This is a genomic window from Mycobacterium sp. Marseille-P9652 (genome assembly GCF_902652685.1).
In the GTDB taxonomy this organism is placed as follows: Bacteria; Actinomycetota; Actinomycetes; order Mycobacteriales; family Mycobacteriaceae; genus Mycobacterium.
This window is the reverse complement of the sequence record NZ_CACRUY010000024.1, coordinates 1-56,250: the sequence shown is the minus strand read 5'-3', so window position 1 is coordinate 56,250 and position 56,250 is coordinate 1. Positions and strand designations below refer to the sequence as shown.

Below are 56,250 nucleotides of genomic sequence, written 5' to 3'. Positions count from 1 at the left end.
AGGGCAGGTAGGCGGCGCCGGTCTTGAGCACCGCCAGGATCGCGATGACGGCGTGCGCCGAACGCCGGAGCAGCAGCGCCACGCGGTCTCCGGCCCCGACGCCGTGACCGGACAGCAAGTGTGCCAACCGGTTTGACGCCTCGTCGACCTCGCGATAGGTCCACGACGAACCCACATGGGTCACCGCCGGCGCGTCCGGCGCCCGGGCGACCTGCGCCGCCCACGCCGCCGGGATCGACAGGCCGGGCGGTGCGGGACGGGTAAGCATCGCCCGCCGGCCCCACTCGTCGAGCCGCGCGCGTTCGGCGCCGACCAGCAGCTCGGTCGCCGACACCCGTCGTCCCGGGTCTTCGGTGACCGCCGTCAACAGCGCTTCCAGCCGATCGATCAGCGCCTCGATGCGGGTGATGTCGTATACGTCGGTGCGGAATTCGACCGTGCCGCCGATGCCCGCCGGCTCGCCGTCGTCGGTGAAGCGCTCAGTCAGGAAGATGGCGAGGTCCATGCGGGCGGTGCGGCTGCTGATCGGGACGGGCGTGGTTTTCAGCTCGCCGAGCGCCAGTCCGGCCGCGGGGTCGTCGTAGGAGAAGCCGAAGTTCTGCCAGGCCAGCATCACCTGGATGAGGGGGTGATGGGTCCGCGAACGGGGCGGGTTGAGCCGGTCGACAAGCGCCTCGAAGGGCACGTCCTGGTGCTCGTAGGCGGCGACGCTGCGCCCGCGAACCTGCGCGAGCAGCTCGGCGAAGGTGGGATCGTCGGACAGATCGGCACGCAGGATCAAGGTGTTGACGAAGAAACCCACCAGCCCCTCGAGCGCGCGGTCGCCCCTTCCGGCGATCGGAAAGCCAACGGCCACATCGGTGCTGCCGCTCAGCCGGGACAGCAGGACGGTCAGCGCGGCTTGGACCACCATGAAGGCGGTCGCGTTGTGCTCGTGGGCGACCGAGCGCACGCGCCGCTGCAGCTCCGCCGGCCACTGCACGGTGACGGTGTCGCCGCGGTGGTCGGCGATCGGCGGGTAGGGGCGGTCGGTGGGCAGCTGCAGGCGCTCGGGCATCCCGGCCAGCTCGTTCGCCCAGTACTCCACCTGTGCGGCCAGCGGGCTGGAACGGTCGGCCGGGTCACCGAGGTTGTGCCGTTGCCACAGCGTGTAATCGATGTACTGCAGCGGCAATCGGACCCACCCCGGCGGCCGGCCGGCGCTGCGGCCCAGATAGGCCGCACCGAGGTCGGCCGCCAGCACACCGATCGACCAGCCGTCCCCCGCGATGTGGTGCAGCGTGATCACCAGGATGTGATCCTGGTCGCCGGTACGCAAAAGCGTTGTGCGGATCGGCAGTTCGGCGGCCAGGTCGAAGCCGTGGCGGCTGGCCTCCTCGACGGCCTCGGTGATCCGGCCCGCCGGGAGGCCGGTCGCATCGACGAACCGCCAAGCGGATGACGCTTTTTCGGGTGGGAGGACGACCTGCCGCGGTATCCCGTCGACGGCCGGGAACACGGTGCGCAGGATCTCGTGGCGGCCCACGACGTCGGCGATGGCCGCCTCGAGCGCGTCGGCGTCGAGTGGTCCGCTGATCCGCATCGCGACGGACCTGTTGTAGACCGGCGAGGCGCCCTGCAGCTGGTCGATGAACCACAGCCGGCTTTGCGCGTACGACAACGGGATCACCGGCGGGCGCTCGACGGCGGCCAACGGCCTGATTCCGCCGGCGTCGCCCCCGATGCGCGACGCCAGCTGGGTGCCGGTGGGCGCGTTGAAGATGGCGCCCACCTTGAGATCGGCGTTCAGGGCGGCGTTGACAACGCCGACCGCCCGCATCGCCGACAGGGAATCGCCGCCGAGGTCGAAGAACGACTCGTCGACGCCTACCCGTTCCAGGCCCAGCACCTCGGCGAAGACGCCGGCGACGGCGCGCTCCAGCGCCGTTCGGCGATGGTCGTCGTTCACGAAGTGTCGCTTATGAATCGGGCGCCGAGTCGCGCGCCAGCCGCTCGCGCAGGCTCTTCGGCCTGATGTCGGTCCAGTTCTGTTCGACGTAGTCCAGGCACTCGGCCCGGCTCGCTTCGCCGAACGCCACCCGCCAGCCGGCCGGGACATCAGCAAACACGGGCCAGAGGCTGTGCTGCTCCTCGTCGTTGACCAGGACGAAGAAGCGGCCGTTGTCGTCGTCGAACGGATTGGTTGTCACTCGTTCTCCTCAACACCCAGCGGCGACGGGCTACGAACCGGATCCGGCGGGGCGGAACCATCCACGAGGCGAATGGCCAACCCCCGATCCGCAATCGGCGACGCCAACTTAGCACCTAATTTGTTCGTTTTGTGGACTAACCAGCAAACGTGGATCCGGCGTCCCCATCGTCGCGGCCAGCGGGCGGCGTTGTTCACGTCGGCTTCCTTCCTCGTCGCGCGTGCGGTGCAAGTCGACACCGACCGTGCCGCTACCGCTCCCAACCTTTCGGGGCCGGGGCCGGCCGCGGCGGCCGATCGCACATAGGTTGCGGCACAGCGCATGCCGCATCTTCGCGGATTTCTTGCGGAATTCTTGCGAAAGGAGCGGCCGGGACTAGCCGCGACGAGTCACTGCGGGTGCGTGGACAGGTAGTCGGCCACCGGGATCGGTGAGGTGGCGGCGTAGCCGATGGGCAACAGGACGTCGCCGGCGGTGGTGGAGCAATAGACGTCCCACCGGTAGTAGCCGGCGAACGCGGCGGGGTCGGACGCGATCAGCGCGGCGTACTGGTTGACCGCATTCACGTAGTTGCGCGAGTGGTTGTACCCGTAGATCGCGCGGTCGTGGTCGCCGGCGAAACCGTTGGCGGCCAGGTAGCGGCCGGCCGCCATGATGCTGTCGCGGGGCGAATTGATGTCGCCGCCCTGGCCGTAGGAGGCGAACGTTCCCGGCAGGAATTGCATGGGGCCCTGCGCCCCCGCGGTGCTGACGCCGACGATGCTGCCGAAGCGGGTCTCGACCAGATTGATGGCGGCCAGGTAGTTCCAGCCGACACCGGACTCCGCCTCCGCCTGGTGGTAGTCGCCCATCAGCTCGTCGACAGGGGCCGGGGGCTCGATGCGCCACGCGGGCAGGGTGCTTCGTGGCTGCGTCATTGCGTCGAGCTGCCGACGGGCGTCGACGTTGCGGTCGTAGACGTCGGTGAGCGACGCGGGTATTCGCGGTCGGGTGGTCGCGTCCCAGACGGGGTGGCGCCCGATGGCACGGTAGGCCGCCTGCTGGCGGTGCGCGGCGGCCACCAGCGCCCCCTCCCCCGTCGCCGGGTCGCGCAAGGCGAGCTCGTCGGCGACAAGGTCGTCGGCGAGCTGCACGGGATCCGACGCGAGCCGGGGTTGCGCGCCACCGGGGGCGCTCGCATCGGCGGGCACCGCCTTGGTCAGGGGCGCGGCGGGGGCCGTCGCCGGGCTTGTGGGTCCCGGCTTGGCGGCGTGCGGTGTCGACTGCGCGCAGCCGGCGACGGCCAAGAGGACCGCGGCCAGGGCCAGCGACGCTGCGGCTGTCCGGTTACGACTCACGGCATTCTCTTCGATCGAGTGGCTGAGGCCCGTCGGGCCATGCAGCAAGTCTGTCCTACCGCGCCGCGTGACATCAATGCGGTCCCGGCCCCAAACGCGAGACGGCGGTTGAGGCCGGGACCAGATCAGACCTACGATCCGACAACGGTATCTGCCTTCGGCACGCAATAAGTGCCGTCGCGGCGTCAATCCCGGAATCACACCCGGGTTAGTTCAGTTAATAGCATTAATGACCGACGTCCGCCAAAAATTCGTCCGGCGCGCGCGCCACTACTCCATCAAACGTTTCAATGGCGATTGTTATCAAAGCGATAGACGCTACGCCTGTTCACCTACCGATCCGGAGACAATGCTGTTACCACCAAGGGAATACCGCGTGATGCGAAGGTTCTCCGTTTGATTTCTCGGAGGTACGGCCGTGCGACACCTGCGCTTGACCATTGTCAGTCTCTTCGGTGGCGCTGCGATCATATTGCCCGTGGCGCCGCGCGCTGCCGCCGCAAGCTCCACCCTCGAAGCCTCATCCATGGTCGTGTCGCCGGCGAGCGCCGGGCGGGTAATTGCCGATCCCAGTGCGACTAATGGATACGCACTCGCGCTGAACCATAGTTCATCGGCATCGACGAATCTGTCATTGCCGGTGCCGGCAGCCATCAACGTGGTGATCCGCGCGAAAGAGCAACCGTGTGAGGAGCCGCCAACCATGACCGTCTTGATCGACGGGAAGGCCATCTCGACGACCACCGTCTCAGCGCCCTCATGGAGCAGCTACCCGACAGCCGCCACGATCAATGCAGGCGCACACACTTTGAGCATTGCGTCGACGAACGCCCAGCAGTCGTTGTGCGGCCCCCTGTTCCTGGACACGGTCGCAGTAGTGGCTGGTACCTCCGGGACTGGGCCAACCGGGACTCCGGTGACGATCACGGCGGCTTCGACGACCTGGTACCACGTCGTCCCGACCACGTATGCGTATCAGCCTGCGGGCAGCTATTGGTGGGCCTATAACCTCGGAGTCCAGAATCCGCCCGGGCCTCAGTGGGTTCAGTATTATCCCAACAATTTCCCCAACTACACGACCTGCGGGTGGACCAACTCCTCAGCCGTCGGTGCATTTCCAGAGCTCGTCTATGGCATTCAAGGGCCGAACGACGATCCCAATGGAACCTCGATGGGTCCTCTCGGGACAGCGGGGTTGCCCCCGTGGGTCAACACCCCTCTGAGATCACTCAGGCACATAAATTTTCAGTGGAATTTGACGGCCAATGCCGACGCAGCAGCCAACAATAATTTCGATATCCTGACCGAAACGTGGCTGGGGCCTGTTGGCGGCATGGGCAACGAGACGGCGTTTATTCTCAAACGCCCTGCGGGCTGGTGGCCACAAACCGCTTACCAGCATCCCGTCGGTGGTGTCAGCTATATCTTTATCCCAAACGCTATGGGCGCAGGATCTTTGGCCATCATGCCGGCTTCGGTTTACAACGGGAGTGGCGCATTGGCCAGCGGAAGTGTCGACTTGTTGCCGATACTCAGCTACGCGGCCAAGCAGGGTTGGACATCAATGAGTTATGTGCTGAAGGGATGGGAATTCGGCTGTGAGTACACAACCGGCAGTGGCAGCGTCACCTGGAACAACATCAATTTCACAGTAAGCTAGCGCCTGGCTACCAACTGCCGAGGACGAGAGCCTCAACCGGCAATGCCAACTCACAGGTCGTGGAATAGCCTGCAGGCCAGCAACCGTCACACGATGACGTGCGCCAGGGATGCGGGGCACCCGCAGAGGCAGCCAAGAAGGTGCTCTGAACAGCCAAGTCTTGTGGTGGCAGGTACAGGATTCGAACCTGTGAAGCTTTCGCGACGGATTTACAGTCCGCTCCCATTGGCCGCTCGGGCAACCTGCCGCCAGACAGGTTACAACGAGCGGGTAGACAAAGCACAAACGGCCATCACGCACCGAAGGGACCGATCGCATGGCGGACTCGTCGTTCGACATCGTCAGCAAAGTGGACCGGCAGGAGGTCGACAACGCGCTCAACCAGGCAGCCAAGGAGCTGGCCACGCGTTTTGACTTCCGCGGCACCGACACGTCGATCGCGTGGAAGGGCGACGAGGCCATCGAGCTGGTCTCGTCGACCGAGGAGCGCGTGAAGGCGGCCGTCGACGTCTTCAAGGAGAAGCTGATCCGCCGCGACATCTCGATGAAGGCGTTCGACGCGGGCGAGCCGCAGGCGTCGGGCAAGACGTACAAGGTCAGCGGCACCCTCAAGCAGGGCATCACTGGCGAGAACGCCAAGAAGATCACCAAGCTCATCCGCGACGACGGCCCGAAGGGCGTCAAGACGCAGATCCAGGGCGACGAGATCAGGGTCAGCAGCAAGAAGCGTGACGACTTGCAGGCCGTGATCGCGATGCTGAAGCAGGCCGACCTGGACGTGGCGCTGCAGTTCGTCAACTACCGGTAAGCGAGGTTCACGATGACGGTGACTCCCCAGGGGACCGACGACTTCGACGTCATCATCGTCGGGGCCGGCATCTCCGGCATCGACGCGGCCTATCGCATCACCGAGCGCAACCCGAACATGACCTACGTCATCCTCGAACGGCGCGCGCGCATCGGCGGGACGTGGGACCTGTTCCGCTACCCCGGAGTGCGCTCGGACAGCAGCATCTTCACGCTGAGCTTCCCGTTCGAGCCCTGGACGCGCCGGGAGGGCGTCGCCGACGGCGAGCACATCCGCGAGTACCTGACCGCGACCGCCCACAAGTACGGCATCGACCGCCACATCCGCTTCAACAGCCACGTCCGTTCCTCGGACTGGGACTCCTCCACCGACACGTGGACGGTCACGGTCGAGCAGGACGGCGCCCCCAGGCGGTACCGCGGCCGGTTCGTGTTCTTCGGCAGCGGCTACTACGACTACGACCAGGGCTACACGCCGGATTTCCCGGGCATCGAGGGGTTCGAGGGCACGGTCGTGCACCCGCAGCACTGGCCCGAGGACCTCGACTACACCGGCAAGAACGTGGTGGTGATCGGCAGCGGCGCCACCGCCGTGACCCTGCTGCCGTCGCTGTCGGAGCGGGCGGCCAAGGTGACCATGCTGCAGCGCTCGCCGACCTACCTGATCTCATCGTCCCGCTACGGCAAGGTCGCCGCGGTCGCGCGTAAGGTGTTGCCCCGCAAGCCGGCTCATCTCGTGGTCCGGATGTACAGCGCGCTGGCCGAGGCGACGTTCTTCGCGCTGTCCCGCAAGGCGCCGCGCTTCGTCAAGTGGCTGCTGCGGCGGATCGCGATCAGCAACCTGCCCCCGGGCTACGACGTCGACGTCCACTTCAAGCCGCGGTACAACCCCTGGGATCAGCGGATGTGCCTGATCCCCGACGCCGACCTGTACAACGCGATCCGCGCCGGCCGCGCCGACGTGGTCACCGACCAGATCGACCACTTCGACGCCACCGGGATCGCGCTGACGTCCGGCGGGCACCTCGACGCCGACGTCGTCGTCACCGCGACCGGCCTGCAGCTGCAGGCGCTGGGCGGGGTCGCGATCAGCCTGGACGGTGAGGAGATCAACCCCCGCGACCGCTTCGTCTACAAGGCGCACATGCTCGACGGCGTGCCCAACCTGTTCTGGTGCGTCGGCTACACCAACGCGTCCTGGACGCTGCGGGCCGACATCACCGCGCGCGCCACCGCGAAGTTGTTGGCGCACATGGCCGCTCACGGCTACACGCACGCCTACCCGCATCTCGGGGACGAGCCGATGGACGAGAAGCCGTCCTGGGACATCAACGCCGGCTACGTGCTGCGCAACCTGCACGCGCTGCCCAAGTCGGGAACCAAGCGGCCGTGGAACGTCAGGCAGAACTACCTCGCGGACGCCCTCGACTACCGCTTCGACCGGGTCGAGGAGGCGATGGTGTTCGGCCGCGCGGCCGACCGGGCGCCGCTCGCGGGCTGACCGTCAGCGGGCCGCGTCGGCCTCGACGACCGCCGCGATGCGCTTCCCGCAGTTCGGGCAGAAGCTTTCGGCGGGCTGGTGTTCGGCCCCGCAGGCCGAGCAGTAATGGGGAGGGGTCACCGGTTTCGGCGCGGGGGCCACGCCGATGAGCCGCGCGGCACCCAATTTGATTCCCCGCCGGGGGCGTACGGCGCCACCGCCGGGACTTCCCGAAACAAGCTTCAGGCCCGAGCCTTTCGCCCCGCCGCGCCGGTGTCGATCGGCTCGCAGCACGAGGAACGTCAGGCCGGCGCCGGCGGCGAGCACGAGCCCGACGCTGGCCGCGAGGTACCACCACAGGATTGCGCCGCCGAACGCCGACGCGTCACCGTACTGCTGGCGCAGGTTGACGGCGCTGGTCTTGAGGTCCAGCAGCCCCGGGTAGTCGGGTGACATCGCGAGCGTCTGGTCGAAGTCCTCGATCGCCTCGGTGTAGTGCCCGGAGTAGTAGTGCGCCAGCCCTTTGCGGTAGAACGCGTCGGCGGGGCCGAGCATCGGCTTGACGCCCTTGCTCGCCAGGATCGCCGCGAGGCCGTCGGCCGGCGAGACGAAGTTGAAGGCCTGCGGTTCGCCGATCGGCGCGAAGCTGTTGACACCGATCACCTTGCCGTCGAGCTGGATGGCGGGGCCACCGCTCATGCCCTCGGAGACCGCGGCGTCGATCTCGTACTCGGGAGACGGGCCCATGGTCGACTTCTTGCTGACCTTGCCGCTCTTGTTCGTCGGGTCAAGCGAGGGGCCGGTGACGTTGCGGGTGCTCTCCGGATAACCGACGGCCAGGATCGGGGTTCCGATGCTCACGTCGGAATCGGCGGCCAACTCGGACGACGGCAGGTTGTGCTTGTCGATCTTGAGCAACGCGACGTCGCCCTTGCCGAGGGGCCGGAAGTCCACGACGCCGGCGGGCACCTTGCCCGCGATGTTCACCCCGCTGCCGTACATCAGGGTGAGGCCGATCTCCGGGCCCCTGTCCGCGCTGTCGCCGTACACCCGCGCGTTCTTCCGCAGCCAGTCCAGCGCCGACGCCGGGTCGTGCGACTCGGGCGCGTCCGGGTACTGGCTCATGTACTCCGCGGCGGCCCGTTTGAGGATGAGCACCTTGGCGCTTTCCGGGTCGACGCAGTGACCCGCCGTCGCCACCCAGCCGTCGGGGTTGACGACGAACGCGGTGCAGGCCCACGTCGCGATGAACGGCATGTTGGTGCCCTGCCCGAACTGCGAGAGGATCTGGCCGTTCGGCAGCCGGACCCCGCCGTAGCCCTGCCCACCGAGGTACATCACGGCGGGGCGGATCATGGCCGCCGCCCGCTCCTCCGGGTTCACCCGCGGGTAGCCGTTGTTGGCCGACGCGATGCCCGGTGCCCCCACCAGCATCGCCAGAACGGCCGCCGACATCACTGCCAACGCCCGGCCGCAACCAGCGCGTTTAGGCATGATTCCTCCTCTACCGGATCTTCTCCCGACGATCCGCCCCGGCGCCCGGCGCGGGTAGGGCACGAAGTCCCCCGGCGTGAGGTCATAAGGTTGGAGAACACGCGCCGCGCGAGTGCGTGAACTGCTTCTCAATAACCGGTGTCGGCAATACGCTGGTCGCCATGCCTGCTGACACGCGCGAACCCACAGTCGTCGTCCTCGGTGGCGGTTCCTGGGGGACCACGGTGGCGTCCATCTGCGCGCGCCGCGGGCCGACGCTGCAGTGGGTGCGCTCGGAGGACACCGCCAAGGACATCAACTCCCACCACCGCAACAGCCGCTACCTGGGCAACGACGTCATCCTGTCCGACACGCTGCGCGCCACCACCGACTTCTCCGAGGCGGCCAACTGCGCCGACGTCGTGGTCATGGGCGTGCCGTCGCACGGCTTCCGCGGGGTGCTGACCGAGCTGGGCAGGGAGTTGCGGCCCTGGGTGCCGGTGGTGTCGCTGGTCAAGGGGCTCGAGCAGGGCACCAACATGCGGATGTCGCAGATCATCGAGGAGCTTCTGCCCGGCCACCCGGCGGGCATCCTGGCCGGCCCCAACATCGCCCGGGAGGTCGCCGAGGGCTACGCCGCCGCCGCCGTGCTGGCCATGCCCGACCAGCACCTGGCGACCCGGCTTTCGACGTTGTTCCGCACCCGGCGCTTCCGCGTCTACACCACCGACGACGTCGTCGGTGTCGAGATGGCCGGGGCGCTGAAGAACGTGTTCGCGATCGCCGTCGGGATGGGCTACTCGCTGGGCATCGGCGAGAACACCCGCGCCCTGGTGATCGCCCGCGCGCTGCGCGAGATGACCAAGCTCGGGGTCGCCCTCGGCGGTGACCCCGACACCTTCCCCGGCCTCGCGGGGCTGGGTGACCTCATCGTCACCTGCACCAGCCAGCGCAGCCGCAACCGCCACGTCGGGGAGCAACTGGGCGCGGGCAAGCCGATCGACGAGATCATCGCGTCGATGAACCAGGTCGCCGAGGGCGTCAAGGCCGCCAGCGTGATCATGGAGTTCGCCGACGAGTTCGGGTTGTCGATGCCGATCGCCCGGGAGGTCGACGCCGTCATCAACCACGGCTCGACCGTCGAACAGGCCTACCGCGGCCTGGCCGCCGAGGTTCCGGGGCACGAGGTGCACGGCTCGGGCTTCTAGCCGGTTCCCGGGCTGGCCGAATTCAAATCTTTGCGTTCGATATGGGCCGCGCCCGTTGGCTTGACCCGCGCTTCGCCAGCAAAATACCGTCGTCGAATGACTGCGCTGTGAGCGCTTGGCTGGCGCTGTCGTAATCGATTGTGTGTCAACCGTTTACTAGGACGTAACCGGCGCAATTCGGGGCCGATGCCGGGCAATCCCCGCGAAACGTGACGAGGGGAAACAACCGATGCAAGAAGTCCAGGACCGGTCACGGGCCGACCGGGTCAGAGCCGTCATCCGCCACGACCTGCCGTCGTCGCTCGTCGTCTTCCTGGTCGCGCTCCCGCTGTCCCTGGGGATCGCGATCGCTTCCAATGCCCCGGTGCTCGCGGGCCTGATCGCCGCGATCGTCGGAGGCATCGTTGTGGGAAGCTTGGGCGGGTCACCCTTGCAGGTCAGCGGGCCGGCGGCCGGGCTGACCGTCGTGGTCGCGGATCTCGTCTCCGACTTCGGCTGGGGCGTAACGTGTTTGATCACCGTCGGCGCGGGCCTGCTGCAGGTGCTGCTCGGCCTGAGCCGGGTGGCGCGGGCCGCTCTGGCGATCTCACCGGTCGTCGTGCACGCCATGCTCGCCGGCATCGGCATCACGATCGCGCTGCAGCAGGCGCATGTGCTGCTGGGCGGGAAGTCCAAGAGCACGGCCTGGCGCAACGTCGTCGAGCTGCCGGGCCAGATCATCGGCGCGCATCGGCCGGGGGTCATCCTCGGCGTGCTGGTGATCCTGATCCTGGTGGCGTGGCGGTGGGTCCCGGCCCGGCTGCGCCCGATCCCCGGGCCGCTGGTCGCCATCGTCGTGGTCACGGTGATCTCCGTGGTCCTGCCGTTCAACGTCCGGCGCATCGACCTCGACGGGTCACCGCTGGACGCGCTGCAGCTGCCCGACCTTCCTGAGGGCAACTGGGGCGGCGTCGCGATCGGGGTGATCACCGTCGCGCTGATCGCCAGCGTCGAGAGCCTGCTGTCGGCGGTCTCGGTGGACCGGATGCACCACGGGCCACGCACCAACTTCGACCGCGAGCTGGTCGGGCAGGGTGTCGCCAACGCGCTGTCGGGGACCATCGGGGGCCTGCCGGTCACCGGTGTCATCGTGCGCAGCTCGACCAACGTCAACGCGGGCGCGCGGTCGCGTGCGTCGTCGATCATGCACGGCGTCTGGATCCTGCTGTTCACGGTGCCGTTCGCCGAGTTGGTGGAGGAGATCCCGACCGCGGCACTGGCCGGCCTGCTGATCGTGATCGGCGTGCAGCTGCTCAAGCCGGCCCACATCGAAACCGCCACGAAGTACGGCGATCTCGCCGTGTATGTCGTGACCATCGCGTGCGTGGTCTTCCTCAATCTGCTGCACGGCGTGCTGATCGGGCTCGTGCTGGCGATCGCGCTGACCGGGTGGCGGGTGATCCGGGCGCGCGTCGACGCCCACGCCGTGGGCGACGAATGGCGGGTGACCATCCGGGGGGCGGCGTGCACCTTCCTGGCGTTGCCGCGCCTGACCCGCGTGCTGACGGCCGTCCCACCGGGAACCGATGTGACGGTGGCCCTTTCGGTCCATTACCTCGACCACGCCGCGCATCAGGCGCTCACCGACTGGGAGCGACAGCACCGCGCCACCGGGGGCACCGTGCGGATCCACGGTGTGGTCGAGACCGGCCACTTCGCCCGGCACGTGTCGCTGGTCGAGGCTGAAAGGCCAGAAGCCGCAGCCTGATGCCGCAATCCCCCATGGTAGATGACAGAACTGAGCAAAGTCGCTCATCATACGACTGTATCGCACTTCCGACTTGGTGGCATTTATTGTAGGCTCTACCCCGTAGACGACAGGTGGCCATCCGCATGCGCGTCCGCACCCAACGAGATTGAGCGTCATCTCAACAGGACGAAGAGAATTGGGAATCCTCGACAAGTTCAGGCTTGACGGTCGGGTCGCCGTGGTGACGGGCGCATCGTCGGGCTTGGGGGTGGCTTTCGCTTCCGCCTTCGCCGAGGCGGGCGCGGACGTGGTGCTGGCGGCCCGGCGGATCGATCGGCTGGAGCAAACGGCGGCCCAGGTGCGCACCGCGGGGCGGGCGGCACTGTGCGTCAAAACTGATGTGGCAGAGCCCGATTCGGTTTACCACATGGTCGACACTGCGGTGCAGGAGTTCGGGCGCATCGATATCTTGGTCAACAACGCTGGCGTGGGCGCCGCGGTACCGGCGACCCGAGAGTCACCGGTCGAGTTTCGGCGAGTTATCGACACCAACTTGAATGGGGCGTACTGGGCGGCGCAGGCGTGCGCGAAAGTGATGCAGCGAGGCAGCGCCATCGTCAACATCGCCAGCGCACTGGCGCTTACCACTGCCGGCCTGCCGCAGGCTGCTTACAGCGCCAGTAAGGCCGGGCTGTTGGGCCTTACCCGTGATCTGGCCCAGCAATGGGGGGCCCGACACGGAATCCGTGTCAACGCCCTCGCTCCGGGTTTCTTCGCCTCCGAGATGACCGACCAGTACCCAGGCGGTTACTTTGCGCGCATTACTCCGCGGATTGTGCTGGAGCGCATTGGGGATCCGGCCGAACTCGCCGCGGCGGCCGTGTGGCTGGCGTCTGATGCCGGCGCTTATGTGACCGGACAAACCATCGTGGTCGATGGCGGCGTGACCATCACGTGAGGGCGTTAGGTGAGGGTCCACGAGCAATCGCTTGAACGCCGAGGGCCGACACCGGGTTTAACGGACTGATCGGTAGCCGGGAGACTTTCTCGCATCACTGGTGGTGTCGACCGAGCGTCTCTCGCGGGCAGGGCGATTCGGATTCAGAAGTGCAACGCGCCCGTCTTCGGCATTGGCTCACCGCTTACTGTCGCTAGGCTTGGTGATCGCCAATCGAACCGGCATGGTGGTCGAGTAGCGCTCAGCGCGTGGCCGCTATCGAGGCCGCCGCGCCGTCGAGGACGAGCAGCACCTCGGCCTGTCGCCGCGACACCAGAAGTCGGGACTCTACGCGCCGCGCCCGGTCGGTCATGCGGGCGAGGACCACTCGCGCCTTGGTCGGCTCGTCGGGTGACAGCTGATAATTCGAAATGAGAAATTCGTAGTCGACTTCGTTGCCGTCGTCGCGCAATATATGCAGGTTGGTGACGACGTGGATGCTGCGCCGGCCTCGATTGGCCGCCACCGCGCGCGAGCGGCTGAAGGCCGCCAAACTGTCGATCCCCTCGAACGCTCCGGCCGGCGAATGGTGAGTGACGTCCTCTGTATAACAGCGTAATTCGGTGTCCGTGTCTGCGCGGTCGAGCGCCGAGAAGTTGGCCGCCAGTAGTTGCTGAAGTTCAGTAGAAGTATCCATCTGAGTCCTCCCTGCCTGTCGTTCTTCACGCGGTTCACGACGTCGCCCGATGCGAGCGGATGCGGGTTGCGACATCTAGCTCCACCCGATGCGAAGCGCCGCCATCTGCCGACACGCAACAACAGTATATGCAATTTAATAGTAAATCCAAGTCTCTTGCGTTATGTACGAATCTTCGATAGCGTCATCTGCGCTGCGATGAGCGCGCTATCAACGACGACGTAGGAGCCTTGCATGAGCACCAGGACCGTAGACGGAGCCCGAACTGTTCCCTACAAACTCGCCCACATCGTCTTGCGGGTCAGTGACCTGCACCGAAGTTTGGACTGGTATTGCAACCTGCTCGGCGCGCGGGTCGTCACCGTCGGCGACAACTTCGCGGGGCTTACCTACGACGAAGAGCATCACCGCATCGGTCTGGTGCAAGTCAGCGGAAGCGTTCGCGAGACCGAGACATTCGGCGCCAGCGCGCTTGTAAAAGACGACGGGGAGCGCGCCGCCACGGCCGGCGCGGACGCTCTGCAGTTCTCCGTTGAGCCCGGCCTGGAGCACATCGCCTTCACCTACTACAGCCTGGGCGACATGTTGAACACGTATGTACGGCTGCGCGACGAGAACGTCACCCCGCTCATTGCCGTGAATCACGGCACATGCACATCGTTGTATTACCAGGATCCCGACGGTCACCGCATCGAGCTGCAGATCGACAATTTGCCCCTCGATATGGCGCAGGAGTTCATCGACTCGCCCGAAGGCCAGGCAAACGTGGTCGGTGTGATCCTTGACCCTGAGGAGTTGCTGCGTCGCTACGAGGAGGGTGAGCCGGTCCGTGAGCTCGTCACATGGGGCGCGTGGCGGCAGCCTCAGCCGAGCTGACAAGGGGTGCATCTGCGGTGGCCCGGAAAGTCGGCACCAGAGCGCCGTATCGGCCGGCACTCGAAGGGCCGCCGGCGCTAGCCAATCGTGACGACCGCAGAAGCGAGGAAGTGGGCTGACGCGCAGCGCCGCTGCACAAAACATGCGATGCGAAGTAAATGCGGGTCATTTCGACCTGACAACGGATTGCGCAATGCCGGGAGATCGTCCGGCGGGAACGGAAGGCCACGATGTTCGCTGCGGAAGCGATGGCGGAGATGTTGTGCGACTACGGCCTGACTCACCTGTTCTACGTACCGGTGTTGTCGCCGCTTTTGATGAAGAGTCTGATCGGCCGCGGTGTGGTCCCAGTGGTGACTCACGGGGAGAAAGCAGCGGTCTACATGGCCGATGGCTACGCGCGCGTCAGCGGTCGACCTGGTGTGTGCGCGTCGCAAGCGATCGGATCGACCAATATTGCGGCTGGGTTGCGGGAACCGTTCCTCGCGCGGTCCCCGGTGCTCGCGCTGACGGGCGGGCCGGAGGCCGCGACCCGGTACAAGGGTCTCTATCAAGATGTAGAAGACGCGCCGGCGTTCGAACCGGTCACGAAATATCAAGCGGCCGTCGACAAAGGAGACCGTGCACCGGACCTCTTGCGCCAGGCGTATCGCGAGATGACCACCGGCGTCCCCCGACCCGCCCATCTGCGGCTCGCTGGATTCTTCGGCATAGCGACCTTCGAGGAAGTGTCATCGCCGGTGGCCATTGAGCCCTGGCACCGGAAAGTACCTGGGGCGCGGCTTGCCGCTGACCCGACGCGGGTTGCCGATGCGGCCGAACGCATCGCCGCCGCCGAACGACCGATCATGCTGATCGGTGGTGGAATCAAACGTTCGCGCGCCGAGGAGGCAGTGCTCAATCTGCTCGCCACCCTCTCGATGCCCGCAGTGACAACGTTGAACGGGATGGGCGCGATCGGTGACGACCATCCCCTGTATCTGGGCACGGCGGGTGATTACGGTCGGGACTCGGCGAACCGGGCCCTGTCGGAGGCGGATCTGGTCTTGGTGGTGGGAAGTTCGCTGGGCAGCATGTCCACGAAGAACTGGACGTTGGTCGGATCCGGCGCCACAGTCGTACAGATCGACATCGACCCGGGCGAGATCGGACGCAATTACCCCGGCACCGTGGCAGCGGCCGGCGACGCAGACATGGTGTTGCGTCAGTTGACCGCCCGCTGCACGGGCAGTGTGCCCGCGAAGTGGCAGGAGCGGGTCAGCGAACTTCGCGCCGAGTGGAACGCCATCGTCGCCGACGTGGAGACCTCGTCCGCGGTGCCGACCCGACCCGAGCGGCTACTGGCCGACCTCAGTTCTGGGCTCCCCGCTGACGCGATTCTCGTCGGCGACACCGGACACATCGGGGCATGGGCGGCGCGCCACCTGCGGCCGCGGTCCGACGTGACGTTCGTGCGGGCGGCTGGCTCGCTGGGGTGGGGCCTTCCCGCGTCACTGGGCGCCAAGTGCGCGGCCCCGCAGCGGCCAGTGGTGTGCTTCACCGGTGACGGGGGCCTTTATTACCATCTCGCCGAGCTCGAGACCGCTTGCCGTTACGGCCTGAACATCGTTGTGATCGTCAACAATAACGTCGGGATGAACCAGGAGATGTTCCTGTGGGATTCGGATAGCGTTGCCCAGCAGAAGAATTGGAAGTTTGAGGACGTCGATTTGGTGCAAGTCGCGCGCGGTTTCGGATGTCACGCGCAGCGGGTGGACGATCCCGACGCCATACACCGAGCGGTCGCCGAAGCGCTCGACGCTGGACGACCCGCCCTCATCGACGTGCGCACCGATCCCGCCGTCGCAGCGCCCTCGTCGTGGGGTCCCGCTTAGCCTCTTCCGCAAAATATTTCGCGGCTTCTTCGGCGTCAGCGGCCCACCGAGGCAGTTGTGACCGATGGATCTCGCCGCCCCAACGCACACGCGATGGGAGGAGGGCCCGACGACCCGGCCCTGTCGTCGGCGTTGATCCCGGCACCGACCTTCGAAGGCCGCAGCAACAGCAGCTGAAGACCACTGTTCTGAGGACGCCTGCGCTGCGCCGATCAGTCCAAGCGCCAAAGCGATTCAGCCCATTACGGCGGTGTAGCTGCCGGTGACCATGAAGCGAAACATTCCGCGATGGCAGTAGGTGCTGTTATCGGCGGTGATCACGCAGGTCGTTTCGTTCCAATTCACGTAGCTGCGGGGTGGCATGACCCGGGCGGCGCGCACATGCGGAAATCCGATCGCGATGAAGGGGTCATGATGCACCGTTGTATCGCCGTTGAACCAACCGATGTGGTCGGTTCCCGGTGGCGCGCCGGGAAGCACGCCCTCGCACCCGAAGCTCCCTCGCAGCCACACACCGCAATTGAGCCCTGTGGGCGACAAGAAGTAGACACCGTACAGTCCGGGCATGAAGTAATCAGCGGGATCGACTCGCGTGTAGGAGGTGAGCACGACGCTGTCCGGCGGGTAGGGGTTGGGCTCGATGGGCTTGTCTATCGGGTCGGCCGAAGCGAACGGTGCCGCGGCGGCCAGCACCCCGAGCACCATGGAGAGCGTGGCCATAGAACAGCGATTGATATGAAAGCGTCTGAGCATGTTCAACTTAACCCTACTTTCAAGGCGCCGGCCGATACCGTATGACGGCGGCTGGTCATCCGCCGCCCGTCTCGGGATAATTCCGGTGCGGCGTGCTGCCGTAACAGGTCGCGTCGCCGACGTCGAGTGTGCTTTCACACAAGAGATCTCCTCCTCGGTAAATCCGCACCGTCACGTATTTGTAGCGCCACCGGTACGGCCGCCAATCCGCGCGGATCTCCGCGCCGTCTCTCGTCGGGCTTGCCGCCTGGGCGACGTTGACGGTCGTTCGCCACGGGAGGGCGACCTGCGCGAGGGCTATCCGACGCGCCATGTCGTAGTACTCGACATTCGCGGCCGGCACGAGGTCTGAGCTGACTTCATAAGTCACGCTGTCCATTGCACGTGCGCGCGGCGCCGATACCACCGAAGCCGCAGCGGTGCTCACGGCGATTGCCGCTACGGCGATCCGAGTCATGCCCAATCGCGCCCTCGGCGTGCTGGCAAGGCCGGGTGAGCGGTCCGCCACGCCACCGCTCGGATAGTCGGTCCCGAACTTGTCAGGCATCTGTCATGATCAGCGCCGACAGGTAGTACCCCGACGGGGTCAGGTCGGAGGTGCTGACGCCGTAGGCGGTGTATGAGCAGTCAGGAATATCTCGGTAGCCGATGATCAGAGTTGATTTGATCGAGTCGGCTTCGCTCCGACCCGCGCCGTTGATGAGTTTTGCGCGGCGGGCACCCGATCCGAGGTCTTTCAGAATCGGCAGCGGGTCGTTGACCGGGACAACTCGCGCATCGTGGATCAAGTAGACCTCGGTCGAGTGCAGTGCCGCCGTCGCCGCACGCGTGATCAGCGGATCGAAACGCAACGAACCACACGACGATGCACGGGCCTGATTCACCGCATCGCTCAGCTCATCGGAGAATTCCGCCGCCGCGGCGGGTGGCCGCGCCGACATCACGAGCACACACAGCGTCGATGCGATGAGCTGCACGTGACGTCGACCTGGGCGTCGGTTTGCAACTGGCGAATGAACTCTAGTCGCACACATGTGACCGGGTGATTTCGCTCGCCCACTTCTTTGCGCGAAGATAGGAAGGTCCCGTAAACCAGTCCGGCTGATGGGCATTGATGCCGTCCCGAACGTTGGAAAGCTGTTGCCACAAGCCGTAAAAAGCGTCGCCTTTGTAGATGGGAAAGTAGACATCACCGGCGAAGTCTTGGCTTTGGGTCAGCGCCTGAACGCGAGGAGTCAGGAACTCCAGTGACTGATTGATGTTGCCGACGACGATGTCAACTTGTCGTTGCAGGCCGTCCACGTTGTAGTTTCCGTCGGTGCCGTCAGGCTGGATGCGGTTGAATTGCAGTCTGCCGATCTGATCGTTGACGGTCTGGTACTGCGCGGTAAACCATTGACACATCTCGCGTTCGGCCTGAATATCGGCGTCGGTGACGCGGCTTCTCGTCTGATCGTAGGGAAAAGGAAACTTCGGTTGCCAGTTCGTCGGCCGGGGCACGATGATCGGCAGGGGACGAATCAGTTGATCGTTCGACGGCGGATCGGCCGCCGAGTCGGGCGCAGAGAAGACCGCTGCGGCCGTCAGGCAAGCCGCCGTCACCGCGTGGCCGCACCGCCGCGTCAGCAGGCGGGCCGTAGGGCCCGCTCGGGGCCGGTTGACGGACATCAGACACCATCTCTTTCTTCGGAATTGCGCTAGCGCTGCCCCACCACCGCACTGATGCCGCCGACATCGGTGATCTGCCAGTTCTTGTTGCTGTCGAGGGTGAGGCTGTATGTCGCGGTGGACTGCAGAGGATCGGGTGCTTGCACGGTCTTGGTTTGCACGCCTACGAAGCAATCCACGACGTAGATCCCGGCGGTCTCGGATCGCACTTTGGCGGCCAGCGGTTGAGCAGTCGACGTCCACTGAAGAGGGACCAATATCTGCTCCATGGAATCGGCGGCTTTCGTCAATTTCTCTTTGAGTTCCGGGCTCGTCCCAGCCACAAGTTTGGACTTCCAGCCGTTGAGGTCTTGGAAATTCATGGCGGCGGCGGCAGTCGCGTAGTCAAGCGATATCTTCTCGGCGCGCGCGTTGTTGGCGGCACTGTGCGCTTGAGCGGCCAGCTGTTGACGCGCATCGAAGTACAGCCAGCCAAAGGTGGCCGCCGCGGCGACCGCAACAGTGACCAAGGCAGCAACGAGCAAGCCGCGGAGGCTGACCGAGACCGACAGCCGCCACGCACCCCCCGGTTTCGACGCGTTGCCGGCATCCTCGGCCTCTGAGGACCGCTCGCGCACGTCGGTCGTGACATCGGCCTCGGACGGCGCTTTGACGGCACCGTTGGGTTGGTCGGCCTCGCCGGTTGTCGTGTCGTCGGCGGTGGTTTCCGGTTTCGCGGCTCCGGCCTCCGGCGACAAAGCGCCGGTTCCGTTTTGACTCATGATTGCGCCTTTCTCCAATGCCTCAGCGTTCATCGTCGGCTCCTATCTCGGCGGAATCGTCACATGAAGGGTCACAGCGCCGTCCTCCGGAACAGCGGCCAGCATGTTGTTGAAAATCTGCCCCGTATCGAGGTTCATCAGCGCTCCTGACATGTCATTCAGGTAGGGAAGCAGTGTCTGCATCAGCACCTTCAGATCGCCTCCCGCGTGGTCCAAGAAGTGCTCGAGACGCTCGAGCAGATGGTTGAACCGGTGGATCATCGCCGCGCCGCCTCGACGCCAGATCGCCAACTCGGATAAGTTGAGGAACCGAAGGTAGGGGTTCATCACCGGTAGATATTTCGCGTTGAAGGCGGTCACCGGGCCGACGAATTCGGCGTTGCGGAGCAGTGTCTGGACATTGTCGAGTAGGGCCCGCCCGTTTCCGTCCATCATTGCTGCGGTGTGCCTGAGCAGACTGCCCGCGCGAGACAAGTTGGGAACCACCTCGGTGGGAACGGGCAACGCGACATCGGCTTCGGTGACTATGCGTTGCAGCGCACCAGGATCCAATTGATGCAGCACACGTCCCACGCTGGTCGCTAGTTCGGAGATCGAGGGCGGCGCCGTGACGGCTGCTGCGGGGATGTGCTGACCGTCGCGAAAGACCGGTCCGCGGTCGCCGCGAGGCAGGAAACCGATGTAGGTTTCTCCGAGCGCGGAGAGGTTTTCCACACGAACGTCGGTATCGACGGGAATCTCGTAGCGTCCATCGATGAAAAACGTCACCGTCGCGTCCGTCACGGTGGTATTGATCTCGGTCACTTCACCAATCGGCACACCGCGTAACAACACACGGGAACCGGGCACCAGCCCATTGACGTCGGTGACTTCCAGCGACAGGTTGGTGCGGTGAGACGATGGCTTGATACGCACCCCCATCGACCCGAAGTAACTCATAGCGCTGCCGATGATGGCGGCGAAAATGGTGAGGGAGATGACGGCGCGTCTCATGGCGCCGCGCCGAGGATTCTGAGTACATCGTGGACGTTGCCGGACAGTTCCCGCCCGTCCGGCCCGAGAATGGACGTGATGTTGATCGCCGGGAATTTGTCTTGCGGGAGGAAGAAGTCGGTGAACAGGCGGCGCCATTTTGGTACTTCACTTTCGAACGCCCACTTGGACTTCTGGATGGCGCCCACGGCGTCCGCAAAAGAGTTGAGGAAGGGCACTAGCCAGAAGCCCTGGGAGTACACGCTGCCGACACTTGGCAGAGTCTTACCCGCAAAGCCGTACAGCTGAGTTCCGTAGTCGAAGGCGCTCATACCTTTCGACGAAAACCACGTCTGCAGAGAAGGGATCGAGTCGTGCAGGACTGCCGCCGTCTGAGCTACTCCGTGCACGAGCAGATCAACTGTGTCGAGGTTACCGGCGAGGTCATCGACATCGGCCGTGAACTGGGCGGCGATTTTGCGTAAGTTGTTGCTGGGCGGTGTTATCCGGTTAAGCGCGATCACAGTGTTTTGGATACGTTGGATGGATCCGCTGCCCAGGAAATCGGTCAGGTGCGCGAGGGTGTCCTCGAGCTGCGGCGGAGAAGTGGTTTGGGCGGCGGGTATTCGCGCACCCGGCACCAGCGGGGAGGCCGCCGGTCCGCCGGGCGGGGGGCGATCCAGTGCGATGTAGATGTCCCCGAGAAGGGTTGCTTGCTGCAGTCCGGCATGGATATTCGACGGCACCGACACGGCGGGATCAATCCGCGACGTCACATCGACGTGGTTGCCGGCAATCGCGACATCAGTGACGACGCCGACTGTTATCCCGTCGAGGGTGACCTTGGCGCGGGCCGGGAGGTTGAGCACGTTGTCGAACTGCATGACGATGTCGTAGCCACCCTGAAACGAATTACCGGGACTCGGAAGGGCATTGACGTCGATGGAGGCGCACGACGACATGGCCAGCGCTGCGGCGACGGCGAAGGCGAGTGATGTGATCTGGCGCGTCATCGTTTGGCGGCCTCGGTCAACACGTACTGCAGCAAAGCGACATCGACGGCGTAGGGTTTCCCGGCAACGTCGGTGCAGCTGCCCGGGCTGGCTGCGTTCAGCCGGCCGCAGGTAAGCAGCCCGTCGATGGGGGTGCCGATGCGATACAGCGGCGGCCGGTATCGGATGTTGAATTGCTTTCGGTTTACGAAGTTCTCCAGTTTGTTGAGGATCACCGGGGCGGGTTTGATGAAACCGAGGTACAACAACACGTTCGGGTGCGCGCTTGCTTTGCGCAGGAAATACTCCCCATCATTGAGCAGCGTCTGGATTTCGTCGCCCAAAACGCTTTCGATATCGGCGGCGGCCCCGACCAGTGAAGTGACGGGATCCGAGATCAATCCCCCACCGTTGAGAACGTCGACGATGTCGGGGGTCGTGGTGTACGTCGTCAACATGATGTCTTTGAGCGGTCCTCTGATATCGCGCAGCGTTGCCGTGAGCTGAGCGAGATTGAGGATGATCGACCTGATGTCGCTGATCGCCTGGTCGGGTGCGTCAAGCACCGCTGAGCTCGTAGTCAGCAGCTGGCGGATGCCTGGGCCGCTTCCCCGAAGCGCTTGGTCAAGGCCGGCGACAACACCGCCGATGTTCGTCGAGCCGTCAGGGTTGATGGCATTGAGGAAGGTGTTCGCCGACCCAATCATTTCCGAGAGGCTTTTCGGCGTCGAGGACCGCTCGAGTGGAATGCATCTTCTGGCCGGCAACTGAGGACCTGAGGTCAGATTGCCGACCAGCTCCAGTTGCCGGTCGGCCAGGATTGACGTCGACCGTGTGACGGCTCTGACATCGGCGGGAAAACGGCGGCTCCCGGTGACGGTGAAGTCGACGCGCACACCACGAAGTCCGGGCGTTACCGCGGTGACCGTGCCGATCGGGTATCCCATTTGGGTGACGGGATTTCCGACGTACAACCCAACGCTGTCGGGCATGATCGCGCAGTAGTCGGTCTGTTGCTCGTGACCGAAGGCGGTGAACGACCCGCACGCCAGGGCCGCCGCGCCCGCGCAGATGCAGGTGCTGACGGCTCGACGGATCCTCTGCGACCCGACCCGTAGCGCTAGCACGGAACACCCGGCATAGGGATACACAGATCGGTGGCCAACAACTCCGGAGGGGACTGCTCGACGTCGAGTACCCGCTCGATGTGTCGTTGGATGACGCGCAAGCCGCGCACGATCGCGCCGTTGTGATCAATCCACAGCCGGCCTTTGGCGATGAAGTTGCGGGCTTTCTCCAGGAATTGGTCGCGGTGTTTGTCATAGAACTCACCGAGCGGCTTGATACCCTCCAGGGCCTGCCCGATGCCTTTGAGCGCCGCGGCGAATCCCTTGCTGTACAACTCGAGTGCGGCTTGGGCGATGGCGAGCTTGTGCACCATCGCGGTGAGCGTTCCGCGGAAATCGCTCAACCGCTGAAGGTATTCATCGGAAAGGTTCAGGATCGCCGTGACTTGTCCGCGCTGTCGATCGATGGTCGACATCAGCGAGTTGCCGGCGTCGATGGTCGCGTTGAGCACCTCCACGTTTGAACCAGTCAAACCGGTCTGCAGCTCGTTGAGAGACTCGTTGATCGGTTTGGTGGCGAGGTTGTTGGTCACATTGGTGGCGTCGTTGAGGGAACGGATGAGGCTGTACGGCATGGTCACCCGCTCGAGGGGAATGGTGTTGTCGCCGAGCGGAGCATCGCCGAGCGAGACGAGATTGACGTAGTATCCGCCCACCACGGTGAGCATGCGAACCTGTATCTCGGACTTGTCTCCGACGAATGCGCTGTTGTCGACGCGGGCCGACACGCGGACGCGATCCGCTTCCAGCGTAACGTCTTTCACCTGTCCGACGGGAATGCCGGCGATTCGCAACTGGTCTCCGCGATGAACCGACGCCGCGTCGTCGGTGTAGAAAACCACAGTCTTTTGCGCTGGCGGATTCAGATAAAGCAGGGCGGCCACAGCGCACACCACGGTGATCATCGCCAAAGCCGCAGCGCCCCATGCCACGGGCTTTCTCAGTATCTTCATCGGTTGCATAGGATCACCCGTTGGCCGTTTAACAGGACATCCATGGTCGCGGGTAGCTGCGCGCGGCCGCGGGCGCAGGGCTCAGGTTGCCCAGCGGCGGGGGGAGGCAGGATGTTCTCCCACATCACCGGTACGAATTTGAAGGCGTCGACGGTGCGGTCCACATTGTTGAACGCGGTGTCGAGCGCAGCGTCGACGTCGATCCCCGGCTTGAGTCCGAGATTGCTCAGCAAGCGGATCACCGGGGCCACGAAATCAGGGCCGTACAGCTGTGATTTGCGTAGCTCGTCAAGGACGGTCAGTGCGGAGTCGAGCGGGCGGTTCACCCAGTCGACGACCTGGATGAGATCTTTGCCGTGTCCGGCCATGGTGTCGGCGACTTCGGCGAGATTGCGCATCAGCGTGGACACGACTTGTTGGCGGTCCGCCACAAATTGCGTCAGCTTGTGGATGCTGTCTAGCAGCGGCGCCAGACCGCTGCCGTCACCTGACAGGACGTTCGCGGCGTTGGCCGCGAACGTGTTGAGTTCGCTGGGACTCAGCGTGGCGAACACCGGTTGCAGTCCGTTGAAAAGCATCGTGATATCAAAAGAAGGCATGGTCATCGCGACTGGAACATCGGTTACCAAATCGCTTGGCTGGTAGTGATCTGACGGTTTGACGATGTCGAGGTAGCGGGTGCCGGTAAGGGTTTGGTACTTGATCGCCACACGGGTGTCGGGCAGGATCCCGTATTTCGTGTCGAGCGAAAACCGAACCGAGGCCACGCTTTGACGCTGCCGGCGCTCGAGCCGGGTGGCCAGCACCCGTCCGACAAGCACGCCGCGGACGCGGACATCGGCGCCCTGATACAGACCGGATGCGTCGGTGAATCTTGCTGTGTAGTCTCGGGTTTGCGCGGCGATCGGCCGAGATACCCCGCTGAGCAGCAAGATGAGCAGCACCACGGTCAGGCCCGCGCCGACCGCCAAACGCAACAGCGCCGCGCGCGATGTCATTGCGAACCCTGCGGTTCGTCAGAAGGAACCTGCGGCGCGCCACCGAGCCCAGCGGCCACGCCGGGCAAGCTGTCCAACACGATGCGCACTTGCAACGCTCGTTGCTCGCCGTTTCCGGCGAACATCTTCTCGAAGCGTTCACGCAGCTGCACGAGAGTAGTGGCGAAGTCATCGGGCCGGAACAGTGCGGGGATAGGATCGAAGAGCGCCTTATTGCCGTCGATGAGGGGCAGCAAGTCGTCAACATAATTGGCCTCCAGCCGGCCGAACCCGCTGAACACCTCCGTCGAACCCACCTCGTTGGCGATCCGCAATCCGTTGGGGCCGTAGAAGTCATCCTTCGATAGCCCCAGGAGATCGTCGATGAAGCCGTCGCCGGCGGTGACGATGCCCTGGACAAAGCCCGGAACGACGACGCTGATCCCGGTTGCGTTGGCCAACAGGCGCGCCGCCGGGACCGTCTGGACGTGAGCGACGGCCTGCAAGGTGATCACGACAGTTTCCAGCAGTGGAGTCAAAGCGTTGGTGTATTGGCCGACTCGGTCGATGACCGAGATCAGCTGCGGGGTCAGGGTGCCGACCGACACTTCGCCGAGGCGTGACAACAACGCCTGCAGTGTGGAATTCTGTTCAGGCGCAACGCCTATCCGCATTCCGTCGCGCAGTTGCCGGCCACCGAGGCCGGCTTGGAGGTCGACGCCGGTGACCCCGAAGTAGTTGATCGGCCGGAACTCGACTTTGAGGGTGTCAGTCAGTCCTGCCACCGAAGACCGTTGCAGGTCACTCAACAAACGGATTCCGCCTCCGGGCAGACTCGAGATGCTGGTGACCCTGCCCACCTCGACGCCGTGCATGACGATCGCGGTGCCGGCGCGCACGCCCTGACCGACGAAAGGGGTATCGAGCGCGACGGTGATGCGGTCATGGGGACGGCCGCCCGAGGGACTGAACGCCACGATGGCCGCAACGACGCTGGCGCACAGAATCGTCAGCGCGCCGACGACCATCAACGTGCGTACTTGACGCTTCTCCGAACCCCTCAGCAACATCGCGGTGGGCTACCCTTTGAACACATACTGCGGCTGGAACCCCCATATCGTGACCGTGAGGATGAAGTCCAAACTCATGATTGCGACGAGGCTCGCGCGGACGGCGCGCCCGGACGCCCGGCCGACACCGGCCGGCCCGCCGGAAGTGAAATATCCGTAGTAGCAGTGGATCAACGTCACCGCTACGCAGAAAATGCTTGCCTTGAGTACGGAGAAGCCGAGATCGGTCGGGGTCAAGAACATGACCATGTAATGGTTGTAGGTGCCGGCCGGCTGCCCGAGAAGATCCCGGATGACGATGCCTTGGACGATGAACGCACCGACCAGGGTCAGCAGATAGCCGGGTATGACGACGGCTAATCCGCCGATCAGCCGAGTGCCCACCACGAACGGTATCGGTCGTAGGCCCATCGCATCGACGGCTTCAATTTCTTCGGAGATGCGCATCGTGCCGATTTCGGCCGTCATTCGGCAGCCCGCCTGCGATGTGAAGGCGATGCCGGCGATCAACGGCGCGAGCTCGCGGACCGTGCCGATCCCGCCCACCAGTCCAGAAAGCGCACCGAAACCGATCAGGTTCAAAGTCGCATATCCCTCGACAGCGACTGAGGCGCCGACCACGACGCCGAGGATGACCAGCACGCTGATCGTGCCGCCATCGACGATGATCGAGCCCCGTCCCCACGCCAGGTTGTTCATCGCCTGCACTGTCTGGCGGCGGTACCGCCGGATTGTCAGCGGCAACGTCCATAGGGTCTGGCCGATGAAAATTATCCATTGCCCGGTCTCTGTTAATGACCAACGAATGGGCTGCATGCCTAGCAGCTGGAGGGCGGGAAGTTTCGACGGCGTCATGCGATCGCCGTAGGGAAGAACATGACCTGGAATTGTGTGATGGCCAGATTGGCGGTCACCACGCAGATGACGCTGAGCACCACCGATGAATTCACCGCATCGGCAACTCCGCGCGGCCCGTGCACGGCCTCCATGCCGCGAAGTGCCGAGATGATCGCCACGATCGCCGCGAACACAACGGTTTTCACGATCGCGAACCACACATCGGTGGCGTGGGCGAACATGCCGAACGACGCCCAGAAACTGCCCGGCGTGACGTCGCTGATGACGACGGCGATGATGTAGGAAGCTGCGGTGCCTGCCACCAGAATGACGGTGATCAGCGTGGGGGCGATTGCCACGGCAGCCAAGAATCGCGGAGTCACCAGGCGGCGAACGGGATCGATGCCCATCACCCGCAGCGCGTCCAGTTCGTCCCGAATCGCCCACGCGCCGAAATCTGAGGCGATCGCCGAAGCCGCCGCCCCGGCCAGCAACAGGCCCGCGGTAAGCGGGGCACCTTGCCGGACGACGCCGACCCCGCTCGAAGCACCAATGAGCGAGCTGGCACCGACTTGGTTGACGAGTCCCGAGATGATGACCGAGACCATGGCACCAAAAGGAACCGCCATCAAAACCGCGGGCAAAGCCGTGACTTTGAGGAGACTCCACGCTTGGACCAAGAGCTCATTGACCGGCAACCTCAACGTGAGAGTGTCGAGGACCGCGTAGCGCGCGACGGCGACTGCGAGCGCCGCACAGCGGCCGATCGTCGCGAGGGAACGTCCAGGGATCGCACGGACACGTGCCGCAACCGCACCCAACGTGCCGGCAGGCGTCGCGGTGCCGGAAGGTTCCGGAGTGACTATGCCGACCACGTCCTTTTGCCGTTCGGCCACCGTTGACGTCATGTCGTGCCGCCGACGAGCACGATCGGTGTCCAAATGCCGCGCGCTTGATGCGTGGCACTCGACGTCGCGGCAATTCGACCGCGCCGTGCGGTCACCAGGCCAGACACGACGCAGCATCGGCGGTCGACGGCGCGCATCCGACCATTGCGGCGCCTCAGAGGGCTATCGACTCCAACGCACCTCGAAGCACGGGCGGCTCTGCGAGGTCTGACGCCGGTTGATGAACGGACAGATGTGATTTTGCACCCCGAATGTGCTGCGGACAAGCGAGTTTCACGGGTCACCCAAGGTGGTCGGACAACCGAACACCACCCCAACGTGACCCGCACCACAACAAAGTAACGCAATGGTGTCGCAGAATCAATGCGCCAGCACTAGCAAGAGTCAGGCAGGTGCCGGAGGGCTGCGGCGGTCGGGCGTCATTGGTGTCTGCAAGAGCCGGCGGGGTGCACAGATCCGAGCAACGGACGCCCCAGGCCGAACCGGTGTTGCAGAGAAGCACCCAGGAGCGCGGGAGGACCCGCCAATACGAGGCGCTATATGTGCCCGAGGCGGGAATCATGACGCCGCGCGGGAGAACCGCTATTCAGGCCCGCACAACCCGCGAAGTTTGGGGGACGCGTGACTGCGCGTCATCGGTATCGCCTAGGCACCGCTGGTGCCGCGGGTCACGAAATCGACACCCCGGTCGACGAAGAGGTCTATGGCGGCGATGACGAGCGGACGCCGGCATCTCATCACCGGCGTCACACAGGAGAAGTCGGCCCGGCGGCACGGTCGTCGCCGAAGGCCAAGGGTTGGGGCTGCGGGGTATCTTCAATGATCGCCTTCAGTTGCTTGAGCGCCCGCCGCTGCACGGGCTTGGCCAAAGCGAACAACGGCGCGAAGATGCGAAAGATGCCGATCAGCGTGTGTTCCGTCGTCAGTGCCACGTGGGTGCCGTGGCCATGCGAAGTTACCCGCCAGGTGTCGGTGCTGTGCATGAATCGCCCGTTAACGGCTAGCTTGAGCAGCCGCGGCGGATCGTACGCAGCCACCGTCATGTGCAACGCAATGCGCGCCACGACGGGCCGCATCAGCACGCGGTAGGTGCGACGTTCGTAGCTGGCCTCGGGATCATCGACGGAGTCGATTCGTGCCACGGGACCATCCCACTGCGGCAGCCCCTGCAGGTCGGCGATCACATCGAAGGCACGGTGCGCCGAAGCCTCGACGTGGAAGCTGAAGTGTCCGATAGTGGTCACCGCCCACCGCCTTCCGTTTAGGCTGTTGCATCGCTCTCGCTGAAGTTCTGACAGATCCGCGCGGTGGCCGTACGGCGAAATGACCTTTCCCAGAAAGGGTCGCGCCACCGAGCTCCACTGCGTTTCACGCTAGCCGGGCATACGAAGTGATGCAAATTAATTGCACATCCAATTTCATTGCGTTTTCCGGGTTGCCTCCGTATATGCAAGACACATGTATAAGCTAGTTAGTTGCACATCAGCGGAAGACTGGATACCGTTGTGCCACCGATGGAGGCGCCCACACGAGGCTGGCGAGACTAGCGTCTGCACCGGGCGGACAGCCGGACGACGATCGCCAACGAGCATTGTGGTCCGCGGACGAGGACAGTGTTTTGAAGTCGGCGATCACCATCGGAGAAACAGATGAGAGCAACCGAACGCAATGTGATGGAACTCGATGTGCCCGGCTCGCCGGAGGCGGTGTTCGACTACCTCGTCGATCTCAACCGGTTGCCCGAGTGGGACAAGCCTGTTCGACAGGCGGTACTGCTCGACGAGTCCATGCAGCAGGGTGCCCGGTGGCAGATTCGGCTGCACGGTTTGCGTACCCGTCGTCCGATAGTGCTGACAGTGGTGGACCTCGACCGGCCGCGCCGGTGTGAATACGTGGTGCGCGGCCATCGGGTGACTGCGCACGACGTCCTGGAGTTGCGTCCCACTATGTCTGGATGTACGCACCTCACCATTACGGCTGACGTCGAGTTGCGTGGCGTGTTCGCACCGGGCGCGCGTCTTGTCCGCCTCGCCGGACCGCTGATGCGCGCGGCGACGGTTCACTACATCACCCGCGCGGTGTGGCGTGCGGTGAAGAGCCGCCCGGCGGGCTCGGGAGCGCCCGACCGCTCCCCGCGCCGGGGCGCTGCTTAGTCCGCGTGAGCAGCGGCGACCTTTAGACTGAGCCCGTGACGTGCATACATGTGGTTCGGCTCGGCAGATGCGATGGCGGCGATCGATGATGGAACAGAAAGAGCTCGGCCGACGCGAACGCAAGAAGCGCGCCACCAAGCAGGCACTGGAGCGGGCGGCCCTCGAGCTTTTCATCGAGCGCGGATACGACCAGGTGAACGTCGCCGATATCGCCGCGGGCGTCGACGTTGATCCGTCGACCTTCTTTCGGCATTTCGGGTCGAAAGAAGCTGTCCTGTACGAGGATGCTATGCGCGCCCCGGCGATCATCGAGTCGGTCCTGCACGAACGTCCCCCGGACGAGCCTCTCGAAGAGACGGTCCGCGCCATCTTGGAAGTACTTGTCGACAGCGTCGTCATCAACAGCCACCGCGCCGCGTTACAGCTGAAACTGATGTCTCAAAGTGAGGATCTCAGCGCCTATCACTTTCTCTACAACGAACGGATTCGTGACCGGCTGGCCGAGGGCATCGCGGATCGGGTGGGGGTGCAGCGACGACACGACCCACGCCCCGACATCCTGGCCGCGGTTTTCATCGCGGCACTCGAAGAGGTGCGTCGAGATATCGTTAACTCTCAGCGCACGCCCACGTCGAGAACGGTGGTCAGCAAAGTTCAGCGTCTGCTGGAGCCGATTACGGCGTACTGCCGCGACCTTGACGCCAAACGCTGAACTGCCCCGTGGGCCCGTTACCGTTACAGGCCGTGGTTGGGGAGCCCGAAGCGAGCCATCCCGACTTTCGCCTGCATCGCAGTACTCACCGCGGCGTGCTTGAGCCCCACCAGTAAATCGCGCACACAGCGCTGAATGACAGACGAGCGGAAGACGACCGAGGTCGGCGCGCTGTCATAGGCGAACAACGCTGCGGCGCGTGCGGCTGCGGTCGCCTCTAACGACACCTCGAAGATGTCGACCCTCAGCGCGGTCTCGACGGGGCCCCGGGCGGCGGCGCGCTGCAATTCTTCGAGCGCTTCGACAAGCCGGGAGCGCGCCGCGCGTAGCCGGGCCTCTGCCTGCTGGAGCCCCACTTGCACGCGGAAGTCCTCCGCGATCGGGCCGGGGGCGAGCAGTCTCTTGGTATGGGGTGCGATTGCTTCTAGCTCGTCGAGAGCGCGTCGGCCGACGCCCAGTGCCCAGCCCGCCACGCCGGTCAGGCCGATCACGGTGGATTCCTTGAGCGACATGCCCGTCGGTTCGGACGGCCCTCCCCCGTTGCCGGTTGACCCGCCGGCATACCCCGCGGCGAACGAGTCGGCGGCGAGTTGCAGATCGAACACCCGCCGCTGCGGCACGAAGGTTTCCTCGATGCTCACATCCTGGCTACAGGTGGCTTCTAGGCCCGCGACTTCCCAGTTGTCGTGCAACCGGCACGCTTCGATCGGAAGGACGTGCATCCGTAACGTGACTCCCCCGTGCGAAGTCTGAACGGGGGCGCCCGCCAGGTACCAGGTCGCATGCGCCGATGCGCTGCCCCAAGCGAACTCGCCCGAGAAAAGCGCGCCGCCGTCGCTGGCTACCGAGGTGCCGCGGGGTTGCAGCGCCCCGGCAATCACCACCTGGCCACCGCCGAACACCTCGTTGAGTCCCTCAGCATCCAGAGACGCCGCGATTACCGCGCTGCTCTGGTTGGAAACCGTGGTGCACCAGCCCGCCGAGGCATCGGCCCGGCTGATTTCCTCGATCGCGAGCACCGCCGAAACGTGGTCCGCTCCGAGGCCGCCGAGATGGTGGGGCACTTTGAGCCCGAAGAGTCCCGCGGCGAGCATGGCCTCCACGGTGGCATCGGTCAGCCGCCCTAGGCGCTCTCCGGCGAGCGCGTTGTCCTGCAGAACCGGGGCGACGCTGCGGGCCGCGCTCACGGGGTCGGCGTACCCCTCGTCCCGTCGTGGTGCGGTCGCGATGTCAGTCATGTCGGCGAACCTTTCATTGATCCCTGCTGTCGCATGCGCTCGCTCAAGCCGTTAGCGCTCCCGCCACACTACCACGCATATGCGCCTAACTTGTAGATACAAGTCTCTTGCACTTTGGTAGTCCGGATCGCCAGAGGTTGGGTCGAGCGCGCAGCGCTCGGCACGGGTGGGCGACCCGGGTTTAGCGCATCGGTGATCGTGACCGATGCCGGTGGAGTCGCGCGGAACGGCACGCCGTGGCGAGCGCAAATCCGCATGCCGGTGCGGTAGCGTGGGCCGGTGGCACGTCAACGCAGCAACGCTCCGGCCGACACCGTCGACCGGACGACGGCGGTGCCGGGGCGACGGGAGCGCAAGAAGTCGGCGACGCGGCGGGCGCTCAGCGAGGCCTCGTTGGCGCTGTTCGCCGAACGGGGTTACGAGGCGGTGACTGTCAACGAGATCGCCGAGCGCGCCGATGTCGATGTATCGACTTTCTTTCGCCTGTTTGGCACGAAGGAGAATGTGCTTTTCGCCGATGGCGAGGAAATGACCGAGGCCATAAATGGGGCGCTTGCGCAGCGCCCGCCTGATGAACGACTGTCAGAGAGCCTTTCGGCGGCAATGGAAGACGTACTGGGGATGCTTGACGAGAACGCCACGCTCGAGACGCTCAGGATGAGCCTGTGCGCCGAGTCGGGCCGGCTGCGGTCGCGATATCTGGTCGGTCAGGACGCCATTCGGGCAGTGGCGCAGGAGCATTGCAGCCGCCGGCTCACCGGCCCCCGACGCGAGGAGCGTGCCGGCATTGCGGCGGCAGCGTTTGTCGGTGCGCTTGACTGGCTGCGCCGCCATCGCACGACATCGCGCCGGTCGCAGCGCGCTCTGCTGGCCAGTGCGCAAGAGGCGCTGCGAGAACTTGATCTGTGATCGGCGAGGCGGTCGGTCCGACAACACCGCGTGGGAGGTGTTGAGCTGTTGCTGTTTGGGCCGGCCGCGCGTCCGTCGGCGAGCCGTACACGTGGGTGACGCAAATGAGCCGAACCCCTGGCCGACGCCGTCACCCGGGAATCGACACGATGGCTGGCGAGCTACAAGTTGCAGCTCGCCAGTGCACGCGATGAGCAGGTCTTAATCGGACCGATCGGCCGCCAGGACAGGCGCTGAGCGGGGCGCGACAGCTTGTGCCATCAGCCGCATCCGGTCGACTCGACATGTTCGGGCGCGGCGCGGCAAACCGGGCCACGCCTCCAGGTGACGCATTGCACGCTATGCGACCGTATTGCACTTACCATGATTTCTCTCATAAGATCGTCTCGCGATAGGTACTAATTTGCCGTGGCTCGTCGAAGCGCGGTACCAGGGGCCACGGAGACGGTGGATCACGTCCTTGGTGGTGGAGTTCGGTATGTAACACGTGCCCGCCGCTGACCGTCTCGATCGCTTGCGCTAGGGAGGTTCGATGTCAGCACGTCCGCAAGGCAGAGCTGCCGCCGCTATCGGTACGTTGTTCGTCCTCCATGGCCTGTTGTTTGTCCTGCAGCCCCTGAAGATCCGGGGTCGGCTGGCAGAGGGGCCGCTCAGCCCTGCCCAGTTCCGGTTGCTGGGGATCGCTGAGACCGCAGGAGGGGCCGTCGTTTCGCTCGGGGCGGTGTCGCGCGTGGTACCTCGGGCGCTGAGTATCCCGGCAAACGGAGGGATACTGGCGGTCCTGGTCTGCGCAACGCTTCTGCATCTGCGCCGCAGGGAGATTCCGACGGCCATCGGCACCGCGGTCGGCGCGGCGGTCTCGGCGTCATTGGTCCGCAGCGCCGCACGCTGAGCCGTGCACTGTCCCCGCTTTGCGCGCCGATCGACCGGGCTGGACGGCCGGCGCTTCAAAGGGGTTTATCAATTAGGGGTTTTGATGCCCGGCGTCCGAGCGGCCCGCGGTCAGCTCTTGCGCGCCACAACGGGTTCAAGACATCGCCCCCACCGACTCTGAGCAGCCGGTGGGGGCGGAGCCTTGGTGTGGGCGGCAGAGTGGGACAACCCAGTCAGAACACGGTGGTACCACCTAGTCAGAACGGGCGGTCACCGACGACGGTCACCCGGTCCATATCCCGCTGCGCCGGATAGTAATCCTGGGCCGCGTAATGCTGGCAGGCGCGGTTGTCCCAGAACGCAATACTGTTGGGGCGCCAATGGAACCGGCACTGGACTTCCGGATACCACGCCTGCTGATAGAGATGCTGTAGCACCCAACGACTGTCCTCGCGTTTGACCCCAACGACCCGGCTGGTGTGGGCGTCGTTGACGTAGATCAGCTTTCGCCCGGTTTCGGGATGGGTGCGGATAACAGGATGAGTTTGCGGCGGGAACTGCTTGAGCATCGCGCGCATAGTGTCATCGTCGATGTACACGCCCAAGCTGTGGGCGATACTGTGCTCGGCGGTCAGCCCCTCGACGTGACGTTTCCAGCCTTCCGACAACCGGTCGTAGGCAAGGCACATGTCGGCGAACAATGTGTCTCCGCCGGTTTCGGGGACTACCCGCGCTCGGAGGATGCTGCCCAACGACGGCTCCTCCCGCCAGCTCACATCGCTGTGCCAGATATTCTCGGTGGCTTTGTTGTCAGCGCTGCGCCGAATCGTGAGCACCTCCGGGTATTGCGGGTGCTGCGGCAGGAACGGGACGATCTCCAATTCGCCGAAGCGGCGGCCAAAATCCATGTGCTGCTCGACGGTGATGTCCTGGTCGCGGAAAAAGATCACTTTCCGATCGAGCAGCAGAGACCTCAGCCATGTGATGGTCGAGTCGTCCAGTTGTTCTCGCAGGTCGATGCCGAGCACTTCGGTTCCGATGGTGGGTGAAAGATGAACGAGTTCGAGCCCCGCCGGCGCCTCGGTTGCGCGGTGAACGGTAGTTGTCATATGTGCATCCTTTCGGCCGGACGAGTCTCGATCCCGTCCGCATGCTTCTGTCCGACACAGACTGTTGAGGAAGTCGATGCCCTCGCGATCAACACGCTCAATTTAACGCTATTGACTTGCATAATCAAGCCTATTGCGTGATTGTATGGACACGTCAACTACCGTGCCGCGAGAACTCCGTCGTTTCTTCGCGCCGTACCGGCCTCATTCGACCCGTAGCGAGGAGCGCCGATCAGGTCCGGCCAGCAACACTCACCCCGCCCGGGAGGCCGCATTGTGGCTCCTGATCGCGTTGTAGCGCTGCTGCATTCGCTTCGTCGAGATGGGGTCCGACGGGACGGCTCAGTCGGCGCCTGTGCACGTGTGGGGCTTTGGTCCGAGCTGGCGCCCGTTCAGCTCACTCCTTGGTGTCGAAAAGCGCGGTGTCGAGCCGCCTCAGCACGTTACGAATGGAGGCCAGCGCCGCGTTGGAGGTGGGCAGGGCGCCGGCCCTGAGCGACTCGTTCACGCTGTAGTCGACGGCGGAGAAAACCACGCTCGCCAGCATGCGCGGGCGGGGATCGTGACGGGCATCAACACCCAGCCGTACCGCGAGCGCGTCGGTGAGGGCGCTACGGATTGCTTCGGTGCGGGCGTCGCGGCACGCGAGCACGTCCGGTGAATTGCGCTGCAGTTGCTCACGCATCCTTTCCCGCTCAGCCTGTTCCGGAAGCAGTGACCAGCGGTGCTCGGCCACCTGAAGGATCGATTCGGCGAGGTTCTCGTCGGCCGGCCGGCGGGCGAGCTCGGTACGGACGTGCTCAATCTCTTCGGCGGGGTTGCCGAACAAGACCGCCTCCTTGGATTTGAAATGACGGAAGAACGTGGATGGGTCAACGTCGGCCCGAGACGCGATATCGGCAACCGTAACCGCGGAATATCCGCGCTCCGAAAACAGCGCGAGCGCCGCATCTTCCAGCGCCTGGCGTGTGGCGCGCTTCTTTCGTTCTCGACGACCTTCGACCTCGGTCACGTCGGCCCCAGGCCCCCGAGCTCATGTAAGGCGTCGAGGGCATCACGGAAACGGCGCACAATCGCATCCCTGCTGACCGCCGCCGGCTCGTCGATGATCAAATCCAAGCCGAAGCGTGCAGCAGTGACAAATGCAGCGCCTAACAGCGCCGCCTCCCGCTCCGGATACCCTCGCGCGGCGAAGGCCCCCGCGCACGTCCTTTCCCATCGGGACCAGTACGCCGTCTCGGCATAAGACAGTGCCGCCGATTCCCGCGAGAGTTCCAGGCGTAGGCGAATCTGTTCGGTGTCGACACTGGATTGGTAGACGACCGTTTCGAACGCGGTCGTCATCGAGGAGATAAGGTTTTCGGCTGCGGGCCGGGACCTGAGGGCGGTTTCCAGCAGCTGTGCGACGTCCTCCGGTGCATAAAGAACTGCTTCTTTGGTGGGGAAGTGCCGGAAGAAGGTCGAATCATCGACGTCAGCGTGTGCGGCGATTTCGGCGACGGTGACCGTGTCGAAGCCGTATTCGGAGAACAACTTAACTGCGGTGGAGATCAGCGCCTGCCGTGTCTGTGCCTTCCGGCGCTCTCGCGCTCCCGACAATCGCGGCGCAACCGACTTCATTATATGACTTTATCGCACTTGCGTGTGACATGCGTATCCCGGGCTATTGTCAGAGCGCCCTGCACACCTATCAGGAACGGTCCGCGGTATTCGGCGCCAACATCCCGGTCACTACGGCCACAACCTTCTCAGGGGCTTCCAGGGGAACGGTGTGGCCGACTCGGGCCAGGACGTGAAGTCGTCCATCGGGGAGTCCGTCGGCGATCGCGCGCGCCGAGGCAACCGGCACAGCACGATCATGGTCGCCGACGACGACGGCGATCGGTTCGGTGACCTTCGTCAGCTCGGCCGTCAGATCCAATCCGTCCAACCCGGCCGTGATCGCCTGCCGTCCGGGCGATCTCAGGATGTCGTGAACTACCTGATCACGCACCGAGCGTCCCGCTTCGGGCCCGACAAGCGCAGGCAGAATCAGCGCGCCGCCCAAACGACTGGCGATCAGGCGATCGACGAGACTCGAGGCCGCGAACCGGGCTGCGGCGCGTTGACCGCGGCTACGCGGTGCTCCGATGACGGGGGTGAGCAACGCGGCGGCACTCACCGCCTCCGGGCGTTCCCAAATCAGATACGCCAGAGCCACTGCCGATCCCATCGAGTGGCCAACCACGATGACGGGTCCGTCACCGGCGACCGATGCGACGATTTCCCGCAGATCAGCGACGAGTCGCGCGAAGACATGGCCCTGCACGCCTGCGCGCGAAAGTCCGTGTCCCCGCTGATCGTAAGTGATGACGCGTTGGCCGTGGGTGGTGAGTTGCTCCGCGACCGGATCCCAGGTGTGGTGGCTAGCGCCGATGCCGTGCACCAATACAGCGGTCGTGTTCCACGCGCTTGGCGAACGTTCACTGACGAAAAGAGCAGCGCCGTCACTGACCTCTATGATGCGGGTGTCGGCGATATGAGTCGGCCGGCCTGACCCGGGTGGTGAGACATCGCTCAACGTGTCACCGTCTCGGCGACCGCGGATGTGCCGCCCCCGAACGCTATCAACTTCGCCAGGCCTGCCTCATCCAGCTCAGGCTGTTCGACGAGACGCGCGATCGGCTCGCCGGCCAGGTACCGCTCCAGCAGGTTATCGGGGTCGAACGGCACGCCGACGGGATTCTTGGTGAACTGCGGGGAGCTCATCGTTTCAGTGGCCTGATCGGGAGTCATTGCGTCGCAGAATAACTCGACAAGGACGCCGTCGGGGTCGCGGTAATACATTGACACGGTGCCGATGTGGTTGAGGGTCAGCGCCGGGTGGATATCGTGGTCGCGAATAGCCGCGTACTGGGACAGCAGCTCACCCAGACCCCCGGCCTTGAAGGCAATGTGCTCCAGGCCGGGCTCAGTGCGCGGGGCGGGGCCGGCTTTGGCAGGGGGAACGGCGATAAGCGCGAGTCGGTGGTGCTCGGCGTCAAAAGTCAGTGCGGCGCCCATTTCGTTCTTCCACACGACATGCGCGCCGAGCACGATGCTGTACCAGGCAAGCGTCTGGTCGATGTTGGCGGTACGCAACACGACGTGGGAGAGTCCTTCGACGGCGCGCTTGGACGAAGGAAGTGATCGTTGAGTCATAGAGCAATCCTGTTCGCTGGTGTCGGGTGATTCGGACGCGTTGAAAATCCAGACGTTCGACCGGTTGGCACCGCCTCGGGCGCACAGATCAGATCCAATTGGCTGGTTCCGCGATGGAACGGCGCACTGGACCGGTTGAGCAACCACTGAAGCAGCGCCGGCGACAGCCTTGCGACGATCGGCAGGGCATGGCGGAAGGCCAACCGGCTGTACCACGTGCGTTGGAACAACACCTTGGGGACTCGGCGCTGAGCCCTCTGGATGGAGTGCACCTCGGGCTCGCGCTGTGCTTGCACCGTTGCGGCGGCCACGTCGAGCTGATGGGGATCGGGCGCGGGCTGACAAAGCAATGGCGACATTTCGTTGCACACCGCCACCGCATCGCGCAGCGCTTGACTCAAACCCTGCCCGCCGGCCGGCGACATCGGATGCGCCGCATCGCCGATCAGCAGAAGCCCGGGCCGCGTCCAGACCGGAAGCGCGTAGCACACCACGTCGAGCAGATTCAGCTTGATGGTGTCGGCCTGGCGGCGCAGCGCATCGATGACCGACGCGGACACGAACCCTTCGAGCATGTCCAGCCACCCGTGCACGCCCAGTGATCGGATTGCCCCGAATTCCCCTTTTTCGAGGATGGTTCCGATTTGGAAGTCGCCGCGATGGGTCGGAAAGAAGATCACCACTCTTCCCGGTCCCAGGAACAGCATTGACTTGTTCCGGTCGGCATGAGGCACTTCACCCCTCGTCCACGCGACGTCGAAAACCTGCTCGTCGCCCAATCGTTGGCCGTCGAGACCGGCCCGCTTGCGCACGACCGAGGTGCGTCCGTCACAGCCGATCACGAAGTCTGCCTCGAGGCGGCTGCGGTGGCCGTCCTGCTCGATCTCGACTCCGACCACCCGGCCGGAGCGCATGAGGAGTTGGCGAACCCGGGCTCCCATCTTCAGTTTGAAATTGAGGTGCTTGGCCGCTTCCGCGGTCAGCATCGCGAGCATCTCGGGTTGGGGAATCTGATTAGGCGCAAAAGCGCTGTGCGGTCCGGGCTCGTCGTCAGACCACGGCATGGTGAACGCGAGCCGGCCCTTCGTAAAGACCTGGCTGACGGCGATCTTGGCACGCGGCAAGGCGGCGAGTTGATCGGCCAGGCCGGCCTGCTGAATAGCCTTGATACCGGCGTGGAACAGGTCTTCCCCGCGAAATTCGCGGTCGAAGGAGTGGTGACGCTCGAGCAAAGTGACGTCGACCCCGCGCGAGGCCAACAGGTAGCTGAGAAATGCGCCAGCGGGTCCCGCACCCACAACAATGACCGAACCCATTGATCACCCCTTCGCATCGAACGGCCGGCGCACGTCGTGTGTCGGACAGTGACCGACTGGTCACCATTGGCTACCCGCAAGGCCAGATTAATGCTAGTCGCTAGAACATGCAAGTGACTTGTGCTACGTCAGTACCACGCGCGCTGTGTTGCCCGAGTCGCGGGGAGGACCGCCGACGCGGCGGGCACCACATGCGGTCTAGATTGCGGCGCAACGGATCGTGTCGGAAGGTAGGCCGCGTTGGCGCGGAGCTCGGCATTACGCCCGCGCAGTTGGCGCTGGCGGTGATTCGGCAGCGCACTCGGCCGATCATTCGTACGTCGTGCCCGCAGTGGCAGGCATCTGGATGACAGCCTCCGATGCCTACAGATCAACCTGTCCACGGATGTGATCCGGCGGCTCGACGCAGTTAGCACCTCACCCCGGTCACTTGCACCAGATCTCTTCGATGAGTCAGCACACAAGCTGATGTTCGGCGTCAGGGTGCCACCGTGGTCGCAGCACCGATCCGGCACGGTGCAACATGCTCGGGGCGATACAGGCTTCGCCCGGTGAATCCAAGGGTGCGTGACCGATGTCCGGCTACGCGCGCTGTATCGGCGCCGCCGAAAACCACACCGTCCAGGCAGTGTTGGTGGCGTCCGCGGGCGGCCGCGACTCGGGACCGGATGGTCAACAGTGCGGTGTCGTGCTCTGCGGCCCCCAACGGCACAGACCGAAATGCCGCGAGATCGGCGAGGCCGATCACCAGCCCCACGACGTCGGTCCGTCGAAATTGCCCGGCGGTGGCCGCGGCAACTGCAGTTGCGGTCTCCACCATGATCCATAGAGGCACATCGGAGATCGTGTCCGCCACCGCGTCGACGTCGGGGGCGCCGGTGGCTTTGGGGACGAGGACCCCATCCAGGGCGAGGGTCCGCGCGGCAGCGATGTCTGCCCGGTAATCGTCGGTGCCGACGGCGTTGACGCGCAGGATCACCGGAATCGCCGCCTGGTGCAGGAGCGTCACGGCATCAGCGAGAAGCGTCCGGGCCTGCTGCTTGGCGTGCGCCGGAACGCCGTCTTCGAGGTCCAGCAGGACGATGTCAGGTCCGGCCGCTACCACGTGCGTCAAGAGGTCCAGACGGTGTGTTGCAGCGTAAAGCGCGCAGGTGAACCCGTCACCTGGCGTGGTTTGAGCACCGGTAGCCGTGCCCCCATCTGACACGGGAAGCGAGTCGGTCATGCCAAACGCGCAGCGACCTTGGGGCTTTCGAACACGTTCCGCAACGGCGGCAGGTCACCCACTGTGACTTCGATGACGTCGCCGGCAGCAAGGAAGCGTTCGGTGGCCAGGCCGACACCCGCGGGTGAGCCGGTGCAGATGAGGTCACCGGGTTGCAGCGGCACCGACGCGGTGACCGCCTCCACGAGCGTGGGGATGTCGAAGAGCAATTCGCTGAGCTTGGCGCGTTGGCGCAGTTCGCCATTGACTCGTACCACCAGCTTGACGTCGGTGGGCGGCTGAGCGGTAACCAAGACGCCGGGCCCGATCGGCTTGAACCCGGGAAAAGCCTTGGCGGCGATGACACCGTCCATGTCACCCCGGGCGGCAGCGGCTAGCTGTAAGTCACGTGCGGTCACGTCGTTGACAGCGGTCAACCCTGCCACGAACTCCCAAGCGTGGGTGGCGTCGACCTGGTAGGCGGGTCGGGAGATGACGACCGCGATTTCGCCCTCGTAATCCACTTTCTCACCTGCGTGTGCGGGCGGGGTGATGCGGTCCTCGGGTCCGCCCACCACCCCGCCGTCGATGCGGCCGAATAGCGGCGCTTGGGGCAGCGGCTGGGAAACTTCTTTCGCATGCGAAGCGTAGTTGAGGCCCACGATGGCGATGGTTTCGGGCCGTACTGGCGGTTGCAGGAGTTGCGATTCCAGTTCGACGGGTATGCCGGGAAGGTCGGCGACGCTGTCCCACAAACCGTTAGACAAGGCGTGCTGCAGGCTGGCAAGGTCCGGCAGGAGATGGGTGGCCTCCGCGCTGCGGCGCACGACTCCCTCAGTGGTGGTAAACAGCTGCATCACGTTGCCTCGTCAAGGCTTTCGACTGAGCGCGCTTGGGCGTGCGCCGAGTCTACGACCGTCGTCACCGCACGTTGGTGAAGCACCAGGTCACCGTCTGCATTGCGCTCCCACAGATCGTGAAAGTCCGCGATCGACATGGTGAGCTCGCCGGTATCGCGGAATATCCGATGCACCACAACGATGTAATCGGCCCGAAATGCATGATCCGTGTCGCCGTGGATGCGCACGTTGCTCACGATATGACGAGAGGTGTAGGGCGCACGTTCCCGCGCCGCGATGAGCCGGTCGTATTCGGGCCGCCCAACCCGCGCACCGTCATGGATGATGACGAAGTCCTCACTGAGCTGAGTTAGGGAAAGGCTCGCGGAGCCGCGGTCGACCGCTGCGATTCCAGACAGGATTTGCTGCTCGAGCTCTCGCCACTCGTCGCTTGTTACCGTCACGTGGCCAGTATCACTCAGCAGCCCCAGTTACGCAAGTGACTGGTATCAACAATACACTTGCAATTTTGACCGGCTCGCGGCCATCGCCACCGCACTATCGGGTCCCCCAACTTTCGTCAACGCTTCTGCAGTCTCGGTCCTCGCCAGCGGCTCGCCCGGTGCGGGTGCGCCGAAACCGCTGGTCGGGAAAGGGGATTCCTGCGCCGCGCTGCGCGCACATTGCAGCCCGGGCACGGCGAGATAGAGCGGTTCATCGGCATCATCGCGCCCATTGCATCCGCACTTAGCCGAAGTCTCGATGGGTCCGATCCAATGTAATGCGCTTCTATTGCATTACCGGTTCACTTGCTTATGCTAGTGCCCGCGTGTTTACTGGTGGACCGGTGGCGACACGGCGAGCGTCGTGGATCCCCCTCGCAGTCGCTGTTGAGGATGCCGGGTTACCGGCTACTTCTCTGCGTGATAAGACGATCGAGCATTTAAGGGAAACCCATGAGGCGCAACCTATTTGAAGAAGATCACCTCGCGTTCGGCGAGGCCGTGAGGACATTCGTCGATCGCAGCGTCGCACCCCGCCACCAGAAATTCATCGAACAGCGGTTCATCGATCGTGATGTATGGCTGGAAGCGGGGCAAATCGGTCTGCTGGGGTTGGAAGTACCCGAACGGTTCGGCGGCGTAGAAGCCAAAGACTACCGCTTCAACGTGGTGCTGGGTGAGGAGCTGGCCCGTGTGAGCGCAGCCGTTGGCTCCGCTCTGGGAATCCATTTCGATGTGGTCGCGCCTTATCTGGTGCACCTGACCACAGAAGAGCAGAAAGACCGCTGGTTGCCCAGATTCTGCACCGGTGAACTCATCACGGCTATTGCCATGACGGAGCCATCAGGCGGATCAGACCTCGCCGCCCTGAAGACCACCGCAGTCAGAGACGGCCGTAGCTACATCATCAATGGAGCAAAGACTTTCATCACCAACGGCGGTAGCGCCGATCTGGTGATCGTGGCGGCACGAACCAGCCCGGAGAAGAAGGCCAAGGGCATCACCCTTTTCGCCGTGGAAGACGGAACGGAGGGGTTCGCCCGCGGCCGCATACTGGATAAGGTCGGGCAGCCCGAATCGGACACGGCAGAGCTGTTTTTCGACGATGTGCGCGTCGACGAATCAGCGGTGATCGGTCAGGTGGATCACGGGTTCATCCACATGATGCAGATGTTGCCGCAGGAAAGGATCGGGGCGGCGGTGGCCAACCTCGGTCATGTGCGCCCGATCCTCGAGGACACGATCGACTACGCCAAACAACGTAAGGCATTCGGTCAGCACATCGGCGCTCTGCAACACAACAAGTTCATGCTCGCCGAGATGGTGACCAAACTCGACGTGACCCAGGCCTTCGTCGACAATGCGGTCGTCGCCCACAGCCGCGGCGAATTGACTGCCACCGATGCCGCCAAGGCCAAGTGGTGGACAGCGCACCTGCAAAACGAGATCTTGGATTACTGCGTGCAGCTACACGGCGGTTATGGCTACATGAACGAATACCGCGTCGCGCGCGCGTGGAAAGACGCTCGGGTGTCCAAGATCTGGGCCGGCTCCAACGAAATCATGAAGGAACTGATCGGCCGCGATCTCGGACTCTGAGCGATACGTCGGCGCCGCCCACATACACACAGCCGTCGTCAATCGATTCCAGACTTGGAATCGGGGATTTCTTGACCACGCATGAGGACCTGATGTGACGACTTCGCCGCGGACCGGCGCAGTGGCCCACACCAGTCACGGGGCCAACCATGCCGCACGCCTTTCCCCCACACCACCGTCGAAACGCGCGCCGTCGGCAGCATCGGCGCCTCGGTGATTCGAACCCGCCACGGGCAACGCGACTGGTCAGACCCTCCCACGGGTACCGGACGCCTATCACCGCGCTGCTGGCGAACCGCACCAATCAGCCCCGCGCCATCTCCTCCAGGCGGCGAATCCGGTCCTCGATCGGCGGGTGCGTGGAGAACAGCGACCCGATCCGCTCGCCCGCGCGGAACGGGTTGGCGATCATCAGGTGCGCCTGGCTGGCCAGCTGCGGCTCCGGCGGCAGGGGGGCCATCTGCACCCCGCCGGAAATCTTGCGCAGGGCCGACGCCAGCGCCAGCGGATCACCGGTCAGCACGGCACCCGACTCGTCGGCCTGGTACTCGCGCGAGCGCGACACGGCCAGCCGCACCACCGTCGCCGCGATCGGGCCCAACAGCGAAACCAGCAGCAGCGCAAAGGGATTCTCGCCGTCGCGGTTGCCGCCGAACATGCCGGCCCACATCGCCATGTTGGCCAGCGCGGTGATCACCGACGCCATCGCCCCGGCGACGCAGGAGATGAGGATGTCGCGGTTGTAGACGTGCGACAGCTCGTGCCCGAGCACGGCGCGCAGCTCACGCTCGTCGAGGATCTGCAAAATCCCGGTGGTGCAGCACACCGCGGCGTTGCGGGGATTGCGCCCGGTCGCGAACGCGTTGGGGGCGTTGGTGTCGCTGATGTACAACCGGGGCATCGGCTGGTGGGCGGCGGTCGCCAGCTCACGCACGATCCGGTACATCACCGGCGCCTGCAGCTCGGAGACGGGTTGGGCGTGCATCGCCCGCAGCGCGAGCTTGTCGCTGTTGTAGTAGGTGTAGACGTTCATGCCGACGGCGAACAGCACCGCGATGAACATCGCCGTCCTGCCGAACAGCGAGCCGACGAACACGATCAACGCGGACATGCCGACCAACAGGGCGAAGGTCTTCAGCCTGTTGGCATGGGGATGCCAGGTCATCGGGTGTCCTCCTACGGAAGGTTTGTGTCAGCTGAGCAACGTCTGACACCGCGGCCGTGGTTCCGCATGCGAGATCAGCCGTGCCGCTTGACCGTGTAGTCGATAAGAGTCTGCAGCGCGTAGCGGCCCGGGACGTCGGGCAGGACGGCCAGCTCCTGACGCGCCTGACCGGCGTAGTCGGCCAGGAACTGCTTGGCCTTGGCCATGCCCGCCGACGCCCGCAACAGCGTCAGCGCCTCGGCCACGTCGTCGTCGTCGTGGATGGGACCGGACAGCAGCTCGCGCAGCCGCGCCGCCTCGGGCCCGGGTTCGCGCAGCGCGAACACCATCGGCAGGGTTCGGACCCCCTCGCGCACGTCCGTGCCGGGGAGCTTTCCCGACTCCTGGGAGTCGCTGTCGATGTCGATGATGTCGTCGGCGATCTGGAAGGCGGTGCCGACGATGCCGCCCAGGCGGCTCAGCCGCTCGACCTGGTCGGCGTCGGCGCCGGAGAACATCGCGCCGAACCGGCCGGCCGCCGCGATCAGGCAGGCCGTCTTCTCGTACACCACCTTCAGGTAGTGCTCGACCGGATCGGCGCCCTCGACCCCCTCGCGGAGCCCGCGCGTCTCGCGCATCTGACCGGTGACCAGCTGCGCGAACGTCTCGGCGATCAGCCGCACCGCCTCGGGGCCGAGCCGGGACACCAGCCGCGACGCCGTCGCGAAGAGGTAGTCGCCGGCCAGGATGGCCACGTTGTTGCCCCAGCGCACGTTGGCGGTGGGCGTCCCGCGCCGGACCTCGGCCTCGTCCATGACGTCGTCGTGGTAGAGCGTGGCCAGGTGCACCAGCTCGATCACCGCCCCGGCGATCGTGACCTCCACGGCGTCCGGGTTCGGCCCGATCTGCGCGGACAGCACGGTGAACAGCGGCCGGAACCGTTTGCCGCCGGCCTTGAACAGGTGGGTCAGCGACTCGGTCATCACGTCGTCGGCGCTGCGCAGCTCGGTGTCCATGAGCTGCTCGATCCGCCCGACGCCGTCACGCACCGTCGCGGCGAAAGCGGCATCTCCGAAGTCAATGCCCGCCACCACCGTCTCCGGAGTCCTCACCCGACCAACATACTGGTGAGCGTGGGAAGCAGCGCGGACGTGGTGGTCGTGGGAGCCGGACCGGCGGGGTCGGCGGCGGCCGCCTGGGCCGCCCGGGCGGGCCGGGACGTGGTCGTCGTCGACTCGGCGGCCTTCCCCCGGGACAAGGCGTGCGGCGACGGGCTGACGCCCCGCGCGGTCGCCGAACTGGAACGCCTCGGCCTCGGCGAGTGGCTGGACACCCGCATTCGCCACCGCGGGGTGCGGATGAGCGGCTTCGGCGGCGAGGTCGAGGTCGACTGGCCCGGCCCCTCGTTCCCGTCGACCGGCAGCGCGGTGGCCCGCCTCGAGCTGGACGACCGGATCCGCAAAGTCGCCGAGGACTCTGGGGCGCGGATGCTGCTCGGCAACAAAGTTGTTGCGGCGCATCACGATTCGGCCCGGCGGGTCACGTCTCTGACGCTGGCGGACGGCACCGACGTCGCCTGCCGCCACTTGATTGTGGCCGACGGCGCGCGCTCCCCGCTGGGCCGCAAGCTGGGGCGGCGCTGGCATCAGGAGACGGTCTACGGGGTTGCGGCGCGGGCCTACCTGAGCACTCCGCGCGCCGACGAGCCCTGGCTGACGTCGCACCTGGAACTTCGCTCCCCCGACGGCGCCGTGCTGCCGGGGTACGGCTGGATCTTCCCGCTGGGCAACGGCGAGGTGAACATCGGCGTGGGGGCGTTGTCGACGTCGAAGCGGCCCGCGGACCTCGGGCTGCGGCCACTGATCTCCTACTACGCCGACCTGCGCCGCGACGAGTGGGGCTTCGAAGGACAGCCGCGCGCGGTGGCGTCGGCGCTGCTGCCCATGGGTGGCGCGGTCTCCGGAGTGGCGGGGCCCAACTGGATGCTGATCGGGGACGCCGCGGCCTGCGTCAACCCGCTCAACGGCGAGGGCATCGACTACGGGCTGGAGACCGGCCGGTTGGCCGCCGACCTGCTGGACTGCCGTGACCTGTCCCGGGTGTGGCCGGCGCTGCTGCAGGAGCACTACGCCCGCGGGTTCTCGGTCGCCAGGCGGCTCGGCCTGCTGCTCACCTTTCAGCGGTTCCTGCCCGCGACCGGGCCGATCGCGATGCGCTCGAGGACGCTGATGACGATCGCCGTCCGGGTGATGGCCAATCTCGTGACCGACGATGACGCCGACTGGGTCGCGCGGGCGTGGCGCGGCGGCGGGCGGCTGTCGCGCCTGGTCGACCGCCGGGCACCGTTCACCTGAGAACCCTGATCACCCACCTGATATGCGGTGTATAGTCCGGCTAATGAAGCGCGCGAGGCTGGCCACCGGCATCGCCCTCGCGGCCGCCGCTGTCGGGCTGGCCGCGCCGGCGCAGGCCGACGATTACGACTACGTGTTCAAGACCACCGTGAACCACTTCGGGGTTTACGGTCCGCAGGACCAGCTCGCGTGGCTGGCCAAGATCAGCTGCGACCGGATCGGCCGGGGCGTCGACGGCGACCCGTACAAGTCGGCCAACTTCATCCAGCACAACCTGGCGCTCGGTACGAGCCAGGGTCAGGCGTTCCAGTTCCTGGGCGCCGCGATCGACCACTACTGCCCCGACCAGGTCGGGTTCATTCAGCGGGCGGGTCGCTGACTCCCATGGCGCCGACCCGCGGCGCCCGGCGCGAGCGCCGCGCTTGCGATCGGCGCTAGGCCTTGTAGCCCGCGTGTAGCGCGACGATCCCCCCGGTGAGGTTGCGCCAGCGCACCGCCGACCACCCGGCCCGTTCCATCTGGCGTGCCAGCCCCGCCTGGTCGGGCCAGGCCCGGATCGACTCCGCGAGGTACACGTAGGCCTCCGGGTTGCTGGAGACCGCCCGCGCGACCGCCGGCAGCGCGCGCATCAGGTACTCCTTGTAGACGTTGGCGAACGCCGCGTTGGTGGGGGTGGAGAACTCGCACACGACCACGCGGCCGCCGGGACGGGTGACCCGCAGCATCTCCCGCAGGGCCGCCTGGGTGTCGACGACGTTGCGCAGCCCGAAGCTGATGGTGACGGCGTCGAACACGCCGTCGGCGAACGGCAGCCTGGTGGCGTCGCCGGCGACCTTCGGCACGTCGCGGGCGGCTCCCGCCGCGAGCATGCCGACGGAGAAGTCGGCCGCCACGCACCACGCCCCGGACTTGTTGAGCTCGACGGTGGAGACCGCCGTGCCGGCGGCGAGGTCGAGCACCTTCTGACCCCGACCGATCTTGAGCGCCGACCGGGTGGCCTTCCGCCAGTGCCGGTCCTGTCCCAGCGAGAGCACGGTGTTGGTCAGGTCGTAGCGGCGGGCCACGCCGTCGAACATCGACGCCACGTCCCGGGGGTCCTTGTCCAGAGCGGCGCGACTCACATTGGAGACGCTACCGGTTGGGAATTAGGTGGCGTCGACGGCGTTGCACCACAGCGTGACTGAAAAGGTTTGGTTTATCACCGGTACATCGCGGGGCTTCGGACGGGAATGGGCGGTCGCGGCGCTGGAACGCGGCGACAAGGTGGCGGCGACGGCGCGCAACACCGACACGCTCGACGACTTGGTGGACAGGTACGGCGACGCGGTGTTGCCGATTCGCCTAGACGTCACCGATCGCGAGGCGGACTTCGCGGCGGTCAAGCAGGCCCACGACCACTTCGGCCGGCTGGACATCGTCGTCAACAACGCCGGCTACGGGCAGTTCGGGTTCATCGAGGAACTGTCCGAGCAGGACGCGCGCGACCAGATCGAGACGAACGTGTTCGGCGCACTGTGGGTGACCCAGGCCGCGCTGCCCTACCTGCGCGAGCAGCGCAGCGGGCACATCATCCAGGTGTCCTCGATCGGCGGCGTCACGGCCTTCCCTCTGGTCGGCATGTACCACGCGTCGAAGTGGGCGCTGGAAGGCTTCTCGCAGGCGCTTGCCCTCGAAGTCGCGCCCTTCGGGGTGCACGTCACGCTGATCGAGCCCGGCGGCTTCGACACCGACTGGGCCGGCCCGTCGGCCAAGCACGCCAAGCCGCTCGCGGCCTACGACGAAGTGCGCGCAGCGGTCCAGTCGGAGCGAAGCAGGCGGTGGGCCAGCCCGGGCAGCCCGGAGGCGTCGGCGGCCGCGTTGCTCAAGGTGGTCGATGCCGAAAACCCGCCGCTGCGGGTGTTTTTCGGCTCCTCGCCGCTGCAGACGGCCAAGACCGACTACGAAAGCCGGTTGCGCAGCTGGGAGGAATGGCAGCCCGTCGCGGAGCTCGCGCAGGGCTGAGGGCTACATGCGGATGACGAAGGCGTCGGTGTTCTCGTCGTATTCGACCGACTCGTTGACGAACAGTTCGCCGACCGTGCGGCCGTCCTCGGCGACCGCCAGGAAGGTGGCCTCCCCGTTGTAGGTCACCGACCCCTGCACGAACATCGCCGCGACCTCGCGCCCGTCGGCTCCGAAGACGACCAGCTTCAAGCCGCCCGCGTCCTTGACGTACTGCACCGCCTCGGCACGTGTCTTGACCATCGCCGGATTCCCTTTCTCGACGCACTCCCGTAATGCGAACCCGCTCAGTATTGCCGGTAGCGCCGTTGCACGTGTTCCTGGCGGACCCTGATCTGCTCGCGGCGTTCCTCGGCGGACACGATGCGAGTGGATTCCGGGAGGTACTCGCGCGCCCGGGAGAGGGGCACCTTGGTGACCGTGGCCTTCGGCAGTTCGGGCGGCGGCGTGGAGTAGGTCCAGCGCAGCGCCAGGAACCCGTTGCGATGGCCGGCGGTGTCGAGCCAGTTCGGCACGCCGGGATCGGCTCCGGCCACGACGTAGCGGGTGACCCCGTCGGCGTCCGGCTCGGACTGGAATCCGTTCAGGCTGCTGGTGTGGTTGGCGTAGTCGAGTGATTCGCCCCACAGGTTGGCCAGGTGAAAACCCATGTACGCCGGCGGCACCGGCACGACGACCTCGACGAGGAGCGCTTCATCGTCCTGTAGGTCGAAGACGCCGCCGGAGTAGACGTTGGTGCTTTGGCCACCCCCCATGGCGAGGTTGGCGAGCGCCGGTTCATTCAGGTCGTTGCGCGGCATCAGGGTGACGCCGTCGCCGTTCTTGTCGCCGTGCGCCTCCAACACGAGGTCGTAGAACTGGTTCCAGAACGTCATCTGGTTCTCGATGATCGAGCCAATACGCCGGATCTGCTGCGCCGCGGTGGCGGGATCGACCGGCGCGGGGGGGTGGCCCTCCCCGCCGATCCGGGCGATGTGCAGGTCCGGCGAGACTTCGTGGTCCCAGTCGTGAAAGAGCATGCGCGCGATGAGGAATCCCGCCGTGGCGGTGCCGTCGGCGGTCGCGGTGGCGACGAAGTTGCCGGAGTGGCCCGGCGGCCGCTGGGGGGCGAGCAGGATCTCGAACCGGCCGTCGTCGTCGACCAAGAGGCCGGCGGTGTCCAGCGAGCCGGTGATCGTGCGCCCGCCCGACACGAGTTCGGCGAGGCTGCCGGTGTCGCCGGCATAGATGCTGTGCGCCTCAAAGATGATGTATTGCGGCGCCTTTGGCAGAAGCCGGCCCTTCACCCGATAGCTCTTCGTGCCGTCGATGGACGCCGAGAGGTAGAGCGCGTCGGCGTTGTCGATTGTCGCCTTGTCGAGCGGCTGGATCGCGCGGCGGAAATAGGGAAAGTCGGGGTCTTCGGCCACGCCGCGCTCGATGGCGCTGAACACGAAGCCCAGCAGGTACCGGTATCCCTCGGCCAGGCTTTGCTCGGTGACCGGCGGCGCGTGCAGCTCGGCGGAGTCGACCGCGTCGCGGGCGCGGTTCAGCGCGTCGACCATGTCGCCCCATGCCGCCCGAAGCGTGTCCTGGACTGACTCAGCGGACATGCGCGCCCTCTCCCTCGGTGTCCCAACGGTATTGCTCGAAAAGGTCGGCGAGGTGGGTGTGGATCTCGTGCGGATCGAGGCCGAACTCGGCGAGGCTGTAGCGGTGGGCCGACTCGTGCCCGCCCCGGGCCTCCGCCGCCTCGAACGCGTTGGCCGCCGCGGGCCCCAGGTCCAGCTCCAACTCCCGGTAGACGCGGCGCATCGTGGCGTCCGGGTGCGCCACCAGCTCGCGATAGTCGACGACGGCGTGGCGAACCTCGGGGTGCCGGGCCAGGACCTCGAGCGGGCGCCGGTAGGCGTCGAACGACTGATCGGCGAGCACCCGCAGCGAATTCGCGATCAGCCGCTCGTCGCGCCCGCGCAGCTCCCACTCGTTCTTCAGCAGCTTGAGCAGGCTGGGGATCGTCTCGTCCGGGTTACGAAGGGGCACAACGACTCTGGCGTCCGGGAACGTCTCGATCAGCGATTCGACCCGGCCGCAGAAGGTGGGATTCTTGCTCAGGTGCGTCCCGCCGCCGTTGAGCGCGATCTGGCGCCGGACGCATTCGGAGTAAAAGCCCATCACCCGCCGCCGCTTGCGGTCGGGCCACTGGTCGACGTGGTAGAAGTCGAGCTCGCCCATGAACGGGAACATGACGATCCAGAATCCCGAACACAGCGACCACGTCAGGAAGGCGTCGTCTTCCTCCGGCACGAAGAAGCCGGTCTTGTGCATGTCGTCGGTGGGCGCGAAGCGGCGCTCCTCGATCTCGTCGAGTCGGCGTCGCAGCCGCTTGCCGAAGGCGTCGTCGAGCCGAAAGAGCAGGCGCAGCAAGTGTTTTTCCAGCAGCGAGGGGAAGAACAGCTCGTACATCAGGGCGTAGCTAAACTGGGGGTCTTGCGCCATCAGCCGGTGCAGGTACGTCGTGCCGCTGCGCGCGTGCCCGATGCAGAACACGGGTGCGCGCACCTGCGTGCGGCGCAGCGACGGGAACAGGATGAGGTCGAGGGCGAAGCACGCCGCGTGCAGTGCCGCGATGGCCGGCACACCGACCAGGAATGCGACGAACCGGGCCCAGGGCTTGGACCCGGCTGGATTGCGGCGCAACAGCCGAAGCATCGTCCGGTAATTCGCCCAGTCGAAGTAGAACCGAGTTGCCGGCATGGGTCAAGCTATGCGCATTTAGTTGACTATGTCAAGGGTATCCGGATACCGTGCGGACGTGACCGCCACGCGCAAGCTGCAATCGGTGGACTCCATCAGTGCCACACTCGCGCGGATCGTTCGACTCAGCGTCAGCCGCTCGGCGTTCGCCCGGCAGGCGTCGGCCGCGGACACCGAACTGTCACAGCCGTCTTACGTACTGCTGCGCGCCCTGATCGACGAAGGGCCGCTCTCGATGGGGGATTTGGCGCGCATGGCGCACATGGACGTCGGCATGGCCACGCGGCGGGTGCAGGCCCTAGTCGACGCCCGGCTGGTGACCCGGCGCAGCGACCCGCGAGACGGACGGCGCTGCGTCATCGCCACCACGGCGGCCGGCCGGCGCGCGGCCTCAGCGCTGCACGGGGTGAGGAGGGATCACCTGGCGCGCGCGCTGTCGGGCTGGTCGGCGGACGAGCTTCGCCAGTTCGACCGGCTCCTCGCCCGCTTCCTCGCCGACACGACGACGACGCCCATCGACTAGCGCCGAAGCGCTACTCCCCCTGCGCGTACCGACGCCGGGGCGCACCCACCCGGGCGGCGGGCGAGAGCACCGCCTCGTAGTGGCCGAGCAACTCGTCGCAGATGACCGGCCAGCTGCGGCCGAGCACGCTGCGCCGCGCGGCCTGGGCGTAGCGGTGGCGTTCGTCGAGCAGGTGATCGACGGCGGCCGGCAGTCGCTCCTCGAATTCGTCGACGGGCAGCAGCAATCCGGTGCGGCACGGCGCGACGAGGTCGCGTGGGCCGCCGGCGTCGGGGGCGATCACCGGCAACCCCGACGCCAGCGCTTCCTGGACTACCTGGCAGAACGTCTCGTGCTCGCCGGTATGCACGAAGACGTCCATGCTGGCGTACGCCGCGGCGAGTTCCTGGCCGTACAGCGCACCGGTGAAAACCGCTGAGGGCATTGCGGTTTGCAGCTTCTTCTCGTCGACGCCGTCGCCGACGATCACCACCTGCACCGCGCCGGACGCCGCCAGCCCGATGAGCCGCTCGACGTGCTTCTCCGGCGCGAGCCGTCCGACAAATCCCACGATCGGCTTGCCCTGCGGCGACCACCGCCGCCGCAGCTCCTCGTCGCGCGCCGAGGGCGCGTACCGCAGCACGTCGACGCCGCGCGCCCACCGGTGGACCCGCGGAAACCCCTGCGACATCAGCGATTCCATGGTCACCGTGGAGGGGGCCAGGGTCCGATCGGCGAGGCCGTGCAGGTGACGGAACCAGGCCCACGCCGCGCGCGTCGTCATGGGGATGCCGTAGCTCGCCGCGAAGCCGGGAACGTCGGTCTGGTAGACCGCGACCGTCGGCACCCCGAGCCGGCGCGCCGCTCGCAACCCGCCGTAGCCGAGCAGCGCCGGGGACGCGAGATGCACGACGTGCGGGTCGAATCCGCGCAGCACCTTCACCATGCGGGGCATGGGCACGCCCAACGGCAGCGTGGTGACCTTCGGGAACATCCGCGACGGCACCCGGTGCACGCGGATCCCGTCGTGCACGCGTTCGGCGCGGGGTGCCCCGGGCGGGTTGTCGGGGGCGATGACGAGGGCTTCGTGCCCGGTCCGCCGCAGGTGCTCCAGCACTCGCAGAACGGAATTGCTGACACCGTTGACGTTGGGGAGGAAGGACTCGGCGACGATGGCAACGCGCACACCATCACGGTGTCAGGGCCGCCTGTCTCAAAGGTTGCCTGCGAGCATACGTCGCGCGAAATTTGCTGGTCGTGGTGATCGCGAGGTCAGGCGGCGTTCACCGCAACGGGTGCGACCTCGTCGCGACGGTCCAGCCACCTGTCGGCCAGCGCCAGGCCGACCAACAGGAGCGTCGCCACCAGCCAGCACACCACCGCAATGGACCCCGCGGGGATGATGGCCAGGCCGGCGTTGCGGTGCTGCACCCGCACCAGGTTCGGGTCGTTCTTGTTGTACTCGACGTAGATGCGCATGCCCGTCGCCAATTCCGAGGGGTAGAGCACGCCGAGCTCCGGCCGGTAGGTGACCCGCTCGGGCGTCACGAACTCGATGGTGGAGCGCATCGGCCCGGCGCTGAGGACCTCGGCCTGCGCGACGCCCATGTGGTGGCCGATCGCCAGGTCGTCGCGCCAGGCGCCCGCCACCAGCAGGACCGACTGCAACGTCACCAGGCCGGCCACGATCAGGACCGCGATCCGCGCCCAGCGCAACGCGGCCCGCGCCCTCGTCTTCGGCGGCTCGTCGCTGCGACCGTGAATCAGGATGCGCAGCAGGGTCTTCGGCGAGGTCACAGGGCGGCCTTGATGGCCGCGTGCAGCTGCCGCAGCGAGGACCGGTCGGCCTTGACCTCAAGCACCCGCATGCCGACGCCCGGCTCGTCGAGGGCCGCGTCGAGTTCGTCCACCTCGATTTGCCGGCTCTCGACGTGGTAGGCGCGGCACAGCGCGCCGACGTCGACGTCGTGCGGCGTGCCGAAGACCCGCGACGACACGTCGGAGAACCGGGGGTCGCCCTGTTCGAGCAATTCGAAGATGCCGCCGCCGTTGTCGTTGGACACCACGATCGTCAGCGCGCGGGGCGTCGGCTCCGTGGGCCCGATCAGCAAACCCGAGCTGTCGTGCACGAAGGTGAGGTCGCCGATCAGTGCGACGGTCCGCCCGTCGTGGGCCGCCTCGTAGGAGAGGGCCGCCCCGATGGCGGTCGAGACCGTGCCGTCGATCCCGGCCACGCCGCGGTTGGACCGCACCGCGACGCCGCGTGCGTTCAGGCCGACCAGGGCGACGTCGCGGACCGGGTTGGACGCCCCGAGCACCAGCTGGTCGCCGGGCCGCAGCGCCTTGCAGACCGCCGCCGCCACGTGCAGGCCGGTGGTCAGGGGATGCGCCGCCAGCTGTTCGGAGACCGCGGCCAGGGCGTGCCGGTTGACCTCGGCGCAGCGCTGCAGCCAGGCCGGGTTGGGCGCCCCGGTGGTGACCGCGCGGGTGCCGGTGGCCTGGGAGTTGCCCGAGACGTCGGGCCAGCGGGGGCCGGTGGTGAGCGCGTACACCGGCACCTTGGGGTCGGCCAGCAGCGTCGACACCGGGCGGTGCAGCGTGGGCCGGCCTACCATGATGACCTGCTTGGGCCGCAGCAGCGGCAGGGCGAACGGGTGCAGGGGGTTCTCGGGCGCCGGCGCCGTCGGCTCGGCGACGGTCGGGAGGTGCGCCAGGTTGGGGTGGACGCCCGCGCCGTGGCCGGCGATGACGACGGTGTCGGGCGACAGGTCGATGTCCAGCGGCTGGTCGAACGTGACCGGCGGCGTGTACGTCCACGGCCTGCCGCCCGGCCGGCCGGGCGGGGTCGTCGCGCCGTGCGGTTCCGGGTCGGGCACCAGGGGTTCGCGCAGCGGGATGTCGAACTGCACGGGGCCCGCGTTCGCGGTGCGGGCGCCCGTCGCGGCGGCCAGCACGCGGCAGGTCGCCGACCGCCAGGTCGCGTTCAGCGCGTCGAGCCGCTCGGGCGCGTCCTCGGCCAGGCCGAGGCTGACGGCGGCGCGGACCTGGGTGCCGAAGTAGCCCAGCTGCTCCATGGTCTGGTTGGCGCCCGTGCCGAGCAGCTCGTAGGGGCGGTTGGCCGACAGCACGATCAGCGGGACCCGGGCGTAGTTCGCCTCGACCACCGCCGGGCCGAGGTTGGCCACGGCGGTGCCCGACGTCATCGCCACACACACCGGCGCGCCGGCCCCGATCGCCAGGCCGATGGCCAGGAAGCCGGCGGTGCGCTCGTCGATGCGGACGTGCAGCCGGAGGCGGCCGGCCCGGTCCGCGTCCTGCAGCGCGAACGCCAGCGGGGCGTTGCGCGACCCCGGGCACAGCACCACGTCGCGGACGCCGCCCCGGATGAGTTCGTCGACGACGACGCGCGCCTGGGTCGTCGAGGGGTTCACTACTACAGGGTGTCACAACCCAGCGTTGGTGCGCCTGGACGTGGAGCGCCGGCGGTCACGTCCTCGCGAAGAACTGCAGCGCGGCGTCGTTGACGGCCTGCGGCCGCTCGAAGAATCCCAGGTGACCGGCTTCGGGGATCTGCAGGTAGCGGCCGTTGGGCAGGGCGTCGGCGACCTCGCGGCCCAGGTAGGGCGGCGTCACGATGTCGTCGGAGAAGCCGATCACCAGCACCTGGGCGGCGATGCTCCGATAGGCGGGCAACCGGTTGGTCTGGGGCGCGCAGTCCAGCTGGCAGCGCAGGCCCGGGGTCTGCTTGATCGGCCAGGTGGAGAACATCGAGATCCAGTCGCCGACGGCCTCGTCGTCGTTGAGGGTCTTGCGCGAGAAGCTCTCCAGCAGGCGGCTCCGCGCGTCGTAGGAGACCGGCACCTGCACGCCCGAGGCGTACAGCTCGGCCTCGGCGTCGCGGAAGAACTGGCGGGCGCGGTCCAGGCGGCCGCGGGTGGCCATCAACACCGCCGAGCGCACCAGCTCGGGCCGCACCACCATGAGCTCCTGCGCGATGTAGGAGCCCATCGACACCCCGACGATCCGCACGGGCGCGGCGTCCAGCGATTCGATCAGCGCGGCGGTGTCGGCGACCAGGGTCTGCGTCGTGAAGCCCTCGGCGTTCTCCGTCGCGCCGATCCCCCGGTTGTCGAAGGTGATGCATCGGTAGCCGGCCTTGAGGAACGCGGGGACCTGGTGGGGATGCCAGGTGCGTCCCGCGCCGCCGCGCCCGGCGATGAACAGCACGGGCTCGCCGGAGCCGCGGTCGTCGTAGGCCAGGTTGATCACCCGGACGACGGTACAAGGAACCGGTGGCAGGCCTTGACCCGGTCGATCCACCATTGCCGGCGCCCGGGCGGGGCGGCCAGCGCCTGCAGCCGGGCGGCGGCCGGGCCGGCGGGTGGTGGCCGCCGGACCGGTGCTGCAGGATCGTCGCCCACAGCCGCCCGTGGGGGCTGTCGGATGCCAACGCCGCCAACGCCATTCGCAGGTCGCCCGGGGGCACCACGGCCAGCTCGCTGCGCAGCCGGCCGGACGAGCCGCCGTCGTCGGCGACGGTCACCACGGCGGTGACGTGGTGGGTCAGCCGGCGCGCCGCGGACAGCGTCGCGT

55 protein-coding genes, 1 tRNA gene and 3 pseudogenes (1 of these 59 only partly in view) are annotated in these 56,250 nt (G+C 65.9%); 17 read left to right on the top strand and 42 right to left on the bottom strand.

The features are described from left to right. From GPY60_RS14535 to GPY60_RS14525, 3 genes and pseudogenes are all read right to left on the bottom strand, one after another. Positions 1–1,927 (bottom strand): annotated as a pseudogene (locus tag GPY60_RS14535) (amino acid adenylation domain-containing protein) (its annotated part extends 17,179 nt beyond the left edge of the window); the annotation flags it as partial. A 31-nt stretch (positions 1,928–1,958) separates the two neighbouring features. Further along, positions 1,959–2,189, bottom strand: a complete 231-nt coding sequence (locus GPY60_RS14530) for an MbtH family protein (RefSeq protein WP_156688369.1) — start codon at positions 2,187–2,189, stop codon at positions 1,959–1,961. Between the two features lie 389 nt (positions 2,190–2,578). Continuing rightward, on the bottom strand, positions 2,579–3,526 hold the full coding sequence (locus GPY60_RS14525) for a lytic transglycosylase domain-containing protein (RefSeq protein ID WP_156688368.1): 948 nt from the start codon (positions 3,524–3,526) through the stop codon (positions 2,579–2,581). A 418-nt stretch (positions 3,527–3,944) separates the two neighbouring features. On the opposite strand from GPY60_RS14525, the gene GPY60_RS14520 reads away from it, so the two are divergent. Continuing rightward, the gene (locus GPY60_RS14520) at positions 3,945–5,186 is read left to right on the top strand and encodes a carbohydrate-binding domain-containing protein (RefSeq protein WP_156688367.1); all 1,242 of its coding nucleotides are present in this window, start codon (positions 3,945–3,947) and stop codon (positions 5,184–5,186) included. A gap of 163 nt (positions 5,187–5,349) precedes the next feature. Here the strand turns inward: GPY60_RS14520 and GPY60_RS14515 are convergent. Then, positions 5,350–5,433: transfer RNA gene (locus tag GPY60_RS14515), tRNA-Tyr, on the bottom strand. 69 nt (positions 5,434–5,502) lie between these two features. On the opposite strand from GPY60_RS14515, the gene GPY60_RS14510 reads away from it, so the two are divergent. Next, on the top strand, positions 5,503–5,994 hold the full coding sequence (locus GPY60_RS14510; RefSeq protein ID WP_156688366.1) for a YajQ family cyclic di-GMP-binding protein: 492 nt from the start codon (positions 5,503–5,505) through the stop codon (positions 5,992–5,994). A 12-nt stretch (positions 5,995–6,006) separates the two neighbouring features. Further along, positions 6,007–7,494, top strand: coding sequence for a flavin-containing monooxygenase (locus GPY60_RS14505; RefSeq protein ID WP_156688365.1), 1,488 nt, complete (start codon positions 6,007–6,009; stop codon positions 7,492–7,494). Between the two features lie 3 nt (positions 7,495–7,497). Here GPY60_RS14505 and GPY60_RS14500 read toward each other — a convergent pair whose 3' ends face one another. Continuing rightward, positions 7,498–8,967 carry a trypsin-like peptidase domain-containing protein gene (locus tag GPY60_RS14500; RefSeq protein WP_156688364.1) on the bottom strand — a complete coding sequence of 490 codons (1,470 nt, stop codon included), beginning with the start codon at positions 8,965–8,967 and terminating at the stop codon, positions 7,498–7,500. Between the two features lie 161 nt (positions 8,968–9,128). Here GPY60_RS14500 and GPY60_RS14495 point away from each other — a divergent pair, with 161 nt between their 5' ends. From GPY60_RS14495 to GPY60_RS14485, 3 genes are all read left to right on the top strand, one after another. Next, complete coding sequence (locus tag GPY60_RS14495) at positions 9,129–10,154, top strand: NAD(P)H-dependent glycerol-3-phosphate dehydrogenase (RefSeq protein ID WP_156688363.1); 1,026 nt, start codon at positions 9,129–9,131, stop codon at positions 10,152–10,154. Between the two features lie 229 nt (positions 10,155–10,383). Next, a complete protein-coding gene (locus tag GPY60_RS14490) occupies positions 10,384–11,901 on the top strand; it encodes a SulP family inorganic anion transporter (RefSeq protein ID WP_156688362.1) in 1,518 nt (505 codons plus the stop codon). Between the two features lie 178 nt (positions 11,902–12,079). Then, positions 12,080–12,841, top strand: coding sequence for an SDR family NAD(P)-dependent oxidoreductase (locus GPY60_RS14485; protein ID WP_156688374.1), 762 nt, complete (start codon positions 12,080–12,082; stop codon positions 12,839–12,841). 241 nt (positions 12,842–13,082) lie between these two features. Here the strand turns inward: GPY60_RS14485 and GPY60_RS14480 are convergent, their stop codons facing one another. Next, positions 13,083–13,592 carry a nuclear transport factor 2 family protein gene (locus GPY60_RS14480; RefSeq protein WP_156688361.1) on the bottom strand — a complete coding sequence of 170 codons (510 nt, stop codon included), beginning with the start codon at positions 13,590–13,592 and terminating at the stop codon, positions 13,083–13,085. 159 nt (positions 13,593–13,751) lie between these two features. Between GPY60_RS14480 and GPY60_RS14475 the strand changes: the two genes are divergently transcribed. Both GPY60_RS14475 and GPY60_RS14470 read left to right on the top strand, forming a co-directional pair. Beyond that, complete coding sequence (locus GPY60_RS14475) at positions 13,752–14,393, top strand: VOC family protein (protein ID WP_156688360.1); 642 nt, start codon at positions 13,752–13,754, stop codon at positions 14,391–14,393. Positions 14,394–14,623: 230 nt separating this feature from the next. Further along, a complete protein-coding gene (locus GPY60_RS14470) occupies positions 14,624–16,267 on the top strand; it encodes a thiamine pyrophosphate-binding protein (RefSeq protein WP_156688359.1) in 1,644 nt (547 codons plus the stop codon). Between the two features lie 234 nt (positions 16,268–16,501). Here GPY60_RS14470 and GPY60_RS14465 read toward each other — a convergent pair whose 3' ends face one another. The 14 genes from GPY60_RS14465 to GPY60_RS14400 form a co-directional block, all read right to left on the bottom strand. Next, positions 16,502–16,987 (bottom strand): hypothetical protein, encoded by a 486-nt coding sequence (locus tag GPY60_RS14465; RefSeq protein ID WP_156688358.1) that lies wholly within the window; start codon positions 16,985–16,987, stop codon positions 16,502–16,504. Between the two features lie 88 nt (positions 16,988–17,075). Beyond that, positions 17,076–17,567, bottom strand: coding sequence for a hypothetical protein (locus GPY60_RS14460; RefSeq protein WP_231639653.1), 492 nt, complete (start codon positions 17,565–17,567; stop codon positions 17,076–17,078). Further along, positions 17,560–17,997, bottom strand: coding sequence for a hypothetical protein (locus tag GPY60_RS14455; protein WP_156688357.1), 438 nt, complete (start codon positions 17,995–17,997; stop codon positions 17,560–17,562). Before GPY60_RS14455 ends, GPY60_RS14460 begins: the two co-directional genes overlap by 8 nt. Positions 17,998–18,040: 43 nt before the next feature. Continuing rightward, positions 18,041–18,688, bottom strand: a complete 648-nt coding sequence (locus GPY60_RS14450) for a hypothetical protein (protein WP_231639652.1) — start codon at positions 18,686–18,688, stop codon at positions 18,041–18,043. A gap of 29 nt (positions 18,689–18,717) precedes the next feature. Further along, positions 18,718–19,482: a hypothetical protein gene (locus tag GPY60_RS14445; protein WP_156688356.1), complete on the bottom strand. Its 765-nt coding sequence runs from the start codon at positions 19,480–19,482 to the stop codon at positions 18,718–18,720. A 9-nt stretch (positions 19,483–19,491) separates the two neighbouring features. Further along, positions 19,492–20,442 (bottom strand): MlaD family protein, encoded by a 951-nt coding sequence (locus GPY60_RS14440; RefSeq protein WP_156688355.1) that lies wholly within the window; start codon positions 20,440–20,442, stop codon positions 19,492–19,494. Further along, positions 20,439–21,434 carry an MlaD family protein gene (locus GPY60_RS14435; protein WP_156688354.1) on the bottom strand — a complete coding sequence of 332 codons (996 nt, stop codon included), beginning with the start codon at positions 21,432–21,434 and terminating at the stop codon, positions 20,439–20,441. Before GPY60_RS14435 ends, GPY60_RS14440 begins: the two co-directional genes overlap by 4 nt. Next, the gene (locus tag GPY60_RS14430) at positions 21,431–22,405 is read right to left on the bottom strand and encodes an MlaD family protein (RefSeq protein ID WP_156688353.1); all 975 of its coding nucleotides are present in this window, start codon (positions 22,403–22,405) and stop codon (positions 21,431–21,433) included. The genes GPY60_RS14435 and GPY60_RS14430 overlap by 4 nt, the downstream gene beginning before the upstream one ends. A gap of 128 nt (positions 22,406–22,533) precedes the next feature. After that, complete coding sequence (locus GPY60_RS14425) at positions 22,534–23,493, bottom strand: MlaD family protein (protein ID WP_156688352.1); 960 nt, start codon at positions 23,491–23,493, stop codon at positions 22,534–22,536. After that, on the bottom strand, positions 23,490–24,491 hold the full coding sequence (locus GPY60_RS14420; RefSeq protein WP_156688351.1) for an MlaD family protein: 1,002 nt from the start codon (positions 24,489–24,491) through the stop codon (positions 23,490–23,492). Before GPY60_RS14420 ends, GPY60_RS14425 begins: the two co-directional genes overlap by 4 nt. Next, positions 24,488–25,498, bottom strand: a complete 1,011-nt coding sequence (locus tag GPY60_RS14415; RefSeq protein WP_231639656.1) for a Mammalian cell entry related domain protein — start codon at positions 25,496–25,498, stop codon at positions 24,488–24,490. The genes GPY60_RS14420 and GPY60_RS14415 overlap by 4 nt, the downstream gene beginning before the upstream one ends. Positions 25,499–25,549: 51 nt before the next feature. After that, on the bottom strand, positions 25,550–26,356 hold the full coding sequence (locus GPY60_RS14410; protein WP_231639655.1) for an ABC transporter permease: 807 nt from the start codon (positions 26,354–26,356) through the stop codon (positions 25,550–25,552). A gap of 35 nt (positions 26,357–26,391) precedes the next feature. Then, positions 26,392–27,285: an ABC transporter permease gene (locus tag GPY60_RS14405; RefSeq protein WP_156688348.1), complete on the bottom strand. Its 894-nt coding sequence runs from the start codon at positions 27,283–27,285 to the stop codon at positions 26,392–26,394. 746 nt (positions 27,286–28,031) lie between these two features. Beyond that, positions 28,032–28,529 (bottom strand): SRPBCC family protein, encoded by a 498-nt coding sequence (locus GPY60_RS14400; RefSeq protein ID WP_197283678.1) that lies wholly within the window; start codon positions 28,527–28,529, stop codon positions 28,032–28,034. 405 nt (positions 28,530–28,934) lie between these two features. On the opposite strand from GPY60_RS14400, the gene GPY60_RS14395 reads away from it, so the two are divergent. Together GPY60_RS14395 and GPY60_RS14390 are read left to right on the top strand one after the other, a co-directional pair. Continuing rightward, positions 28,935–29,438, top strand: a complete 504-nt coding sequence (locus GPY60_RS14395; RefSeq protein ID WP_156688346.1) for an SRPBCC family protein — start codon at positions 28,935–28,937, stop codon at positions 29,436–29,438. Positions 29,439–29,523: 85 nt separating this feature from the next. Beyond that, on the top strand, positions 29,524–30,150 hold the full coding sequence (locus tag GPY60_RS14390) for a TetR/AcrR family transcriptional regulator (protein WP_197283677.1): 627 nt from the start codon (positions 29,524–29,526) through the stop codon (positions 30,148–30,150). 23 nt (positions 30,151–30,173) lie between these two features. Here the strand turns inward: GPY60_RS14390 and GPY60_RS14385 are convergent, their stop codons facing one another. Continuing rightward, positions 30,174–31,388, bottom strand: coding sequence for an acyl-CoA dehydrogenase family protein (locus GPY60_RS14385; protein WP_156688344.1), 1,215 nt, complete (start codon positions 31,386–31,388; stop codon positions 30,174–30,176). A gap of 279 nt (positions 31,389–31,667) precedes the next feature. Between GPY60_RS14385 and GPY60_RS14380 the strand changes: the two genes are divergently transcribed. After that, positions 31,668–32,297 carry a TetR/AcrR family transcriptional regulator gene (locus tag GPY60_RS14380; RefSeq protein ID WP_231639651.1) on the top strand — a complete coding sequence of 210 codons (630 nt, stop codon included), beginning with the start codon at positions 31,668–31,670 and terminating at the stop codon, positions 32,295–32,297. Between the two features lie 532 nt (positions 32,298–32,829). Beyond that, positions 32,830–33,189 (top strand): DoxX family protein, encoded by a 360-nt coding sequence (locus GPY60_RS14375; protein ID WP_156688343.1) that lies wholly within the window; start codon positions 32,830–32,832, stop codon positions 33,187–33,189. A 238-nt stretch (positions 33,190–33,427) separates the two neighbouring features. Here GPY60_RS14375 and GPY60_RS14370 read toward each other — a convergent pair whose 3' ends face one another. The 9 genes from GPY60_RS14370 to GPY60_RS14330 all read right to left on the bottom strand — a co-directional run bounded on the left by GPY60_RS14370 (position 33,428) and on the right by GPY60_RS14330 (position 41,282). Then, positions 33,428–34,279: a TauD/TfdA dioxygenase family protein gene (locus GPY60_RS14370; protein ID WP_156688342.1), complete on the bottom strand. Its 852-nt coding sequence runs from the start codon at positions 34,277–34,279 to the stop codon at positions 33,428–33,430. A gap of 397 nt (positions 34,280–34,676) precedes the next feature. Further along, the gene (locus GPY60_RS14365) at positions 34,677–35,291 is read right to left on the bottom strand and encodes a TetR/AcrR family transcriptional regulator (RefSeq protein WP_156688341.1); all 615 of its coding nucleotides are present in this window, start codon (positions 35,289–35,291) and stop codon (positions 34,677–34,679) included. Further along, positions 35,288–35,899: a TetR/AcrR family transcriptional regulator gene (locus tag GPY60_RS14360; RefSeq protein WP_156688340.1), complete on the bottom strand. Its 612-nt coding sequence runs from the start codon at positions 35,897–35,899 to the stop codon at positions 35,288–35,290. The genes GPY60_RS14365 and GPY60_RS14360 overlap by 4 nt, the downstream gene beginning before the upstream one ends. Before the next feature lie 70 nt (positions 35,900–35,969). After that, positions 35,970–36,839, bottom strand: coding sequence for an alpha/beta fold hydrolase (locus GPY60_RS14355; protein WP_197283676.1), 870 nt, complete (start codon positions 36,837–36,839; stop codon positions 35,970–35,972). After that, positions 36,836–37,459 carry a VOC family protein gene (locus GPY60_RS14350; protein WP_156688338.1) on the bottom strand — a complete coding sequence of 208 codons (624 nt, stop codon included), beginning with the start codon at positions 37,457–37,459 and terminating at the stop codon, positions 36,836–36,838. The genes GPY60_RS14355 and GPY60_RS14350 overlap by 4 nt, the downstream gene beginning before the upstream one ends. After that, on the bottom strand, positions 37,456–38,775 hold the full coding sequence (locus GPY60_RS14345) for an FAD-dependent monooxygenase (protein ID WP_156688337.1): 1,320 nt from the start codon (positions 38,773–38,775) through the stop codon (positions 37,456–37,458). Before GPY60_RS14345 ends, GPY60_RS14350 begins: the two co-directional genes overlap by 4 nt. Positions 38,776–39,253: 478 nt before the next feature. Then, positions 39,254–40,000 carry an aldolase/citrate lyase family protein gene (locus GPY60_RS14340; protein WP_156688336.1) on the bottom strand — a complete coding sequence of 249 codons (747 nt, stop codon included), beginning with the start codon at positions 39,998–40,000 and terminating at the stop codon, positions 39,254–39,256. Further along, positions 39,997–40,836, bottom strand: coding sequence for a fumarylacetoacetate hydrolase family protein (locus GPY60_RS14335; protein ID WP_231639654.1), 840 nt, complete (start codon positions 40,834–40,836; stop codon positions 39,997–39,999). The genes GPY60_RS14340 and GPY60_RS14335 overlap by 4 nt, the downstream gene beginning before the upstream one ends. Next, on the bottom strand, positions 40,836–41,282 hold the full coding sequence (locus GPY60_RS14330; protein WP_197283675.1) for an aromatic-ring-hydroxylating dioxygenase subunit beta: 447 nt from the start codon (positions 41,280–41,282) through the stop codon (positions 40,836–40,838). The genes GPY60_RS14335 and GPY60_RS14330 overlap by 1 nt, the downstream gene beginning before the upstream one ends. A 492-nt stretch (positions 41,283–41,774) precedes the next feature. Here GPY60_RS14330 and GPY60_RS14325 point away from each other — a divergent pair, with 492 nt between their 5' ends. Further along, on the top strand, positions 41,775–42,920 hold the full coding sequence (locus GPY60_RS14325; protein ID WP_156688333.1) for an acyl-CoA dehydrogenase family protein: 1,146 nt from the start codon (positions 41,775–41,777) through the stop codon (positions 42,918–42,920). 304 nt (positions 42,921–43,224) lie between these two features. On the opposite strand, the gene htpX is transcribed toward GPY60_RS14325, so the two are convergent. After that, a complete protein-coding gene (htpX, locus tag GPY60_RS14320; RefSeq protein WP_156688332.1) occupies positions 43,225–44,085 on the bottom strand; it encodes a zinc metalloprotease HtpX in 861 nt (286 codons plus the stop codon). A gap of 74 nt (positions 44,086–44,159) precedes the next feature. Further along, positions 44,160–45,176, bottom strand: coding sequence for a nonaprenyl/(2E,6E)-farnesyl/geranylgeranyl diphosphat synthase (gene grcC1 / locus GPY60_RS14315; protein WP_156688331.1), 1,017 nt, complete (start codon positions 45,174–45,176; stop codon positions 44,160–44,162). Between the two features lie 15 nt (positions 45,177–45,191). Here grcC1 and menJ point away from each other — a divergent pair, with 15 nt between their 5' ends. After that, positions 45,192–46,418: a menaquinone reductase gene (gene menJ, locus GPY60_RS14310; RefSeq protein ID WP_156688330.1), complete on the top strand. Its 1,227-nt coding sequence runs from the start codon at positions 45,192–45,194 to the stop codon at positions 46,416–46,418. 43 nt (positions 46,419–46,461) lie between these two features. Next, positions 46,462–46,797, top strand: coding sequence for a DUF732 domain-containing protein (locus tag GPY60_RS14305; protein WP_156688329.1), 336 nt, complete (start codon positions 46,462–46,464; stop codon positions 46,795–46,797). A gap of 55 nt (positions 46,798–46,852) precedes the next feature. Here the strand turns inward: GPY60_RS14305 and GPY60_RS14300 are convergent, their stop codons facing one another. Next, positions 46,853–47,539 (bottom strand): demethylmenaquinone methyltransferase, encoded by a 687-nt coding sequence (locus GPY60_RS14300; protein WP_156688328.1) that lies wholly within the window; start codon positions 47,537–47,539, stop codon positions 46,853–46,855. Between the two features lie 55 nt (positions 47,540–47,594). Between GPY60_RS14300 and GPY60_RS14295 the strand changes: the two genes are divergently transcribed. Continuing rightward, a complete protein-coding gene (locus GPY60_RS14295; protein WP_156688327.1) occupies positions 47,595–48,419 on the top strand; it encodes an SDR family oxidoreductase in 825 nt (274 codons plus the stop codon). A 3-nt stretch (positions 48,420–48,422) separates the two neighbouring features. Here GPY60_RS14295 and GPY60_RS14290 read toward each other — a convergent pair whose 3' ends face one another. The 3 genes from GPY60_RS14290 to GPY60_RS14280 are packed head-to-tail and all read right to left on the bottom strand — an operon-like array spanning position 48,423 to position 51,155. Further along, positions 48,423–48,662, bottom strand: a complete 240-nt coding sequence (locus GPY60_RS14290) for a hypothetical protein (RefSeq protein WP_156688326.1) — start codon at positions 48,660–48,662, stop codon at positions 48,423–48,425. Positions 48,663–48,706: 44 nt separating this feature from the next. Continuing rightward, the gene (locus GPY60_RS14285; protein WP_156688325.1) at positions 48,707–50,011 is read right to left on the bottom strand and encodes a hypothetical protein; all 1,305 of its coding nucleotides are present in this window, start codon (positions 50,009–50,011) and stop codon (positions 48,707–48,709) included. Next, positions 50,001–51,155, bottom strand: a complete 1,155-nt coding sequence (locus GPY60_RS14280; RefSeq protein ID WP_156688324.1) for a sulfotransferase family protein — start codon at positions 51,153–51,155, stop codon at positions 50,001–50,003. Before GPY60_RS14280 ends, GPY60_RS14285 begins: the two co-directional genes overlap by 11 nt. A gap of 58 nt (positions 51,156–51,213) precedes the next feature. On the opposite strand from GPY60_RS14280, the gene GPY60_RS14275 reads away from it, so the two are divergent. Next, a complete protein-coding gene (locus tag GPY60_RS14275; RefSeq protein ID WP_231639650.1) occupies positions 51,214–51,678 on the top strand; it encodes a MarR family winged helix-turn-helix transcriptional regulator in 465 nt (154 codons plus the stop codon). Between the two features lie 10 nt (positions 51,679–51,688). Here the strand turns inward: GPY60_RS14275 and GPY60_RS14270 are convergent, their stop codons facing one another. The 6 genes and pseudogenes from GPY60_RS14270 to GPY60_RS14245 form a co-directional block, all read right to left on the bottom strand. Then, positions 51,689–52,843: a glycosyltransferase family 4 protein gene (locus tag GPY60_RS14270; RefSeq protein WP_156688322.1), complete on the bottom strand. Its 1,155-nt coding sequence runs from the start codon at positions 52,841–52,843 to the stop codon at positions 51,689–51,691. An 86-nt stretch (positions 52,844–52,929) separates the two neighbouring features. Next, positions 52,930–53,454, bottom strand: a complete 525-nt coding sequence (locus tag GPY60_RS14265; protein ID WP_156688321.1) for a DUF3592 domain-containing protein — start codon at positions 53,452–53,454, stop codon at positions 52,930–52,932. Further along, on the bottom strand, positions 53,451–55,088 hold the full coding sequence (menD, locus tag GPY60_RS14260; protein WP_156688320.1) for a 2-succinyl-5-enolpyruvyl-6-hydroxy-3-cyclohexene-1-carboxylic-acid synthase: 1,638 nt from the start codon (positions 55,086–55,088) through the stop codon (positions 53,451–53,453). Before menD ends, GPY60_RS14265 begins: the two co-directional genes overlap by 4 nt. A gap of 55 nt (positions 55,089–55,143) precedes the next feature. Then, positions 55,144–55,926 carry an alpha/beta fold hydrolase gene (locus tag GPY60_RS14255; RefSeq protein WP_156688319.1) on the bottom strand — a complete coding sequence of 261 codons (783 nt, stop codon included), beginning with the start codon at positions 55,924–55,926 and terminating at the stop codon, positions 55,144–55,146. Next, a pseudogene (locus GPY60_RS27115) lies at positions 55,923–56,069 on the bottom strand (o-succinylbenzoate synthase); the annotation flags it as partial. The pseudogene GPY60_RS27115 and the gene GPY60_RS14255, both read right to left, overlap by 4 nt. After that, a pseudogene (locus GPY60_RS14245) lies at positions 56,015–56,250 on the bottom strand (2-phospho-L-lactate transferase CofD family protein); the annotation flags it as partial. The pseudogenes GPY60_RS14245 and GPY60_RS27115, both read right to left, overlap by 55 nt.

What these genes read in the sequence shown, in the direction of transcription:
- GPY60_RS14510 (WP_156688366.1), top strand. Translation starts at nt 5,503, where the DNA reads ATGGCGGACTCGTCGTTCGACATCGTCAGCAAAGTGGACCGGCAGGAG.
- GPY60_RS14505 (WP_156688365.1), top strand. Translation starts at nt 6,007, where the DNA reads ATGACGGTGACTCCCCAGGGGACCGACGACTTCGACGTCATCATCGTC.
- GPY60_RS14500 (WP_156688364.1), bottom strand. Translation starts at nt 8,967, where the DNA reads ATGCCTAAACGCGCTGGTTGCGGCCGGGCGTTGGCAGTGATGTCGGCG.
- GPY60_RS14495 (WP_156688363.1), top strand. Translation starts at nt 9,129, where the DNA reads ATGCCTGCTGACACGCGCGAACCCACAGTCGTCGTCCTCGGTGGCGGT.
- GPY60_RS14490 (WP_156688362.1), top strand. Translation starts at nt 10,384, where the DNA reads ATGCAAGAAGTCCAGGACCGGTCACGGGCCGACCGGGTCAGAGCCGTC.
- GPY60_RS14480 (WP_156688361.1), bottom strand. Translation starts at nt 13,592, where the DNA reads ATGTCGCAACCCGCATCCGCTCGCATCGGGCGACGTCGTGAACCGCGT.
- GPY60_RS14475 (WP_156688360.1), top strand. Translation starts at nt 13,752, where the DNA reads ATGAGCACCAGGACCGTAGACGGAGCCCGAACTGTTCCCTACAAACTC.
- GPY60_RS14470 (WP_156688359.1), top strand. Translation starts at nt 14,624, where the DNA reads ATGTTCGCTGCGGAAGCGATGGCGGAGATGTTGTGCGACTACGGCCTG.
- GPY60_RS14465 (WP_156688358.1), bottom strand. Translation starts at nt 16,987, where the DNA reads ATGGCCACGCTCTCCATGGTGCTCGGGGTGCTGGCCGCCGCGGCACCG.
- GPY60_RS14460 (WP_231639653.1), bottom strand. Translation starts at nt 17,567, where the DNA reads ATGCCTGACAAGTTCGGGACCGACTATCCGAGCGGTGGCGTGGCGGAC.
- GPY60_RS14450 (WP_231639652.1), bottom strand. Translation starts at nt 18,688, where the DNA reads ATGTCCGTCAACCGGCCCCGAGCGGGCCCTACGGCCCGCCTGCTGACG.
- GPY60_RS14445 (WP_156688356.1), bottom strand. Translation starts at nt 19,482, where the DNA reads ATGAACGCTGAGGCATTGGAGAAAGGCGCAATCATGAGTCAAAACGGA.
- GPY60_RS14440 (WP_156688355.1), bottom strand. Translation starts at nt 20,442, where the DNA reads ATGAGACGCGCCGTCATCTCCCTCACCATTTTCGCCGCCATCATCGGC.
- GPY60_RS14435 (WP_156688354.1), bottom strand. Translation starts at nt 21,434, where the DNA reads ATGACGCGCCAGATCACATCACTCGCCTTCGCCGTCGCCGCAGCGCTG.
- GPY60_RS14430 (WP_156688353.1), bottom strand. Translation starts at nt 22,405, where the DNA reads ATGCCCGACAGCGTTGGGTTGTACGTCGGAAATCCCGTCACCCAAATG.
- GPY60_RS14425 (WP_156688352.1), bottom strand. Translation starts at nt 23,493, where the DNA reads ATGAAGATACTGAGAAAGCCCGTGGCATGGGGCGCTGCGGCTTTGGCG.
- GPY60_RS14420 (WP_156688351.1), bottom strand. Translation starts at nt 24,491, where the DNA reads ATGACATCGCGCGCGGCGCTGTTGCGTTTGGCGGTCGGCGCGGGCCTG.
- GPY60_RS14415 (WP_231639656.1), bottom strand. Translation starts at nt 25,498, where the DNA reads ATGGTCGTCGGCGCGCTGACGATTCTGTGCGCCAGCGTCGTTGCGGCC.
- GPY60_RS14410 (WP_231639655.1), bottom strand. Translation starts at nt 26,356, where the DNA reads ATGCAGCCCATTCGTTGGTCATTAACAGAGACCGGGCAATGGATAATT.
- GPY60_RS14405 (WP_156688348.1), bottom strand. Translation starts at nt 27,285, where the DNA reads ATGACGTCAACGGTGGCCGAACGGCAAAAGGACGTGGTCGGCATAGTC.
- GPY60_RS14395 (WP_156688346.1), top strand. Translation starts at nt 28,935, where the DNA reads ATGAGAGCAACCGAACGCAATGTGATGGAACTCGATGTGCCCGGCTCG.
- GPY60_RS14390 (WP_197283677.1), top strand. Translation starts at nt 29,524, where the DNA reads ATGATGGAACAGAAAGAGCTCGGCCGACGCGAACGCAAGAAGCGCGCC.
- GPY60_RS14385 (WP_156688344.1), bottom strand. Translation starts at nt 31,388, where the DNA reads ATGACTGACATCGCGACCGCACCACGACGGGACGAGGGGTACGCCGAC.
- GPY60_RS14375 (WP_156688343.1), top strand. Translation starts at nt 32,830, where the DNA reads ATGTCAGCACGTCCGCAAGGCAGAGCTGCCGCCGCTATCGGTACGTTG.
- GPY60_RS14370 (WP_156688342.1), bottom strand. Translation starts at nt 34,279, where the DNA reads ATGACAACTACCGTTCACCGCGCAACCGAGGCGCCGGCGGGGCTCGAA.
- GPY60_RS14360 (WP_156688340.1), bottom strand. Translation starts at nt 35,899, where the DNA reads ATGAAGTCGGTTGCGCCGCGATTGTCGGGAGCGCGAGAGCGCCGGAAG.
- GPY60_RS14350 (WP_156688338.1), bottom strand. Translation starts at nt 37,459, where the DNA reads ATGACTCAACGATCACTTCCTTCGTCCAAGCGCGCCGTCGAAGGACTC.
- GPY60_RS14345 (WP_156688337.1), bottom strand. Translation starts at nt 38,775, where the DNA reads ATGGGTTCGGTCATTGTTGTGGGTGCGGGACCCGCTGGCGCATTTCTC.
- GPY60_RS14340 (WP_156688336.1), bottom strand. Translation starts at nt 40,000, where the DNA reads ATGACCGACTCGCTTCCCGTGTCAGATGGGGGCACGGCTACCGGTGCT.
- GPY60_RS14335 (WP_231639654.1), bottom strand. Translation starts at nt 40,836, where the DNA reads ATGCAGCTGTTTACCACCACTGAGGGAGTCGTGCGCCGCAGCGCGGAG.
- GPY60_RS14325 (WP_156688333.1), top strand. Translation starts at nt 41,775, where the DNA reads ATGAGGCGCAACCTATTTGAAGAAGATCACCTCGCGTTCGGCGAGGCC.
- htpX (WP_156688332.1), bottom strand. Translation starts at nt 44,085, where the DNA reads ATGACCTGGCATCCCCATGCCAACAGGCTGAAGACCTTCGCCCTGTTG.
- GPY60_RS14305 (WP_156688329.1), top strand. Translation starts at nt 46,462, where the DNA reads ATGAAGCGCGCGAGGCTGGCCACCGGCATCGCCCTCGCGGCCGCCGCT.
- GPY60_RS14290 (WP_156688326.1), bottom strand. Translation starts at nt 48,662, where the DNA reads ATGGTCAAGACACGTGCCGAGGCGGTGCAGTACGTCAAGGACGCGGGC.
- GPY60_RS14285 (WP_156688325.1), bottom strand. Translation starts at nt 50,011, where the DNA reads ATGTCCGCTGAGTCAGTCCAGGACACGCTTCGGGCGGCATGGGGCGAC.
- GPY60_RS14280 (WP_156688324.1), bottom strand. Translation starts at nt 51,155, where the DNA reads ATGCCGGCAACTCGGTTCTACTTCGACTGGGCGAATTACCGGACGATG.